Annotated in this window: 47 protein-coding genes, 1 other RNA gene and 1 pseudogene (2 of these 49 cut by a window edge); 23 read left to right on the forward strand and 26 right to left on the reverse strand. The window is 75.2% G+C overall.

What is annotated here, in order from left to right; all coding sequences use genetic code 11:
• The 4 genes in view from ABIE39_RS09315 to ABIE39_RS09330 are tightly spaced (each overlapping or abutting the next) and all read left to right on the forward strand, a layout consistent with a single transcriptional unit that may run on beyond the window.
• Window positions 1-428 carry the 3' end of a DUF5682 family protein gene (locus ABIE39_RS09315; RefSeq protein ID WP_354051458.1) on the forward strand. The gene continues 2080 nt to the left of window position 1, outside the view, so the window shows 428 of its 2508 coding nt (coding positions 2081-2508); its start codon lies off the left edge, out of view; its stop codon occupies window positions 426-428.
• The gene (locus ABIE39_RS09320) at window positions 425-1612 is read left to right on the forward strand and encodes a VWA domain-containing protein (protein ID WP_354051460.1); all 1188 of its coding nucleotides are present in this window, start codon (window positions 425-427) and stop codon (window positions 1610-1612) included. Before ABIE39_RS09315 ends, ABIE39_RS09320 begins: the two co-directional genes overlap by 4 nt.
• Window positions 1609-3720 carry a hypothetical protein gene (locus ABIE39_RS09325; protein WP_354051462.1) on the forward strand — a complete coding sequence of 704 codons (2112 nt, stop codon included), beginning with the start codon at window positions 1609-1611 and terminating at the stop codon, window positions 3718-3720. The genes ABIE39_RS09320 and ABIE39_RS09325 overlap by 4 nt, the downstream gene beginning before the upstream one ends.
• Window positions 3717-5408 (forward strand): bifunctional 3'-5' exonuclease/DNA polymerase, encoded by a 1692-nt coding sequence (locus tag ABIE39_RS09330; protein ID WP_354051464.1) that lies wholly within the window; start codon window positions 3717-3719, stop codon window positions 5406-5408. The genes ABIE39_RS09325 and ABIE39_RS09330 overlap by 4 nt, the downstream gene beginning before the upstream one ends.
• A 76-nt stretch (window positions 5409-5484) precedes the next feature.
• Here the strand turns inward: ABIE39_RS09330 and ABIE39_RS09335 are convergent, their stop codons facing one another.
• From ABIE39_RS09335 to ABIE39_RS09350, 4 genes are read right to left on the reverse strand one after another with little or no spacing between them, the layout of a single operon-like run.
• Window positions 5485-5985, reverse strand: coding sequence for a VOC family protein (locus tag ABIE39_RS09335; protein ID WP_354051466.1), 501 nt, complete (start codon window positions 5983-5985; stop codon window positions 5485-5487).
• Window positions 5951-6856, reverse strand: a complete 906-nt coding sequence (locus ABIE39_RS09340; protein WP_209829646.1) for a helix-turn-helix domain-containing protein — start codon at window positions 6854-6856, stop codon at window positions 5951-5953. The genes ABIE39_RS09335 and ABIE39_RS09340 overlap by 35 nt, the downstream gene beginning before the upstream one ends.
• 17 nt (window positions 6857-6873) lie before the next feature.
• Complete coding sequence (locus tag ABIE39_RS09345; RefSeq protein WP_114553951.1) at window positions 6874-8586, reverse strand: SulP family inorganic anion transporter; 1713 nt, start codon at window positions 8584-8586, stop codon at window positions 6874-6876.
• Window positions 8583-9029 carry an ArsR/SmtB family transcription factor gene (locus ABIE39_RS09350; protein WP_209829645.1) on the reverse strand — a complete coding sequence of 149 codons (447 nt, stop codon included), beginning with the start codon at window positions 9027-9029 and terminating at the stop codon, window positions 8583-8585. The genes ABIE39_RS09345 and ABIE39_RS09350 overlap by 4 nt, the downstream gene beginning before the upstream one ends.
• Window positions 9030-9120: 91 nt before the next feature.
• Here ABIE39_RS09350 and ABIE39_RS09355 point away from each other — a divergent pair, with 91 nt between their 5' ends.
• The 3 genes from ABIE39_RS09355 to ABIE39_RS09365 all read left to right on the forward strand — a co-directional run bounded on the left by ABIE39_RS09355 (window position 9121) and on the right by ABIE39_RS09365 (window position 12170).
• Entirely contained in the window at window positions 9121-10098 is a 978-nt protein-coding gene (locus tag ABIE39_RS09355; RefSeq protein ID WP_175008399.1) for a Nif3-like dinuclear metal center hexameric protein, read from the forward strand.
• 81 nt (window positions 10099-10179) lie between these two features.
• Complete coding sequence (locus tag ABIE39_RS09360) at window positions 10180-10923, forward strand: zinc ribbon domain-containing protein (RefSeq protein ID WP_354051469.1); 744 nt, start codon at window positions 10180-10182, stop codon at window positions 10921-10923.
• Window positions 10920-12170 (forward strand): bifunctional RNase H/acid phosphatase, encoded by a 1251-nt coding sequence (locus tag ABIE39_RS09365; protein ID WP_354051471.1) that lies wholly within the window; start codon window positions 10920-10922, stop codon window positions 12168-12170. The genes ABIE39_RS09360 and ABIE39_RS09365 overlap by 4 nt, the downstream gene beginning before the upstream one ends.
• Window positions 12171-12226: 56 nt before the next feature.
• Here the strand turns inward: ABIE39_RS09365 and ABIE39_RS09370 are convergent, their stop codons facing one another.
• Window positions 12227-12562: a TfoX/Sxy family protein gene (locus tag ABIE39_RS09370; RefSeq protein ID WP_354051473.1), complete on the reverse strand. Its 336-nt coding sequence runs from the start codon at window positions 12560-12562 to the stop codon at window positions 12227-12229.
• Between the two features lie 103 nt (window positions 12563-12665).
• The gene (locus tag ABIE39_RS09375) at window positions 12666-13508 is read right to left on the reverse strand and encodes a peroxide stress protein YaaA (RefSeq protein ID WP_175008403.1); all 843 of its coding nucleotides are present in this window, start codon (window positions 13506-13508) and stop codon (window positions 12666-12668) included.
• A gap of 86 nt (window positions 13509-13594) precedes the next feature.
• On the opposite strand from ABIE39_RS09375, the gene ABIE39_RS09380 reads away from it, so the two are divergent.
• Window positions 13595-13978, forward strand: coding sequence for a tautomerase family protein (locus tag ABIE39_RS09380; protein ID WP_175008404.1), 384 nt, complete (start codon window positions 13595-13597; stop codon window positions 13976-13978).
• Window positions 13979-14038: 60 nt separating this feature from the next.
• Here the strand turns inward: ABIE39_RS09380 and recQ are convergent, their stop codons facing one another.
• Window positions 14039-15880, reverse strand: a complete 1842-nt coding sequence (gene recQ, locus ABIE39_RS09385; RefSeq protein ID WP_175008405.1) for a DNA helicase RecQ — start codon at window positions 15878-15880, stop codon at window positions 14039-14041.
• A 68-nt stretch (window positions 15881-15948) separates the two neighbouring features.
• On the reverse strand, window positions 15949-18027 hold the full coding sequence (locus ABIE39_RS09390) for a helicase domain-containing protein (RefSeq protein ID WP_175008406.1): 2079 nt from the start codon (window positions 18025-18027) through the stop codon (window positions 15949-15951).
• 118 nt (window positions 18028-18145) lie between these two features.
• Here ABIE39_RS09390 and rnpB point away from each other — a divergent pair.
• An RNA gene (gene rnpB / locus ABIE39_RS09395) (RNase P RNA component class A) lies at window positions 18146-18543 on the forward strand.
• A 155-nt stretch (window positions 18544-18698) separates the two neighbouring features.
• Here rnpB and ABIE39_RS09400 read toward each other — a convergent pair.
• A pseudogene (locus ABIE39_RS09400) lies at window positions 18699-18848 on the reverse strand (ribbon-helix-helix domain-containing protein); the annotation flags it as partial.
• Between the two features lie 122 nt (window positions 18849-18970).
• Here ABIE39_RS09400 and thiD point away from each other — a divergent pair.
• The 3 genes from thiD to ABIE39_RS09415 all read left to right on the forward strand — a co-directional run bounded on the left by thiD (window position 18971) and on the right by ABIE39_RS09415 (window position 23346).
• Entirely contained in the window at window positions 18971-19789 is an 819-nt protein-coding gene (gene thiD / locus ABIE39_RS09405; protein WP_354051476.1) for a bifunctional hydroxymethylpyrimidine kinase/phosphomethylpyrimidine kinase, read from the forward strand.
• A gap of 260 nt (window positions 19790-20049) precedes the next feature.
• Window positions 20050-22659 (forward strand): phosphoenolpyruvate carboxylase, encoded by a 2610-nt coding sequence (locus ABIE39_RS09410; protein ID WP_034653917.1) that lies wholly within the window; start codon window positions 20050-20052, stop codon window positions 22657-22659.
• Between the two features lie 321 nt (window positions 22660-22980).
• Window positions 22981-23346 (forward strand): STAS domain-containing protein, encoded by a 366-nt coding sequence (locus ABIE39_RS09415; RefSeq protein WP_255437088.1) that lies wholly within the window; start codon window positions 22981-22983, stop codon window positions 23344-23346.
• 53 nt (window positions 23347-23399) lie between these two features.
• On the opposite strand, the gene ppgK is transcribed toward ABIE39_RS09415, so the two are convergent.
• Window positions 23400-24197, reverse strand: coding sequence for a polyphosphate--glucose phosphotransferase (gene ppgK, locus ABIE39_RS09420; protein WP_108048370.1), 798 nt, complete (start codon window positions 24195-24197; stop codon window positions 23400-23402).
• Window positions 24194-25099 carry a type I methionyl aminopeptidase gene (gene map, locus ABIE39_RS09425; protein WP_354051479.1) on the reverse strand — a complete coding sequence of 302 codons (906 nt, stop codon included), beginning with the start codon at window positions 25097-25099 and terminating at the stop codon, window positions 24194-24196. The genes ppgK and map overlap by 4 nt, the downstream gene beginning before the upstream one ends.
• Before the next feature lie 69 nt (window positions 25100-25168).
• Here map and ABIE39_RS09430 point away from each other — a divergent pair, with 69 nt between their 5' ends.
• Together ABIE39_RS09430 and ABIE39_RS09435 are read left to right on the forward strand one after the other, a co-directional pair.
• Complete coding sequence (locus ABIE39_RS09430; protein WP_108048367.1) at window positions 25169-25390, forward strand: hypothetical protein; 222 nt, start codon at window positions 25169-25171, stop codon at window positions 25388-25390.
• Window positions 25387-26304 (forward strand): N-acetylmuramoyl-L-alanine amidase, encoded by a 918-nt coding sequence (locus ABIE39_RS09435; protein WP_354051481.1) that lies wholly within the window; start codon window positions 25387-25389, stop codon window positions 26302-26304. Before ABIE39_RS09430 ends, ABIE39_RS09435 begins: the two co-directional genes overlap by 4 nt.
• A gap of 21 nt (window positions 26305-26325) precedes the next feature.
• Here ABIE39_RS09435 and panB read toward each other — a convergent pair whose 3' ends face one another.
• Window positions 26326-27174 carry a 3-methyl-2-oxobutanoate hydroxymethyltransferase gene (panB, locus tag ABIE39_RS09440; RefSeq protein ID WP_108048363.1) on the reverse strand — a complete coding sequence of 283 codons (849 nt, stop codon included), beginning with the start codon at window positions 27172-27174 and terminating at the stop codon, window positions 26326-26328.
• Window positions 27175-27229: 55 nt separating this feature from the next.
• Window positions 27230-28933 carry an NAD+ synthase gene (locus ABIE39_RS09445; protein ID WP_175008409.1) on the reverse strand — a complete coding sequence of 568 codons (1704 nt, stop codon included), beginning with the start codon at window positions 28931-28933 and terminating at the stop codon, window positions 27230-27232.
• Between the two features lie 116 nt (window positions 28934-29049).
• Between ABIE39_RS09445 and glnA (ABIE39_RS09450) the strand changes: the two genes are divergently transcribed.
• Both glnA (ABIE39_RS09450) and ABIE39_RS09455 read left to right on the forward strand, forming a co-directional pair.
• Window positions 29050-30387: a type I glutamate--ammonia ligase gene (gene glnA / locus ABIE39_RS09450; protein ID WP_021483141.1), complete on the forward strand. Its 1338-nt coding sequence runs from the start codon at window positions 29050-29052 to the stop codon at window positions 30385-30387.
• Entirely contained in the window at window positions 30384-33542 is a 3159-nt protein-coding gene (locus tag ABIE39_RS09455; RefSeq protein ID WP_354051484.1) for a bifunctional [glutamine synthetase] adenylyltransferase/[glutamine synthetase]-adenylyl-L-tyrosine phosphorylase, read from the forward strand. Before glnA (ABIE39_RS09450) ends, ABIE39_RS09455 begins: the two co-directional genes overlap by 4 nt.
• Before the next feature lie 21 nt (window positions 33543-33563).
• Here ABIE39_RS09455 and ABIE39_RS09460 read toward each other — a convergent pair whose 3' ends face one another.
• The gene (locus ABIE39_RS09460) at window positions 33564-34271 is read right to left on the reverse strand and encodes an NADPH-dependent F420 reductase (RefSeq protein WP_354051486.1); all 708 of its coding nucleotides are present in this window, start codon (window positions 34269-34271) and stop codon (window positions 33564-33566) included.
• Window positions 34272-34294: 23 nt separating this feature from the next.
• Between ABIE39_RS09460 and ABIE39_RS09465 the strand changes: the two genes are divergently transcribed.
• Window positions 34295-35890, forward strand: a complete 1596-nt coding sequence (locus ABIE39_RS09465) for an SLC13 family permease (RefSeq protein WP_206153658.1) — start codon at window positions 34295-34297, stop codon at window positions 35888-35890.
• A gap of 118 nt (window positions 35891-36008) precedes the next feature.
• A complete protein-coding gene (locus ABIE39_RS09470; RefSeq protein ID WP_354051488.1) occupies window positions 36009-37754 on the forward strand; it encodes a flavin-containing monooxygenase in 1746 nt (581 codons plus the stop codon).
• A 99-nt stretch (window positions 37755-37853) separates the two neighbouring features.
• Here the strand turns inward: ABIE39_RS09470 and ABIE39_RS09475 are convergent, their stop codons facing one another.
• From ABIE39_RS09475 to glnA (ABIE39_RS09485), 3 genes are all read right to left on the reverse strand, one after another.
• Window positions 37854-38771, reverse strand: a complete 918-nt coding sequence (locus ABIE39_RS09475) for a glycoside hydrolase family 19 protein (protein ID WP_354051490.1) — start codon at window positions 38769-38771, stop codon at window positions 37854-37856.
• A gap of 162 nt (window positions 38772-38933) precedes the next feature.
• Window positions 38934-39464, reverse strand: a complete 531-nt coding sequence (locus ABIE39_RS09480; protein WP_354051492.1) for a hypothetical protein — start codon at window positions 39462-39464, stop codon at window positions 38934-38936.
• A 702-nt stretch (window positions 39465-40166) separates the two neighbouring features.
• Entirely contained in the window at window positions 40167-41591 is a 1425-nt protein-coding gene (gene glnA / locus ABIE39_RS09485; protein ID WP_175008415.1) for a type I glutamate--ammonia ligase, read from the reverse strand.
• A 261-nt stretch (window positions 41592-41852) separates the two neighbouring features.
• On the opposite strand from glnA (ABIE39_RS09485), the gene ABIE39_RS09490 reads away from it, so the two are divergent.
• Complete coding sequence (locus ABIE39_RS09490; RefSeq protein ID WP_175008416.1) at window positions 41853-42329, forward strand: RDD family protein; 477 nt, start codon at window positions 41853-41855, stop codon at window positions 42327-42329.
• 103 nt (window positions 42330-42432) lie between these two features.
• Here the strand turns inward: ABIE39_RS09490 and ABIE39_RS09495 are convergent, their stop codons facing one another.
• The 5 genes from ABIE39_RS09495 to ABIE39_RS09515 form a co-directional block, all read right to left on the reverse strand.
• The gene (locus ABIE39_RS09495) at window positions 42433-43176 is read right to left on the reverse strand and encodes a DUF4191 domain-containing protein (RefSeq protein WP_021480396.1); all 744 of its coding nucleotides are present in this window, start codon (window positions 43174-43176) and stop codon (window positions 42433-42435) included.
• A 10-nt stretch (window positions 43177-43186) separates the two neighbouring features.
• Entirely contained in the window at window positions 43187-44197 is a 1011-nt protein-coding gene (lipA, locus tag ABIE39_RS09500) for a lipoyl synthase (protein WP_175008417.1), read from the reverse strand.
• A 106-nt stretch (window positions 44198-44303) separates the two neighbouring features.
• Entirely contained in the window at window positions 44304-45629 is a 1326-nt protein-coding gene (locus tag ABIE39_RS09505) for an MFS transporter (RefSeq protein WP_175008418.1), read from the reverse strand.
• Between the two features lie 82 nt (window positions 45630-45711).
• Window positions 45712-46383 (reverse strand): lipoyl(octanoyl) transferase LipB, encoded by a 672-nt coding sequence (gene lipB / locus ABIE39_RS09510; RefSeq protein ID WP_175008419.1) that lies wholly within the window; start codon window positions 46381-46383, stop codon window positions 45712-45714.
• A gap of 9 nt (window positions 46384-46392) precedes the next feature.
• Entirely contained in the window at window positions 46393-46896 is a 504-nt protein-coding gene (locus tag ABIE39_RS09515; RefSeq protein WP_255437090.1) for a MarR family winged helix-turn-helix transcriptional regulator, read from the reverse strand.
• A 20-nt stretch (window positions 46897-46916) separates the two neighbouring features.
• Between ABIE39_RS09515 and ABIE39_RS09520 the strand changes: the two genes are divergently transcribed.
• Window positions 46917-49295, forward strand: a complete 2379-nt coding sequence (locus tag ABIE39_RS09520; protein WP_502914842.1) for an MMPL family transporter — start codon at window positions 46917-46919, stop codon at window positions 49293-49295.
• Here ABIE39_RS09520 and ABIE39_RS09525 read toward each other — a convergent pair.
• Complete coding sequence (locus ABIE39_RS09525; RefSeq protein WP_074809542.1) at window positions 49208-49921, reverse strand: HNH endonuclease family protein; 714 nt, start codon at window positions 49919-49921, stop codon at window positions 49208-49210. The two genes, ABIE39_RS09520 and ABIE39_RS09525, sit on opposite strands and share 88 nt — an antisense overlap.
• Before the next feature lie 163 nt (window positions 49922-50084).
• On the opposite strand from ABIE39_RS09525, the gene ABIE39_RS09530 reads away from it, so the two are divergent.
• Entirely contained in the window at window positions 50085-51125 is a 1041-nt protein-coding gene (locus ABIE39_RS09530) for a Gfo/Idh/MocA family protein (RefSeq protein WP_354051496.1), read from the forward strand.
• Between the two features lie 93 nt (window positions 51126-51218).
• Window positions 51219-52745 carry a hypothetical protein gene (locus ABIE39_RS09535; protein ID WP_354051498.1) on the forward strand — a complete coding sequence of 509 codons (1527 nt, stop codon included), beginning with the start codon at window positions 51219-51221 and terminating at the stop codon, window positions 52743-52745.
• Window positions 52746-52836: 91 nt separating this feature from the next.
• On the opposite strand, the gene ABIE39_RS09540 is transcribed toward ABIE39_RS09535, so the two are convergent.
• The 3 genes from ABIE39_RS09540 to lpdA form a co-directional block, all read right to left on the reverse strand.
• Window positions 52837-53730, reverse strand: coding sequence for a TIGR01777 family oxidoreductase (locus ABIE39_RS09540; protein ID WP_175008424.1), 894 nt, complete (start codon window positions 53728-53730; stop codon window positions 52837-52839).
• A gap of 170 nt (window positions 53731-53900) precedes the next feature.
• Window positions 53901-55712 carry a 2-oxoglutarate dehydrogenase, E2 component, dihydrolipoamide succinyltransferase gene (gene sucB / locus ABIE39_RS09545; RefSeq protein WP_354051500.1) on the reverse strand — a complete coding sequence of 604 codons (1812 nt, stop codon included), beginning with the start codon at window positions 55710-55712 and terminating at the stop codon, window positions 53901-53903.
• A gap of 30 nt (window positions 55713-55742) precedes the next feature.
• Window positions 55743-57125: a dihydrolipoyl dehydrogenase gene (lpdA, locus tag ABIE39_RS09550; RefSeq protein WP_074809532.1), complete on the reverse strand. Its 1383-nt coding sequence runs from the start codon at window positions 57123-57125 to the stop codon at window positions 55743-55745.
• A gap of 224 nt (window positions 57126-57349) precedes the next feature.
• Here lpdA and ABIE39_RS09555 point away from each other — a divergent pair, with 224 nt between their 5' ends.
• Window positions 57350-57454, forward strand: partial view of an oxidoreductase gene (locus tag ABIE39_RS09555; protein WP_425458041.1) — the 5' end (the start) only. Its footprint extends 249 nt past the window's final position; the window shows 105 of its 354 coding nt (coding positions 1-105); its start codon is at window positions 57350-57352; its stop codon lies beyond the right edge, outside the window.

Below are 57454 nucleotides of genomic sequence, written 5' to 3' on the forward strand. Positions count from 1 at the left end.
ACGAGCTGGGTGACCGGCCCGGCGAGAACGGGCTCGTCGAGCGCGTGCGCGCCCAGCTGGCGCCGGGGGCGGACCCGGTGGCCGCGACGGCGTTCCTCGGCGGGGTCCTGCGCGCGGCCCCGGACCTGCTGCTCCACACGCCCGAGCTGTTCGACGCGGTCGACGAGGGTCTGCGCGGCCTCGACGAGGACGCGTTCCGTGCGGTCCTGCCGGACCTGCGCCGCGCGTTCACGCGGTTGCGGCCCACCGAGACGCACCGGCTCGCCGAGCGCGTCGCCGCCCGGACCGGGACGCGCGCGGACGCGCTCGACCGGCGCGTGGACGTCTCGGAGGACGACCTGCGGGCCGGGCTCGTCGTGGAGCGCGAGCTCGTCGCGGTCCTCGAGCGGGACGGGCTCGGCGCGTGGGCGCGCGGGAGCGTCTCGTGACCGCGGGCGGCGACGGCCTCGGCGCGGACGTCCGTGCCGACGTCCGCGCGGACGACCGGGAGGCCGCCCGCCGCTGGCGGCTCGTGCTGGGCCGGTACGCGGGCGACGCCCTGCCCGTGGCGCCGTCGGACCAGGCGATCGACCGCACGCTCGGGCACCTCTACGACCGCGAGTACACCGCGCGCGGCCACCGGCACGGCAGCGGCGGCGGGCCGGACGGCGGTGGGAGGAGCGGCCGCGGAGGGTCGGTCGTCGAGGGGCTCGACTGGCTGGGGTCGGCGCGCGAGCTGTTCCCGCGCGAGACGTTCGAGCGCATGCAGGTCGAGGCGGTCGGCCGGTACGGCATGACGGAGCTGCTCGCCGACCCGCAGGCGGTCGAGGCCGTCGAGCCGAGCACGGAGCTGGCGTCGGCGCTCCTGCGCGTGCGGGGCAGGCTCGGGCCGCAGGTGCAGGACGGGCTGCGACGGATCGTCGCGCGCGTCGTCGACGACGTGGTGCGCCGCCTGCGCCCCCGTTTCGTGACGGCCGTCGACGGGCGCCGGGACCGGTCCCGGCGGTCGTTCGTGCGGTCGAGCCGGACGTTCGACGCCGCCGGGACCGTCCGCGCCAACCTCGGCCGCTGGGACCCGGAGCGCAAGCGTCTGCTCGTCACGGACCTGCGGTTCTCGGCGCGGCGGCGCAGAGCGCTGTCGTACGACGTCGTGCTGCTCGTCGACCAGTCGGGGTCCATGGCGGCCTCGGTGCTCTACAGCGCGGTGAGCGCGGGCATCCTCGCGGGGCTGCCCGGGATCACGGTCCGCCTCGTGCTGTTCGACACGGCGGTCGTCGACATGTCGCACCTCGCGCACGACCCGGTGACGGTGCTGCTCACCGCGCAGCTCGGCGGCGGGACCGACATCGCGCGCGCCGTGCGGTACGCGGAGCAGCACGTGCGCGACCCGCGGCGCACCGTCGTCGCGCTCGTCAGCGACTTCGACGAGGGTGGCTCGGTGTCCCAGCTCGTGTCCGCGGTGGGGCGCCTGCACGCGTCGGGCGTCCGGCTGCTCGGGCTCGCGGCCCTCGACGGGCAGGCGAACCCCGCGTACGACCGCGGCGTCGCCCGCAGGCTCGCGGAGCAGGGCATGGAGATCGCGGCGCTGACGCCGGAGCGGTTCGCCGAGTGGCTGGGCGAGGTGCTCCCGTGAGCGGGGTCGCCGCCGGGCTCGGTGCGTGGGCCGCGGTGTACGCGGGGTACGACGACGACGCGCTCGCCACCCTCGCGAGCCCGGGCCTCGTCCGGCGCGCCCGCAAGGACGTCGCCGCCGGGCGGGTCGAGCCGGTCGAGGCGCGCCCCGACGGCGTCGCGGTGTCCGTGGGCGGGATGCAGGTCGAGCTCGATGCGGGTGGTCCTGCCGAGGCGCGGTGCGCGTGCCCGACGCCGGGCGCGTGCCAGCACGTCGTGGCCGCGAGCCTGTGGGTGCGGGAGGCGGGCTCCGCGCCCGCGGAGACTCCCGCCGTGGCAGGCGACGGGGCGGCGGCGTCCGCTCCTACCCCGGACCCGGTGGCCGAGATCCTCGCGCTCGACCCGCGCGTCGTGCACCGCGCCGCGGGCGCCGCCGTCGTGCGGGCGGTCGCCGAGACGACGCCCCGCCCTCCCGCGGGAGCCACGGTCGACGGTCTCCCCACGGAGGCGGCGGTCGGCGGCCCTCCCGTGGAGGTGGTGGTCGACGGCCCGCGCGCGGTGGTCTCGTGGCCGGGCGCGCCACGCGTCACCTACGTCGCGGGGGCGGGGTTCGCGGGCATGCTCGTGGCCCGCGAGGGGACGGCGTGGAGCGACGCGGAAGAGCGCCGCTGGCGGCTGGAGGCGCTCGCGCACGTGTGGCGCGCGCACGACCGCCCGTGGCCCTGGCCCGAGCGGGCCGCGACCGCGCCCCGTGCCACGGGCGTCCCGGAGGCACGAGCGGTGGCCGACGAGGTCGTGCGCGCGGTCGAGCGGCTGCTCGACGCCGGGCTCTCGCACGTGGGCCGCGACGACCTGGAGGAGCTGCGCGGTGCGGGCGTGGTCGCGCGGCTCGGCCGACGGCCCGCGGTCCAGCGCCTCGTCACGTCCGCGGTCGGACGGCTCGAGGCGCTCGTGGACCGCCGCGGCGCGGTGGACGAGACGGACTGCCTCCTGGCCCTGGCCGAGCTGTGGGCGTACGTGCAGGCGGACCCGCCGCCCGACGCCGGCACGCCCGACGAGCGCACGACCGACCTGGCCCGGGTCGTGCCGCTCGGTGCGCGCTGGTGGGTCGCGGCGTCGGGCGCGCGCGGGGTGACCGTGCACCTGTGGGACGCGGACGCCGGGCGCGTCCGATCGGTCACCACCGGCCGTCCGCCGGGCGCCGACCCGACCTTCCGGCGCTCGTGGGACCTCCCGCTCGTCTGGGGCCGGTCGGTCGAGGCGCTGTGCCGCGGCCCGTTCGCGCTCCGCGGCGCGACCGAGCGCGCGGGCACGGGGCTGCGCGCGGGCGAGGGGCCCGCCGTCGAGCCGCTCGGGGTGCTCGACGCCGACGAGCTCCGTGACGTCGCGGCCCGCACCGCGACGACCCCGCCGCGGGCCGAGGCCGGGTTCGGGCGGACGCCCGCCGTCGTGCGGGTCGTCATGGTGCGTGAGGCGGGCGCGATCGGGCTCGACGAGGTCGCGCAGGAGCTCACCTGGACGCTGGTCGCGGCGGACGGCGCGGAGACGGTCGTGCGCGTCGACGCCGCGGACGAGGCGGCGTGCGACACCCTGCTCGGGGTCGCGGCGGGGAGCCGGCGCGTGGTCGCCGTCGCCGTCGAGCGCGACCTGGCGTCGCGGCGTGACGAGGCCGTCGGCCTGTTCGTCGACCGCCCGGGCGAGGGCCTCGACGTCGTCGTCCCGACGCTGACGCCGGCGTACGACCACCGGGCGTGGTCGACCCCGTGGGCCCGGCTCCGGGCGCGCGTCCGGTCGCTGCGCGGGCGTGCGGTGACGCACGCGCGGGACGTGGTCGTGCCCACGCCCGTCGAGGACGTGTGCGACACGCTGCTCGACTCGGTCGTGGCGCTCGCCGCGACGGGTCGCCGGCACCTCACGCCGCACCAGGCGAGCGCGCTCGCGCGTGCCGCGCGCACCGCGGACGATCTCGGGGCGACGACGCTCGCCACCACGGTCGGGCTCGTCGCGCACGCGCCCGACGCGGCCGGGCTCCTGCGTGCCGGCTTCGTCGCCGCCCGGGGCCGGACGCTCGCGCGCGCCGTCGCCGCCGCGCCCGCCCCTGGGCCCCGAGCGCGGGAGGCGGGCGCGTGAGCACGTACGCGGTCCACGTCGGCTCGCCGGGACGGGCCCGGGTCGAGCACGTCGCGGACGGGCCGCCGGACCCGGTCCGCGAGACCTGGGACGACACGAACCGGTGGTACCCGGCCCTGCTCGCGGCCGGGCGACGCGTGGAGCGGTCGCACGACCTGCGTCTGTCCCACGTGCTCCTGCGGCGCTCGCGGCTCGTCGCGGGCACGCCGTTCGCGCGGCGCGACCCCGGCCCGTGGGACGAGCTCGCCGCGGTGCCGGCCGGGCGCGACCCGTCCGTGCCGCCGCAGCCCGTCGGGCTGTTCGAGCTCGGCGCGCAGGACGGCCCGAGCGTGCGGCTCGACCCGGTCGCGGAGCTCCGAGACCAGCTCGCGACCGTCGCCGCCGCGGACGGCCCGGACGCGGCCGGACGGCTGCGCCTGCTGCTCGCCGGCGAGTCCGCGGGCGCGCTCGTCGCCGCCGAGATGCACCACGCGGGCGTGCCGTGGCGCGCCGACGTGCACGACGCGATCCTCAGCAACGAGCTCGGGCCGCGGCCCCGGCCGGGAGAGCGGCCCGCGCGCATGGAGGAGCTCGTCGCGCGCATCCGCGCCGCGCTCGACGCGCCACCCACGCTCAACCCCGACTCCCACCCCGACCTGCTCAAGGCGCTGCAGTACGCGGGCGTCGGCGTGCGGTCCCTGCGCAAGGGGGAGCTCGAGCGCACGGACCACCCCGTCGTCGAGCCGTTGCTCGAGTACAAGAAGCTCGCGCGGCTCCTCACGGCGAACGGCTGGGCGTGGCTCGACACCTGGGTGCACGACGGCCGGTTCCGGACCGAGTACGTCGTGGGCGGGGTCGTCACGGGTCGGTGGGCGTCGAGCGGCGGGGGAGCGCTGCAGCTCCCGAAGCAGGTGCGGCGCGCCGTCGTCGCAGACCCGGGCTGGAGGCTCGTCGTGGCCGACGCCGCGCAGCTCGAGCCGCGCGTGCTCGCCGGGCTCGCGCACGACGAGCGGATGGCCGCCGCAGGGCGTGGCGGCGACATGTACGCGGGGATCGTCGCGTCGGGCGCCGTCGCGACCCGCGACCACGCGAAGGTGGGGATGCTCGGCGCGATGTACGGCGGCACGACGGGCGACAGCGCGCTCGTGCTGCCGCGGCTCGCGAAGGCGTTCCCCGACGCCATCGGCCTCGTGGAGCGCGCCGCCCAGGCGGGTGAGCGCGGCGAGGTCGTCTCGACGCTCCTCGGCCGCAGCTCCCCGCGGCCCGGCGAGTCGTGGCACGCCGCCCAGGACGGGGCGTACGCGGTCGAGGACGCCGGTGCCACCGAGGACGCCGCGTCCGGGGCCGACGCGCAGGCGCGGGCCCGGTCGTACACGCGGGCGTGGGGCCGGTTCACGCGCAACTTCGTCGTGCAGGGCACCGCGGCCGAGTGGGCGCTGTGCTGGCTGGCGTCGATCCGGCGGCGCTTGTGGGACCTGCCCCTCGCCGCGACCCCCGGCGCGGCGCCCGCCCCGTTCGCCGACCGTGCGCACCTCGTCTTCTTCCTGCACGACGAGGTCGTCGTGCACGCGCCGGCGGAGCTCGCCGAGACGGTCGCGCACGAGGTCCGCGCCGCGGCGGCCGAGGCGGGACGCCTGCTGTTCGGCGACTTCCCGGTCGACTTCCCGCTGACCGTCGCGGTCGTCGACCACTACGCCGAGGCGAAGTGAGGCGCGGCGAGGCGAGGCGGGGCCGGGCGCACCGCGCCCGACCGGCGGCGTGCGGCGGGCAGCACGCCCGACGCCGTCACCGCCGCGGCTCGCCGCGGTACGTGCCGAAGGACCAGAGGTTGCCCTCGGGGTCCTGGAGCACGAGCTCGCGGCTCCCGTAGTCGGTCTCGCGCAGCGGCACGACGACGCGGCCACCCGTGCCGGGCACGCGCTCGCGCAGCCGGGCGTCCAGCGCCTCGATCGCGGCGTCGTCGGGCACGACGACGTACGTGCCGCACGTCCCCGGCTCGCGTGACCACTCCCGCTCGGGGGAGTGGCTGCCGAGCATGATCCCGCCGCCGTGCGGCCAGTCGAGCTGGGCGTGCGCGACGTCGCGGTCGTCGCCCGCCATGACGGCCGTCGCGACGAACCCGACGACGTCGGTGAGGAACGCGACGAGCGCACGGGCGTCGCGCGCCTGGAGGGTCGGCCAGACCTGGGGGCTCGGCGTCCCGGGCGGCGTCCCGGTCGGGGTCCCGGCCGTCACGGCGGCGAGGGCGTGGTCAGCGGTGTCCCGGGTGCTCTCGTGGATGCTCATGGTCCCAGCCTGGGCCGTCGGTGTGGCCCCCGGCTTGGATGTTCCCGACCTCCTCGCGGACCCACCCCGTCGGGGTCGTGCCGGCGAACCGGCGGAAGTCGCGCACGAGGTGGGAGTGGTCGGCGTACCCGGCGCTCGCGGCGACGTCCGCCAGCGTGCGGGGACCGCGGCCGAGGGCGAGGCGCTGCACCGCGCGACGGGCGGCGTCGAACCGCGCGAGCCCGCGTGCGGCGCGGGGGGACACCCCGAGCTCTGCCCGGAACAGGGTCTCCAGACGGCGTTCGCCCAGCGCCACGTGCCGCGCGACGTCCCGGACCCGGGCGCGCCCGCGCGTCCGCACGAGCACCCGCCACGCCTCCGCGACCTCGGGGCGCACGCCGTCGCACCGGGTGGCGGAGCCGCCTGGTGCGGCCCCGCCGGGTGTCGCGAGCGCCGCCCGCACGACGTCGAACGCCGCGGCCCACGAGCCCGCCTCGGCCACCTGCTCGCGCAACCGCTCGGCGACGGGTCCGAGCACCGCGTCCGCGTCCTCGACGAGGCCGAGGTCGCCGGCCCGGACACCGAGCAGCTCGCGGCACGCGAGGGGGTCGAGGGCGAGCTGCACGCCCGCCTGCTCGGGCGGCTGGTGGATGTACGCGGGCCGCGTGTGCAGGCCGCCGACGAGCGACGCGTACCGCGTCGGCGCCGCGTCCGGTCCGACCGCCGTCGGCACGACGCCCGCGGTGCTCACGACGAGCGTGAGCCACGGCGACGGCAGGCCGCGATGGACGGACGGCGTGCCGTCCGTCGTCGCGGTCCGCAGGCGGTACCCGACCATCGACACGACGCCGGGCGGCAGCGTCGGCGGCAGGGCCCGCACGTACTCGTGCACCGCTCCAGGCTAGGCAGTCAGCTCGACGGTCGCAGCCCGCGCACCTGCGGGACGTCCGTGCCGGTGGCCGCGCGACGCACGTGGGAGCGCGCGTGCTCGATCGCGTCGTCGAGGGAGTCGAAGAGGTGGTTCTCGTGCCGGAGCTCCGCGAGCGCGCCGACGTTCGTGAGCAGCGCGCGGTGCCGGTCCTGCACCCCCTTGACGAGGACGGTCACGCCGCGCGCCTCGAGGCCCTCGACGAGCTCGCCGAGCGCCCTCGCGCCGGTCGCGTCGACCATGCGGAGCTGGGAGAGCCGGAGGATCACGACCAGGACGTCGTCGTGCGCCGAGGCGTCGGACACCTCGGCGAGCACCCGGTCCGCGGCGCCGAAGAACATGGAGCCCTCGAGGCGGAAGAGCGCGACGTGCTCGTCGCCCGGCTCGGCGGGGCCGGGGAGCGGGTCACGGTGCACCCCCGAGGCGCGGGCGACGGTGCGCAGCGCGAAGAACGCGGCGACGAGGATGCCGATCTCGATGGCCTGCACGAGGTCGAACGCCACGGTGACGACGGCGGTCACGGCGAAGGTGGCCGCGCTGGAGCGCCCGGCGCCGACGACGGAGCGGATCGTGCGTCCGCCGATCATCCGGAAGCTCGTGACCATGAGGACGCCGGCGAGGGCGGCGAGCGGGATCCGCGAGACGGGACCGGTGGCGAGGTACATGACCGCGAGGATCACGACGGCGTGCACGACGGCGGCGAGCCGCGTGCGGGCGCCGGAGCGCACGTTGACCGCGGTGCGCGCGATGGCGCCGGTGGCGGGCATGCCGCCGAAGAGGCCGCTGGCGACGGAGGCGACGCCCTGGCCGACGAGCTCCCGGTCGGGCTGGTAGACGGAGCCACCGCCGGGCCCGGACTGCACCATGGTCGCCGCCACGCGGGCGGACAGCAGGGACTCGATCGCCGCGAGCGCGGCGATCGCGAGCGCGGCGCCGCCGAGGTCGCGCAGCGCGCCGGGTGTCACCGAGGGCAGGACGGGCGCGGGCAGCGACGACGGCAGGGCGCCGATGCGTGGGACGGGCGCGCCGAGCACCTCGACGAGGACCGTGGCGAGCACGACCGCGACGAGCGACGCGGGGACCGCCGCGTGGAGGCGGGGGAGCAGCAGCATCGTCGCGGCGACGAGCGCGACGCAGCCGAGCGTCCACAGCACCGGGGCGGCGGGTACGTCGGTCACGGCGGCGCGCACGGCCTCCACGGCGGACACCAGGGTGTTGTGGCCGGGTGCGGCCTCGACGCCGACCGCGGCCGGGACCTGCTGGAGGAAGATGATGCACGCGATCCCGAGCGTGAACCCCTCGACGACCGGCCACGGGATGTACGTGACGACCCGCCCGAGCCGGGCGAGCCCGGCGACGAGGACCACGAGCCCGGCGAGGACGGTGACGAGCGCCACCGATCCTGGGCCGTGCGTGACGACGACCGGCGCGAGCACGACCGCCATCGCTCCGGTCGGCCCGGACACCTGGTGGTTCGACCCGCCGAGGACCGCCGCGACGACACCGGCGACGACGGCGGTGACGAGCCCGGCGGCGGCCCCGACCCCGGAGCTGACGCCGAACGCGAGCGCGAGCGGGAGGGCGACGACGCCCACGGTGACGCCGGCGAGGAGGTCGGCGCGCAGGGTCCGGGGCCGCAGGTCGTAGTCGGAGCGCCGGGGCAGCAGGTCGCGGACGGCGGCGAGGCGGTTCATGCCGAGGGGGACGACGCGGTGGTCGCGTCGAGCACGGCGCGCGCGGACGCGCCGGGCAGGGCCGGGAGCCGACGCGCGGCCTCGAGCTGGTCGGACGCGCCCGCGAGGTTCGACAGCAGGAACGCTCGCGCCACGACGAGGAGCTCGGCGACGAGCGGCTCGGCGAGGCGGTACTCGACGGCGTTCCCGCTGCGCGTGGAGGTCACGACGCCCGCTCGGCGCAGCACCGCGAGGTGCTGGGAGAGCTGGGACGCCTCGCACCCGGTGACGTCGAGCAGCACGGAGACGGGCGCGGTGTGGTCGGCGTCGGCGGCGAGGACCTCGAGCACCTGGATGCGTGTGGGGTGCGCGAGGCACCGGAAGAGCTCGGCCTTGATGCGGTAGAGGGGAGCGGTCTCGTCGGTGCCGGGGGCGTCGTCGTCGGGTCGGGGTGGGCGGGGCACGGGTCCTCCGGTGCAGCGGGATGATGGATTGCGCAATCCATCAAACCATGGCGGGCGGCGTGCGGCGGCCCGCCCGGGATAGCCTGCCGCCATGACCGCCGCGCCCGACCCGAGCACCGACACCTCTCCTGCGGACCCGGCGGCCGAGGGCGCGGGGCACCCGACGCTCGGCCGCGTGGTGCGGACGCTGGACGAGCTGTACCCGCCGTCGACGGCGGAGGACTGGGACGCCGTCGGCCTCGTCGCCGGCGACCCGGGCGCGCCCGTGCGCAAGGTGCTGCTCGCCGTCGACCCCGTCGAGGAGGTCGCGGACGAGGCCCTCGCGTGGGGCGCCGACCTGCTCGTCACGCACCACCCGCTGTTCCTGCGGCCGGTGCACTCCGTCGCCGCGACGACCTTCAAGGGCTCGCTCGTGCACCGCCTCATCCGGGGCGGGTGCGCGCTGTACGTCGCGCACACGAACGCCGACGCCGCGCAGCGCGGGGTCGCGGACGCCCTCGCCGACGCGCTCGACCTGCTCCAGCGCGTCCCCCTCGTGCCGCACCCCGCGCCGTCGCCGCACGAGGCGGCGCGCACCGGCACCGGCCGCGTGGGCCGGCTCGCGGAGCCGACGACGTTGCGCGCCTTCGCGCAGCGCGTCGCGCAGGTGCTGCCCCCGACGGTGCAGGGCGTGCGCGTGGCGGGCGACCTCGACGCGCGCGTCGAGTCGGTCGCGGTCGTGGGCGGGTCCGGCGACTCGCTGTTCGACGCCGTGCGGGCGAGCGGGGCCGACGTCTACCTCACGTCCGACCTGCGCCACCACCCCGTGTCCGAGCTGCGCGAGCGCGCGCGGCTCGACGGCGGCGGGGCCGGGACGCCGTTCCTCGTCGACGTGCCGCACTACGCCTCGGAGTGGCCGTGGCTCCGCTACGCTGCCGAGGACCTCGTGCGCGTCCTCGCGCGCTCCGGCGCCGCCGTGGAGACGCGGGTCAGCACGCTCGTCACCGACCCGTGGACGGCGCGGTTCCCGTCCGCACCCGCCGACCCCGGAGCCGACGCCGGACCGCCCCGCGACACCGCGCAGGGCTGACGCCCGCCGCGCGTCGACCCGCACCCGTCCCCACCGACCCGCACGCCGGCCCCCACCCGGGGCCCACGAAAGGAACCACCCGTGGCCACTGCACCGCCCGCCGACCAGCTCCGCCTGCTGGACGTCCAGGAGCTCGACACGCGTGCCCAGCAGCTCGCGCACCAGCGCAAGAACCTGCCCGAGCACGCGCGCATCGCCGAGCTCGACGCCCAGCTCGAGGACCTGCGCGGCAAGCTCGTGGAGTCGCGGACCGCGGTGAGCGACCTCCGGCGCGAGCTGACCAAGGCCGAGGGCGACGTCGAGCAGGTGCGGACGCGCGCCGCGCGCGACCAGTCGCGGCTGGACTCCGGCCAGGTCGGGGCGAAGGACGCGCAGGCGCTCGTCGCCGAGCTCGAGTCGCTCGCGCGTCGGCAGGGCGTCCTCGAGGAGGTCGAGCTCGACGTCATGGAGCGGCTCGAGGCGCACGAGGAGGCCCTCGCGAAGCTCGAGTCGGCGCACGCCGAGATCGAGTCTGCCAAGGCCGAGGTCGTGGCCGCGCGCGACGCCCGGTACGCGGAGCTCGACGCCGAGGCCGCGCAGGTCGCCTCCCGCCGCACGGACGCCGTCGCCGGCCTCGACGCGGGCCTGCTCGCGCTCTACGAGCGCGTGCGCGACCAGAACGGCGGCCGTGGCGTCGTCGCGCTGCGCGGCCAGCACGTCGACGGGCTCAACGTCTCGCTGAGCCCGGCGGAGCTCGCGGCGATCACGTCGGCCGCGCCCGACCAGGTGGTGCGGCTCGAGGACTACGGCCACATCGTGGTGCGGCCGGAGGGCGCCGGCGCGTGAGCGGGGCGAGAGGTCGGCAGCTCGTCGTCGAGGCCGACGGCGGCTCCCGCGGCAACCCGGGGCCCGCGGGCTTCGGGGCGCTCGTCCGCGACGCCGCGACCGGCCAGGTGCTCGCCGAGCGGGCCGCGTACCTCGGCACGACGACGAACAACGTCGCCGAGTACTCGGGCCTCGTCGCCGGGCTGCGCGCCGCCGCGGAGATCGACCCCGACGCGCGCGTGACCGTCCGGATGGACTCGCGGCTCGTCGTCGAGCAGATGTCGGGGCGCTGGCAGATCAAGCACGACGACATGCGCCGCCTGGCGGCCGAGGCCGCGACGGTGCTCCCGGCCGCGCAGGTCACCTACGAGTGGGTGCCGCGCGCGCAGAACGCGGCGGCCGACGCCCTCGCCAACGAGGCGATGGACACCCGCGGGACCGTCGTGCGCGACCACGAGCCCGCGGACCCATCGGGGGCGGCGGCCGACCCCGTGCCGGACATCGCGGCCGACCCCGAGGGCGCGCCGACGACGCTCCCCGCCGTCCCGGAGGGCGCGGCGCTCGACACGGCAGCCCGGCCGTCGGGCGCCACCGTCCGGTTCGACGACGCGCCCGCGCTCACGGTCGTCCTCGTGCGGCACGGGCAGACGCCGCTCACCGTCGCGGGCGCGTTCAGCGGCTCGTCGGTGCCGGGAGCGTCGCTCACCGCGCGCGGCCGGACACAGGCCGCGCAGGCCGCCGACCTGGTGTTCCGGATCGGGCGCCAGGCGTGGCCCGACCTGCCGCGCCCGTCGGCCGTCGTCGCCTCGCCCATGGTCCGGGCCCAGGAGACGGCGCGCGCCGTCAGCCGACGGCTCGGGGTGCCCGTGACGACGGACGACCGGTTCGCCGAGGTGGACTTCGGTGCGTGGGAGGGGCTCACGGCCGCGGAGGTCGACGCCGGGTGGCCCGGCCTGCTGGCCGCCTGGTACACGACCGGGACGACTTCCGCCCCCGGGGGCGAGTCGGCCGCCGACGTCGGCGCGCGCGTCCAGCAGGGGCTGCGCGACCTCGTCGACACGATGCTGCCGGGCGCCGGACCCGCGGGCCGCACCGTCGTCGTCGTGGGCCACGCCGTCCAGGTGCGGGCCGCGATCGGGACGGCCGTGGGCGCGCCGCCCGAGCAGTGGTCGCGCGTCCGCGTCCCTCCGGCGTCGGTGAGCATCCTGCGGCTGTGGGCCGACGGCACGAGCGAGCTCACCGCCCAGGGCGTCCCGAGCGACCTCTGATCCCCCGAGCGACACTCCCCGTGGCGCGAGGTAGAGCCGTGGTCGCGACCACGGCTCTACCTCGGCGGCCGCCGAGGCGCGGTGCGGGCGACCTGGAGACCGGTCCCCACCCAGGCGTCGAGGTCGCGCGGGTCCGCCAGGCGCGGACCGTCGACGACGACCCACCCCGCCATCGTGCGGGTGCCCATCGTCATCGGCCGGGCACCGTGCTCCAGGGCGGCGGTGCGTCCGCCCGTGCCGACCCGGACCATGAGGGCGTCCCCGGTGATCGCGACCGCCATGCGCCCGTCCACGAGGAACGCGAGGCCGCCGAACATCGTCCGCTCCTCGAACGGGGCGCGGGGCGCCAGCACCGCGCGGACGCGGTCGGCGAGGTCCTGGCTGACGGCCATGGGTCCACTGTGGACCCCCGCCCGTCCCGGCGCAGCGGCGCGCCGCGCCGGCCGGGCCGACGACCGCGCCGGACCGCTCGTCCGGACTGCTCGTCCGGACCGCTCAGGAGATGACGAGCTCGAGCGTGCGCGGCCCGCTGCGGGTCGTGGCGTCGTGCAGGGTCGCCTCGATCAACCGGTAGGTGAGGCCCGAGCCGACCTCGGTCCCGATCACCGTGCCGACGAGCTCGCGCGCCGCGTCCAGCAGCCCGGCCGCGGACGACGGCGCCGCCGCCTCCCGGCGCACGAGGTGCCCGGCGAGCACGCCGCGCGTGTGCTTGGCGTTGTGCGAGACGACGGTGCGCCTCCCGGCGTGCTCGCGCACGACCCGCACCGCGACCCACTCGGCCGCGGACGGACCCGACGCCCGCGGCTTCCACGCGCCCACGTACGTCGCGGACCGGCAGTCCACGACGACGTCGCCCGCCGCGCGCTCGTCGAGCACGGGGGCGAGGTGCGGCCGCCACGCCGTGGCGAGCCTCCCGACGCCCGGCAGGTCCACCGCCATGGAGAGCCGGTACGCCGGGACCCGGTCGGCGGGGGAGAGCGCGCCCCACAGCCCCGACACGACGCGCACGTCCTCGCGGGCCCGACGCGCGGGCTCCCCGCCCGCGGCGAGCGCGCCCGCGAGGTCCGCGGCGCCGTACAGCACGCCCGTGTACACGTCGGCCGCCGGACCGGCGGGGGCCGTGCGCAGCACGGTGTTGCGCCGCACCTCCTCGGCGAGCCCCGGTGTCGTGCCCAGGACGTCGTGCGCGTCCGGCCGGGCGCTCGCGGCGGCGAGCGCGTCGAGGACCGTCACGCGGTGCGCGGTGAGCGCGGGGGAGGTCAGGGCGTCGAGGTCGACGGGCGGGGCGCCGTCGGGCGCGGGGGTCTTGCCCTCGGACGGGGGGAGCAGCACGAGCACCGGGTCACTCTACGAGCGCGCGCGACGTCGCCGCCGCGGGTGACCGGGACCGACGGCGTGGGGTGCGTCACGGCTACGCTCGCCCCGTGGCCCAGGTGAAGATCTACGGACGGCGCAGCGTGTGGGGCGAGCGGCGCCGGGAGGTGTCCGACGCGCTGCACGACGCGCTCGTGCGCACGTGGCAGCTCCCGCCGGACAAGCGGTTCCACCGCTTCCTGCTCCTGGACGACGACGACCTCGTCGCCCCGCGCTCGGATGCGTACCTCGTCGTCGAGGTCGTCTGCTTCACCGGACGCACGCGCGAGGCCAAGCGCGCGCTGGTCGCGGCGCTGTACGACGACGTCGCGCCCGCCCTGGGCCTGACCGCGGACGACGTAGAGCTCGTGGTCCTGGAGAGCCCGCGCGAGAACTGGGGCATCCGCGGGGTCGGCGGCGACGAGCTCGCGCTGTCGTACCGCGTCGACGTCTGACACGCATCGCGTCCCCTGCCTCGGGCGCAGCGGGCGGTCCGGAGCCTGGCGCGCGGCCGCTCAACCCGCCTCGGCGACGACGGCCAGCACCGCGTCGCCGTACCGGGCGAGCTTGTTCTCGCCGACGCCGCTCACCTGCGCGAGCCGCTCGAGCGAGCCGGGCCGGGCGGTCGCGATCCCGCGGAGCGTCGCATCCCCGAACACGATGTACGCGGGCACGCCCTGGGTCTTCGCCTCGCCCGCCCGCCAGGCGCGCAGCGCCTCGAAGAGCGGGACGTCGGCCTCGGCCAGCTCGGCGGCGGCCGCCGCCTTCCGTCCCTTCGCCGCCCGCACCGGACGAGCCGGCTCGTGCCGCATCCGGACCTCGCGTCGCCGGGCCAGGACCTCCCCGCTCCCCGCAGTGAGCACGAGCGTCCCGTGCGCGCCCTCGACGGTGAGCAGCCCCTGCGCGAGGAGCTGACGCACCACGGCCCGCCACTCGTCCTCGGACAGGTCCTTGCCGACCCCGAACACCGACAGCTCCTGGTGCCGGAACCGGCGGACCTTCTCCGTGTCCCGGCCGAGGAGGATGTCGACGACCTGCCCGACGCCGAAGCTCTGCCCGCGCTCGCGCTCCAGACGGAACACCGTCGAGAGCACCTTCTGCGCGGCGACCGTCCCGTCCCAGGCCTCGGGCGGGGCGAGGCAGGTGTCGCACGACCCGCAGCCCCCGGGGTGCTCCTGCCCGAAGTAGGCGAGGAGCTGGGCGCGACGGCACTCGACGGTCTCGCAGAGGGCGAGCATCGCGTTCAGGTGCTGGCCCAGGTTGCGCCGGTGCGCGGCATCGCCATCGGACGTCTCGATGAGCTTGCGCTGCTGCACGACGTCGGCGAGGCCGTAGGCCAGCCAGGCGGTGGAGGGCAGCCCGTCACGCCCGGCCCGCCCCGTCTCCTGGTAGTACCCCTCGACGGACTTGGGCAGGTCGAGGTGCGCGACGAACCGGACGTCGGGCTTGTCGATGCCCATGCCGAAGGCGATCGTCGCGACCATGACCAGGCCGTCCTCGCGCAGGAACCGGGACTGGTTCGCGGCGCGCACCGACGCGGGGAGCCCTGCGTGGTAGGGCAGCGCCTGGATCCCGTTCGCGACGAGCGACGCGGCAGTCCTCTCCACCGACGCGCGCGAGAGGCAGTAGACGATCCCCGCCTCCCCGGCGTGCTCGGTGCGCAGCAGGTCGAGCAGCTGCTTCTCGGGCCGGTCCTTGGGCACGATCCGGTAGGTGATGTTGGGGCGGTCGAAGCTGGAGACGAAGTGCCGTGCGCCCTCCAGGTCGAGGCGCTGGGCGATCTCCGCCCGGGTGGCCGCCGTCGCCGTCGCCGTCAGCGCGATGCGCGGGACGGAGGGCCAGCGCCGGTGCAGCACCGACAGCTCGAGGTAGTCGGGCCGGAAGTCGTGCCCCCACTGGGACACGCAGTGCGCCTCGTCGATCGCGAAGAGCGCGATCGGCGTCCGGTCGAGCAGGTCGAGGGTCGCGCGGCTGCGGAGTCCTTCCGGTGCCACGTACAGCAGGTCGAGCTCGCCCGCCACGAGCGCGCGCTCGACGGCGCGGCGGTCCTCGGGGGACAGCGTGGAGTTGAGGAACGCCGCGCGGACGCCGAGCGCCGCGAGGGCGTCCACCTGGTCCTGCATGAGGGCGATGAGCGGTGACACCACGACACCGGTCCCCGCGCGGACCAGCGCGGGGATCTGGTAGCACAGCGACTTGCCCCCGCCGGTGGGCATGAGCACCAGGGCGTCGCCGCCGCCGACGACGGTGTCGATGATGGCAGCCTGCTCGCCCCGGAACGCGTCGTACCCGAAGACCCGCCGGAGCACGTCGAGCGCGGTGTCCGTCGCAGTGTCGGTCGCAGTCGCTGTGGCCACCCAGGCACCCTACCGAGGAGATCCGACACGACGGTCCCGGCCCGTCCGTCCACGCGCCGGGGCGCCCGTCACGGACGGCGGAGCTCGGCGGGCAGGTCGTCCCGGTGGCGGACGGCGAGGGACGTCACCGCGCGGGTCAGGCAGACGTACAGCCGCCGCAGGCCCGTGACCCGGTCGGGCTCGCCCCGGACCACGCCCTCCGGGTCGTCCAGCACGACGTGGTCGAACTCCAGCCCCTTCGCGAGCGACGCGGGCACGAGGTCGAGGCGCGCGTCGAACTCGACCGTGCCCGCGTCGTCCGTCGCCTCGCCGACGACCGCGAAGGCGAGGCCCGCCGCGGTGAGCGCCGTGCGTGCGACGTCCGTGCCGGCGTCGGGCACGATGAGCCCGACCGACCCCTCCCGGTCGAGCGCCGCGCGGACCAGCTCCACGAGCGGCCCCGTGGTGAGGACGAGCTCGCCCCGCGCCCGGCGGACGGCGACCGGCGGGTCGAGGTCCGGCGCGATCGAGGGGAGCAGTCGGGCCGCGTACTCGATGACGTCGCCGGGGACGCGGAAGCCCGCGGTGAGCTGCTCCACATGGCCGTCGGGCTTGCCGAGGTGCGTCAGCGCGTCGGTCCACGAGGAGACGCCCCACGGCGTCGTCGCCTGGGCCAGGTCGCCCAGCACCGTCAGCGAGCCGGTGCGCGCCCGGCGCCCGAGAGCGCGCAGCATCATCGGCGACAGGTCCTGCGCCTCGTCCACCACGACGTGCGCCACCGACGCGCCGCGGGCCAGCAGGTCCGCGACCTCGTCGAGCAGGACGAGGTCGGCCAGCGTCCAGCGGGCCGTGCCCGGCGTCCGGGAAGGTCGGGCCGGGCGCAGCAGCTCCTGCTCGGCGGCGGTGAGGACGCCGTCGGCGCTCGCGGCGAGGAACGCGGGGTCGACGAGGAGCCGGTGCAGCAGCGCCGTCGGCGTGACCTTCGGCCACACCGCGGCGGTGTAGTCCCGGACCGGGCGCGTGCGCGCGAGCGCGTCCCAGGCTCGCTCGTCGAGGGCCTCCCCGGACTCCTCGATCTGCACGAGGATCCGGTGCGCGAGCGCGTGCCGCAGGTGGTCGCGACCGGCGTCGAAGCGCGGCTCCCGGCCGACCACCTGCGCCACGCACTCGCGTGCCTCGTGCGCGGCGACGCGCCAGCGGCGCGCGCCGCGCGGCAGCACGAGCGCCTCGGACGGCTCGACGAGGTGCGACCACACGGCGCGTCGGAGCACCTCGGCCAGGCGCCCGTCGCCCTTGAGCCGCGCGACCTCTGCGGACTCCGTGCCGCGCAGGCGGCCGTGCGCCGTGACGATCTCCTCGACGGTGGTCTGGGTCGCGTCGACCTCGCCGAGCGCGGGCAGCACGTCGCGGATGTACCGCAGGAAGCTCGCGTTGGGCCCGACGACGATCATCCCGGCGCGGCTCACCCGCTCCCGGTGGGAGTACAGCAGGTATGCGGCGCGGTGCAGCCCGACGGCGGTCTTGCCGGTGCCGGGCGCGCCCTGCACGACGACGGTCCGGTCGAGACCGCTGCGCACGATGACGTCCTGCTCGGGCTGGATGGTGGCGACGATGTCGCGCATCGGCCCGGTACGGGGACGCTCGATCTCGGCCTCGAGGATCGCGGAGGGCTCGGCACCGGGACCCGGGGCGGTGAGCGTCTCGTCCTCGAAGCCGGTGAGAGCGCCCCGCTGGAAGCCGTAGCGGCGGCGGACGGCGACCCCCATCGGCTCGGTGCGGGTGGCGCGGTAGAAGGGCGTGCTCACCGGGGCGCGCCAGTCGACGACGAGCGGGTCGCCCTCGGGGTCGGAGACGTGGCGGCGCCCGATGTGGAAGACCTCGGCGGGCTCGTGGTCGGTCCCGTCGAGGTCGATGCGGCCGAAGAAGAGCGGGACCTCGGGGTCGTCGGCGAGCTGGGCGAGCCGACGGGCGAGCGCGGCCTCGAGATGCTCAGCGCTGACCCGGTCCCCGGCGAGGGCGTCGAGCGACCCGGCCAGCTCGCGCATGCGGGCGAGCTGCGTGCGGGCGTCGGCCAGGAACTCCTGCTCCCGGGCGAGCTCGCCCGACGTGTCGTCGGCGGGTGCGGCGCTCGGTGCGTCGGGGGCGGACGGTACGGCGGTGGCGGGCACGACAGACCTCCGGGAGCAGTCTTCGAGGGGGGCGGGACATCCTACGGGCCATCACCCGCCGGCGGGCCGGTCGCTGGTCCGCCGAGCCGCCCGGGAGCGGTAGCCTTGCTGGCGCGGACGAGTCGGTCGGACGGTCGCGTCGGGAGGCCTCGTGCCTCCCGCCGAGGAACGTCCGGGCTCCGAAGGGCAAGGTGGTGGGTAACGCCCACCCGGGGTGACCCGCGGGACAGTGCCACAGAGAACAGACCGCCGCGTCGGGAAGGGCTCCGGCCCCGACCGGTGCGGTAAGGGTGAAACGGTGGTGTAAGAGACCACCAGCGGACCGGGTGACCGGTCCGGCTCGGTAAACCCCACCTGGAGCAAGGTCAGACAGGGAGCGTCAGAGGGCTGCCCGCCCGAGCTCCTGGGTAGACCGCTCGAGCCCTGCGGTAACGCAGGGCCTAGATGGATGACCGTCGCCCGCGCGAGGGTGACCTCGCGCGGGAACAGAACCCGGCGTACAGACCGGCTCGTCCGCATCCCACCGCCCGACCTGCGGCGTCGCAGGAGGGTTGCCCTCGGTCGCACGAGGGCCACGAGACGGCTGGGGGTCTTCTCCAGCGGGTCGGTCCCGCGTGTCGTGCTTCCGTGCGGACTCGTGGAGCCCACGCGACGTGGGCCCAGGCGCGGACGGCGGCGCGGATCGCCTCCGACTCGTTCGCCAGACCTTCTTGCTCGGCGCGCTCCCGGGCCGCGGTCAGGGTCTGCTCGTCGAGGCGGACCGTGACGGGCTTGCCTCGGCCGTCGCCGGCCGCGGGACGGCGGGACGGCGTGCGAGCCACGGTGCGGCGTTAGGCTGTCGTGCCGCACCCGCCGCGGAGACGCCGGTCCGCCGGCTCGTCCGTCCGCCTCTCCCGGCACCACCGGGAGGACGGACCCCGTCCTACTCGTGCCGAGGAGCACCATGTCGCACCACGACTCGCACACGCCTCCGCTCGCCTACGTCATCGCCGGCTCCGAGGCCACCGGCGGCGCCGGCATCCAGGCCGACCTGAAGACGTTCCAGGAGCTCGGCGCCTACGGCGTCGGGACGCTCACGTGCATCGTCTCGTTCGACCCGAAGAACGACTGGGGTCACCGCTTCGTCCCCGTGGACCCGCAGGTGATCGCCGACCAGTTCGAGGCGGCGACGGTCACGCACGAGCCGTCGGTCGTGAAGATCGGCATGCTCGGGACGCCCGCGACGATCGACGTCGTCGCCGAGTCGCTGCGCTCGCGCACGTGGGAGCACGTCGTGCTCGACCCGGTGCTCATCTGCAAGGGCCAGGAGCCCGGCGCCGCCCTCGACACCGACACGGCGTTGCGCGCGCAGGTGCTCCCGCTCGCGACGGTCGTCACGCCCAACCTCTTCGAGACGCGCACGCTCGCGGGCGTCGAGTCGATCGAGACGGTCGAGGAGCTCGTCGAGGCGGCGCGCAAGGTCCAGGCCCTCGGCCCGCGCGCCGTCGTCGCGAAGGGCGGCGTCGAGCTGCCCGGTCCCGACGCGGTCGACGTCCTGGTCGACGGTGATGAGGTGCACGTGCTGCGCAACCCGAAGATCGGCGAGGAGCGCGTGAGCGGGGCCGGCTGCACGTTCGCCGCCGCGATCACCGCGGAGCTCGCGAAGGGCGCCTCGGTGCTCGACGCCGCGCGCGTCGCCAAGGACGTCGTCACCGCCTCCATCGAGGACCGCGTGGCGTCGAACGCGCCGTTCGACGCGGTACGGGTCGGCGCGCGCCGCTGACCCCAGGCGGTTCGCCGAGGTCGCGCCTCACGACCACCGGCCGACCCGCGCTCGACCAGCGATCACCCCTCGGACGTCTCGACGTCCCCTGACGGTCAAGGAATACTCTCGTCACCGTGAACGACCTCTCCCCTTCGGAACTGTCCCCGTCCCCGGGTGCTGCCGACGGCCCCGACCGGGTCTCCGCCGACGTCTCCGGCCTCCCCGACGACACCGGGCACGCCGGGCGCGGCCTCGCGCGCCACGACGTCCCGGGCCCGCTGCGCGACGACGTCCGCCTGCTCGGCGGCCTGCTCGGCACCGTGCTGCGCGAGACGGGCGGCCAGGACCTGCTCGACGACGTCGAGCGCCTCCGCGAGCTCTCGATCCGTGCGTACGACGACCGGTCGGGCGCGGTGCTCGCCGAGGCCGAGGCGCTCGTCGAGGGCCTGTCCATGGCGCGCGCCGAGCAGGTCGCGCGGGCCTTCACGTGCTACTTCCACCTCGCGAACCTCGCCGAGGAGTACCACCGCGTGCGCGTCCTGCGGGAGCGCGAGGCGGAGTTCGCGACGCGCGCGACGACGCCCGACGACTCGCTGCCCGAGGCGTTCGAGCAGCTCGTCGGCGAGGTCGGGCGCGAGGAGGCGCTGCGACGTCTGCGTCGCCTCGAGTTCCGCCCCGTGCTCACCGCGCACCCCACGGAGGCGCGCCGTCGTGCGGTCTCCGGCGCGGTGCGGCGCATCGCGACGCTCCTCGACGAGCGGGACGCGCAGCGCCTCGGCGGCACGTCGCTCGCGGAGAACGAGCGTCGTCTCCTCGCCGAGATCGACACGATGTGGCGCACCGCCCCCATCCGCGAGCACAAGCCGTCGGTCCTCGACGAGGTGAAGACGGCGCTCGGCGTGTTCGACGCGACGATGTTCGACACGTTCCCCACCGTCTACCGCCGCCTGGACGACTGGCTGCTGGGTGACGAGGCGGGGCGCGAGGAGCCGCTCGTGCGGCCGTTCGTCAGCCTGGGCACGTGGATCGGCGGCGACCGCGACGGCAACCCGAACGTCACCGCCGACGTGACGCGCCAGGCCGCGGCGATCGCGGCCGACCACGCGCTCGCCGCGCTCGAGCAGCAGGCGCGCGCCGTCGGGCGCAAGCTCACGCTCGACCAGGACGGCACGCCGCCGTCGGACGGCCTGCGCGCCCTGTGGGAGCGCCAGCGCCGGCTCTCGGAGGCGGTCACCGTCGCCGCGTCGGAGGCGTCGCCGCGCGAGCCGCACCGCGCGGTGCTGCTCGTCGTCGCGGACCGCATCGCCGCGACGCGGGCGCGCAACGCCGACCTCGCCTACCCGAACGCCGAGCAGCTCGAGTCCGACCTGCGCGTCGTCCAGGAGTCCCTCGTCGCAGCGGGCGCGCCCCGCGCGGCGTACGGGGACCTGCAGCAGCTCGTGTGGCAGGTCGAGACGTTCGGCTTCCACCTCGCGGAGCTCGAGGTGCGCCAGCACTCCCAGGTCCACGAGGGGGCGCTCGCCGAGATCGCGGAGAAGGGCCTGCACGGCGACCTCTCCGACCGCACGCGCGAGGTGCTCGACACGTTCCGCGCGCTCGGCGCGGTCCAGCAGCGCTACGGCATCCGTGCCGCCCGTCGCTACATCGTGTCGTTCACGCAGAAGCCGGAGCACCTGGCGGCGGTGTACGAGCTCGCGGAGCTCGCGTTCGAGGGCTCCGACGAGGCGCCCGTGGTCGACGCGATCCCGCTGTTCGAGACCTTCGCCGACCTGCGGGCGAGCGTCGACATCCTCGAGTCCATGCTCACGCTGCCGCAGGTGCAGCGTCGGCTCGCGGAGAACGGGCGTCGCGTCGAGGTCATGCTCGGCTACTCGGACTCGTCGAAGGACGTCGGCCCGGTCTCCGCGACGCTCGCCCTGCACGACGCGCAGAGCCGCATCGCGCAGTGGGCCGAGCGCCACGACATCACGCTCACGCTGTTCCACGGCCGTGGCGGGGCCCTCGGCCGCGGCGGCGGCCCGGCGAACCGTGCCGTGCTCGCCCAGCCCCCGGGCTCGGTCGACGGCCGGTTCAAGCTCACCGAGCAGGGCGAGGTCATCCTCGCGCGCTACGGCGACCCGACGATCGCGTCGCGCCACATCGAGCAGGTCGCCGCGGCGACGCTGCTCGCGTCGGCGCCGTCGACCGAGAAGCGCAACGCCGAGGCGACCGAGCGCTACCGTGACCTCGCAGCCGCGCTCGACGAGTCGTCGCGCCGCCGGTTCCACGAGCTGGTGCGCGCGGACGGGTTCCCGCAGTGGTTCTCGCAGGTGACCCCGCTGGAGGAGGTCGGCCTCCTGCCGATCGGCTCCCGTCCGGCTCGTCGCGGGCTGTCGGTCTCGTCGCTCGACGACCTGCGCGCGATCCCGTGGGTCTTCTCCTGGTCGCAGGCGCGCATCAACCTCGCGGGCTGGTACGGGCTCGGCACGGCGCTGCGCGAGTTCGGCGACCTCGAGCTGCTGCGCGAGGCGCACCGCGAGTGGCCGCTCTTCGCGACGCTGCTGGACAACGTCGAGATGTCGCTCGCCAAGACGGACGAGCGCATCGCGGAGCGCTACCTCGCGCTCGGGGACCGCGACGACCTCGCGCAGGCGATCCTCGACGAGCTGCGGCTCACGCGCGAGCAGGTCCTCGCGGTGACGGAGAACGCGTGGCCGCTCGCCGGTAGGCGCGTGCTGGGCCGCGCGGTCCAGCTCCGCAGCCCGTACGTCGACGCGCTCTCGCTGCTCCAGGTCCGTGCGCTGCGCGGCCTGCGCTCCGGCGCGGAGGGCCCCGTGAAGGACGAGCTCCAGCACCTGCTGCTGCTCACCGTCAACGGGGTCGCGGCCGGTCTGCAGAACACCGGCTGACGTCCGGCACCCGCCACGACGGCCGTCACGTCGACCCGAGACCGGGTCCGTGGCGGCCGTCGTCGTCTGGACAGCCGTCCAGTTGTTGAATGAATCCTCAACCATCGCCCGGGGGAATGGCCGCTCACGGGGGTCTGGGTAAAGTCTTCGCCAGAGGCCTACCAGCCGCCGCTATCCGTGGGGTACTCTGGCGACGACCGACCACGCCGGAGTCCTGCTGTCGCCCGACGACGTACGAGAGCAGGGGCCCGACAGGTCGGGGCGTCGGGCAGGAGGCGCGGCACTCGTCGGGGTGGGCGAGGCAGGACGAAGGGCGGGGCAGTGTTGGTACAAGAGCTCGAACGCAGCGACACCGGAGCAGGGACGGGCGGCATCCGGCTGCTCGAGGAGCGCGACGCGAGCGTCGTGGACATGTGGGGTGAGATCGACGTCGCCCTGCGCAGCGAGGCGAGCGCCGCGCTCGCCAACGCGCTCGAACGCGACGTGCCCGTGGTCATCGACACGTCCAAGGTGACGTTCATGGACTCGACGGGCATCGCGTTCCTCGTGCAGTTCTACACGATCGGCTCCGAGGAGGGGCTGTCCGTGACGCTGCGCAACCCGCCGACGGTCGTCACCGACGTCCTCGAGATGCTCGGTGTCATCGAGATCTTCGGCACCGAGCACCACGAGGCCAGCCCGGCCTGACGGCACCGGCGCGCCCGGCCCCGGGGGACCGGGGCGCGCCGCGCGCACGACCGTCAGACGGCGTCGGCAGCGAGCGACGCGGCGCCGACGATCCCGGCCGCGTTGCGCAGCTGGGCGGGCACGATCGGCGCCCGCAGGTGCAGCAGCGGCAGGAAGTGCTCGTGCTTCTTGCTCACGCCGCCGCCCACGACGATGAGGTCGGGCGAGAACAGGTCCTCGACGACGCCGAAGTAGCGCTGCAGCCGCTCGGCCCACTGCGCCCAGTCGAGGTCCTCCCGGTCGCGCGCGGCGTCGGAGGCCCGCGTCTCGGCGTCGTACCCGTCGATCTCGAGGTGCCCCAGCTCGGTGTTGGGGAGCAGGTGGCCCTCGACGAGGAGCGCGCTGCCGATGCCGGTGCCGAGCGTCGCGACGAGCACGACGCCGTCCGCGTCGCGCGCGGCGCCGTAGCGCACCTCGCCCACGCCCGCGGCGTCGGCGTCGTTGACGGCGACGACGTGTCGCCCGGTCTCCCGCGCGACGAGGGCCGGGAGGTCGACGCCCGTCCACGACTTGTCGAGGTTCGCGATGAAGCGGACCACGCCGTGCTGGAGCGGGGCGGGGAACGCGACGCCGATCGGGACGTCCTGCGGGAGGTCGTAGGCGCCCACGAGCTCGGCGATCACCTCCGCGACGGCCTGGGGCGTCGACGGCTGAGGGGTGGGGATGCGGTGCCGGTCCTGCGCGAACTCGCCGGTGGCGAGGTCGACGGGAGCGCCCTTGATACCGCTGCCGCCGACGTCGATGCCGAAGGCGGTACGGGGGCGTGCGCGGTCCGCAGGGGGTGCGGCGTGCGAGTCCTGGTGGGCGTTCATGGCAGTGTGAGGATCTCCGCTCCGTCGTCGGTCACCAGCAGCGTGTGCTCGAACTGTGCGGTCCGCGAGGCGTCCGCGGTGACTACCGTCCACCCGTCGTCCCACATCCGCCACTCGGACGTGCCGAGGGTGAGCATGGGCTCGATGGTGAAGACCATCCCGGGCTCGATCACCGTCGCGTGGTCCGGGGCCGCGTCGTAGTGCGGCACGACGAGCCCCGAGTGGAACGCGCGCCCGACGCCGTGGCCCGTGTACTCGCGCACGACCCCGTACCCGAAGCGGGCGGCGTAGCGCTCGATGACGCGACCGACGACGTTGATCTGGCGGCCGGGCGCCACGGCCTTGATGCCGCGGGCGAGCGCCTCGCGCGTGCGCTCGACGAGCAGCGCCGACTCCGGGTCCACCTCGCCGACGGTGAAGGTGGCGTTCGTGTCGCCGTGCACGCCGCCCACGTAGGCGGTGATGTCGACGTTGACGATGTCGCCCTCGACGAGCTCCGTGGAGTCCGGGATGCCGTGGCACACGACCTCGTTGAGCGAGGTGCACAGCGACTTGGGGAACCCGCGGTAGCCGAGCGTGGACGGGTAGGCGCCGTGGTCGAGGAGGAACTCGTGCCCCACGCGGTCGAGGTCGTCCGTCGTGACGCCGGGGACGACGTGGCGCCCGACCTCGGCGAGCGCCTGCGCCGCGACGCGGGACGCGACCCGGATGCGGTCGACGGTCGCGGGGTCGTTGACCTCGCTCCCGTCGAAGGGCCGCGGCCCCGGTCGGCCCACGTACTCGGGCCGCTCGATCGTCGTCGGGACCTGCCGCTGCGGCCCCACGACGCCCGGCGTCAGGGGGCCACGGCGCCCGGGGCGTGGGGGAGCGGCGGCGTCGGGCGGGACGGGGGCGGTGCTCATGGCCGCCAGTCTACGAACGCGCGGGCGCCGTGGGCGGCCGGGTGGGGCCGTATGGGGGAGGATCGGACCATGAGCACCGGATCACGCTTCAGCGACGACGGCGAGCCCGCGGCCGCGGACGGGTACTACTTCGACACGCGCACCGGCGAGGTGCACCGCGGCCCGAGCGCGTCGTGGTCGCACCGCATGGGTCCGTACCCGACGCGCGAGGCCGCCGAGAAGGCCCTGGAGACGGCGCGCGAGCGCACCGACGCCTGGGACGAGGAAGACCGCCGCGAGCGCGAGGAGTGACCCACGCCCCGCCGCCCGGCCCGCGTCGGGTGTGGTCGGGTCGTCTGGGCCTCCTCCTCGCGGGGCTGGCGGTGGGCGCGCTGACGTTCCTCGTCGCGCTGCAGGTGCGCGCGGTGTCGGGCGCCGGACCGACGACGGTCACCCCCTCGGGCGGGGCCCTGCCGGCCGCGCCCGAGCTTGCGCCGTCGACGGCGTCACCCGGGCCGACCGTCACGGAGGCGGCACCCTCGCCCCCGCTCGCGGGCGTGACGGTCGCCGTCGACCCGGGGCACAACGGCGGCAACGGGGCGAACCCGCTCGTCGTCAACGCGCCCGTGCCGGACGGTCGGGGCGACACCAAGGCCTGCAACACCGTGGGGACGTCCACGGACTCCGGCTACCCGGAGCACGCGTTCACGTGGGACGTGGCCGGGCGGCTCGCGGCACGCCTGATCGAGCTGGGCGCCGTCGTCGTGCTCACGCGTCCCGACGACGCGGGCGTGGGCCCGTGCGTCGACGCGCGCGGCCGGTTCCCGCAGGAGAACGGCGCGGACGTGCTCGTCTCGCTCCACGCCAACGGCACGGAGGACCGCCGCGCGCACGGGTTCTTCGCGATCGTGTCCGACCCGCCCGTGGACGAGGCGCAGGGCGAGCCGAGCGTCGCGCTCGCGCACGAGCTCGTGGCCGCGCTGACGGCGGCCGGGTTCGCGCCGTCGTCGTCGGTCGCGGCCGACGACGGTCCCGTCCAGCGGCGCGCCGACCTGGCGACGCTCAACCACGCCGAGCGTCCGGCGGTGATGCTCGAGCTGGGGGAGATGCGCAACCCGGACGAGGCCGCGGTCATGGAGTCGGAGGAGGGGCGCCAGCGCTACGCGGACGCCGTCGCGAGCGGCCTCGCCGCGTGGGTCACCGACGGTGGTGCGGGCGCGGGGTGACCCAGCGCCCGCACCGAGAGGTCAGCGGGCGAAGCTGTGCGCGTCGTCGGGGAAGGTCCCGCCGCGCACGTCGGCGGCGTAGTCGGCCGCCGCCTGGCCGAGCGCGGCGCCGATCTCGGCGTAGCGCTTGGCGAACCGGGGCGACCAGTCCGTCATCCCGGCCATGTCGGTCCACACGAGCACCTGGCCGTCGCACGCCGCGCCCGCGCCGATGCCGATGGTGGGGATGCGCAGGATCTCGGTGACGCGCGCGGCGACCTCGACCGGCACCATCTCGAGCACGACCGCGACGGCGCCCGCCTCGGCCACGGCGAGCGCGTCCTCGCTGAGACGCTCCGCGGCGTCGTCGCCCCGCCCCTGGACGCGCGGGCCGCCGAGCAGGTTCTCGGACTGCGGCGTGAAGCCGAGGTGCCCGACGACGGGGATGCCCGCGTCCGTGAGCGCACGGATCTGCGCCGCGACGCGTCGGCCGCCCTCGAGCTTGACCGCGCTCACGCCCGTCTCCTTGAGGAACCGGACGCCGGTCGCGAGCGCCTGCTCCGGGCCCGCCTCGTACGACCCGAACGGCAGGTCCACGACGGTGAAGGCGCGGCGCGCGGCGCGGGCGACGGCCCGGGCCGGCGGGACGAGGTCGTCGACCGTGACGGGCAGGGTCGACGCGTGCCCGTGCATCGTGTTGCCGATCGAGTCGCCGACGAGCAGCATGTCGATCCCCGCGTCGTCGAAGATGCGCGCGGTCACCGCGTCGTAGGCGGTGAGCATGGTGATCTTCTCGCCACGCTCCTTGGCCTCGGCGAGGTGGTGCACGCGGACGCGGCGCGGTCCCGTGCCGCCGGTCGCGGCGGGCTCGGGGGCGGTGTGAGCAGACATGACGGCCTTTCCTGGGTGCGGGAGGGGGCGGACGACGCGCGGGGTGCCGCCGTCGTCAGGCGAGCGGCTCGCGCCAGCGGTTCGTGATCGGCAGACGGCGGTCGCGGCCGAACGCGAGCGCCGTGACCTTGGGGCCCGGGGGGTACTGGCGGCGCTTCCACTCGGCGCGGTCGACGAGCGTCACGACCTTGTCGACGACCTCGGGGTCGAACCCGCGGGCGAGGAGCTCGGCGCGTCCCTCGGCGTGCTCGATGTAGGCGTCGAGGACCTCGTCGAGCAGGTCGTAGGGCGGCAGCGAGTCCTGGTCGGTCTGGCCGGGGCGCAGCTCCGCCGACGGCGGCTTGGTGATCGACGACTCCGGGATGGGCGGGATCTCGCCGCGGTCGAGCGCGGCGTTGTTGCGCCAGCGCGCGAGCTGCCACACGCGCGACTTGTCGACGTCCTTGAGCGGCGCGAACCCGCCGATGCTGCCGGCGTCGTAGATCGTGGCGTACCCGGTCGCGAGCTCGGACTTGTTGCCGGGCGCGATGACGAGGTGGCCCTCGCGGTTGGAGATCGCCATGAGGATCACGCCGCGCACGCGCGCCTGGAGGTTCTCCTCCGCGACGCCTTCCAGTGCGAGCTCGCCCTGGAACGCCTCGACCATCGGTGCGATGGGCTGGACGCGGTAGTCCGCGCCGAGCCGCTTCGCGAGGTCGGCCGCGTCGTCCTTGCTGTGGTCCGACGAGTACCGCGACGGCATCGAGACGCCGACGACGTTCTCGCCCCCGATCGCGTCCGCGGCGACGGCGGCGGTGAGCGCCGAGTCGATGCCGCCCGAGACGCCGAGCACGACCGAGCGGAAGCCGTTCTTGCGCACGTAGCCCGCGAGGCCCGTGACGCAGGCCCGGTACACCTCCTCGTCCGGGTGCAGCTCGGGGGCGCGCGGCCCGCGCGGGGCGCCGTCGGCGGGGAGCTCCCAGACGAGCAGGTCCTCCACGAACTGCGGCGACGAGGCCACCACCGTGCCCGCGGCGTCGGTGACGAACGAGCCGCCGTCGAACACGAGGTCGTCCTGGCCGCCCACGAGGTTCACGTACGCGACCGGGGCGCTCACCTCGTGCGCGCGGCGCGCGGCGAGGTCCGTGCGGACGTGCCCCTTGCCCTCCTCGTACGGGGAGCCGTTGAGCACGAGCAGCAGGTCGAGCCCGTTCCCCGCCTCGTCGAGCGTCGCCATCTCCGCGACGGGGCCGCCGTCCTGCCAGATGTCCTCGCAGATCGCGATGCCGACGCGGCGCCCCTCGACCTCGACGACCGTCGTCGTCTCGCCGGGCGCGAAGATGCGGAACTCGTCGAACACGCCGTAGTTGGGCAGGTGGTGCTTGTCGTACGCGGCCTGCACGACGCCGTCGCGCAGCACGACGGCGCGGTTGGTCGGGAGGTCGGCCGGGGACCCGGAGGCCTCGCGCTCCGCGGCGCCCGCACCGCGCGGCGCGCCCGAGGTGCCCACGGTGCCGAGCACGACGGTGACGGAGCCCAGCCCTTCGGCGTCGAGCCGGGCCGCGATGTCCGCTGCGGCGTCCCACGCCGCGCGCCGGAACGACGCCCGCAGCGCGAGGTCCTCGATGGGGTAGCCGGTGAGGGTCATCTCCGGGAAGGCGACGAGCTGCGCGCCCGCGGCCGCGGCCTCCCGGGTGCGCTCGAGGACCAGGGCGGCGTTGCCGTCGAGGTCCCCCACGCACGTGTCGACCTGTGCCAGCGCGACGCGCAGATCAGCCATGCGTCCACCCTAGACGAGCAGGGGGGACGGCTCGTCCGGGGGGCCGCCTCGCGGCACGACGTCCAGGACACGACCGTGTCACCCGTTCGTCACACGGATCAGGCAGGATGTACCGCATGGACAGGCAGCAGGAGTTCGTGCTCCGCACGGTCGAGGAGCGCGACATCCGCTTCATCCGGCTCTGGTTCACCGACGTGCTCGGCATGCTCAAGTCGGTGGCGATCGCGCCGGCGGAGCTCGAGTCGGCGTTCGCCGAGGGGATCGGGTTCGACGGCAGCTCGATCGAGGGCCTCACGCGCGTGTACGAGGCCGACATGATCGCCAAGCCGGACCCGACGACGTTCCAGGTGCTCCCGTGGCGCGGCGAGCGGCACGGCACCGCGCGCATGTTCTGCGACATCCTCACGCCCGACGGCGAGCCGTCCCTCGCGGACAGCCGCAACGTCCTCAAGCGTGCGCTCGCCCGGGCGAGCGACAAGGGGTTCACGTTCTACACGCACCCCGAGGTCGAGTTCTACCTGTTCAACCAGCCGGCAGACGCCGGGTCGCCGCTCGTCCCGGTCGACCAGGGCGGGTATTTCGACCACCTCGCGCGCGGGAGCACGCACGACTTCCGGCGCGCCGCGATCACGATGCTCGAGTCCATGGGCATCTCGGTCGAGTTCTCCCACCACGAGGCGGGGCCGGGGCAGAACGAGATCGACCTGCGCTACGCCGACGCGCTGACCACGGCCGACAACCTCATGACGTTCCGCACGGTCGTCAAGGAGGTCGCGCTCGAGCAGGGCGTGTTCGCGTCGTTCATGCCCAAGCCGATGGCCGACCACCCCGGCTCGGGCATGCACACGCACCTGTCGCTCTTCGAGGGCGACCGCAACGCGTTCCACGAGCCCGGCGCGCAGTTCGAGCTGTCCAAGACGGCGCGCCAGTTCATCGCGGGCCTGCTCGTCCACGCCGCGGAGATCACCGCGATCACGAACCAGTACGTGAACTCGTACAAGCGCCTCTGGGGCGGCGCCGAGGCCCCGAGCTACGTCTGCTGGGGCCACAACAACCGCTCCGCGCTCGTGCGCGTGCCCATGTACAAGCCGGGCAAGGGCAACTCGAGCCGCGTGGAGTACCGCGCGCTCGACTCGGCGACCAACCCGTACCTGGCGTTCGCCGTCATGCTGGCCGCCGGGCTCAAGGGCATCGAGGAGGGCTACGAGCTCCCCGAGGAGACCGAGGACGACGTCTGGGAGCTCACCGACGCGGAGCGTCGTGCGCTCGGCATCAAGCCGCTCCCGCAGTCGCTCGACGAGGCGATCCGCATCATGGAGGGCTCCGAGCTCGTCGCCGAGACGCTGGGCGAGCACGTGTTCGACTTCGTGCTGCGCAACAAGCGCCAGGAGTGGGACGCGTACCGCGCGCAGGTCACCCCGTTCGAGCTGAAGCGGTTCCTCCAGGTCCTGTGAGCGGGTCCACGACGACGTCCGGTCGGTCCGGCGGTTCCCGCCGGCCCACGCTCACGGGTCGGCTCGCGCGGTTCGGCTTCGCCGACATCACGCGCTCGGCCGGCCTGCTCGCGGACCCGGACCTGGCGCTGCTGCTCGACCCCGGCGCCCCGCCCGACGACGACGGTCCGGAGGCCGGTGCGGCCGACCCGGCGGGCGTCGTCGACGACGAGCTGCTCGCCGCGTTCGGCCAGGCCGCCGACCCGGACCTCGCGCTCCTGCAGGTCGTGCGGCTCGCGGGCGCGCTGCGCCCCGACGTCGAGGCGCGTGGTGCGCTCGCGGACCTCGCGCGCGGCACCCTGCGGCCCGGCCCGGCGCGCGACCGTCTGCTCGCGGTGCTCGGAGCGTCGGTCGCGCTCGGCGACGACGTCGTGCGGCGCCCCGCGCTGCTCGAGGTCGTCGCGGACCCGGCGCCGGGCACCGGGGTGGCCGCGGGCGACGTGCGGGCCGAGCTCCTGCGCGCCGTGGGCGCCGACCCGGACGCCGCCGTCCCGGTCGCGGCCGAGCCGGGGCCCGAGCGGGTCGACGCGCTGCGTCGCGCCTACCGCGAGCGGATCCTGCGCATCGCGGCGACGGACCTCACCGTGACCGACCCGCTGACGCGCATGCCCGCGGTCGGCGCCGCGCTGGCGGACCTCGCGGCTGCCGCGCTCGAGGGCGCGCTCGCCGTCGCGCGCGCGGAGCTCGACGACCACGGCGCCGGGGTGCGCCTCGCGGTCGTCGGCATGGGCAAGTGCGGGGCGCGCGAGCTCAACTACGTCTCCGACGTCGACGTGATCTACGTCGTCGAGCCCGCGGAGGGCTTCGACGAGGCGTACGCCACGACCGTGGGGGCGCGCCTCGCGACGAGCCTCGCGCGCGTGTGCTCGGGCACGTCCGGCGAGCCCGCCCTGTGGCAGGTCGACGCCGCGCTGCGACCCGAGGGCAAGCAGGGCCCGCTCGTGCGCACGCTCGCGAGCCACGTCGCCTACTACGAGCGCTGGGCCAAGACGTGGGAGTTCCAGGCGCTGCTCAAGGCGCGCACCGTCGCGGGCGACCGCGACCTCGGGCGCGCGTACGAGGACGCGATCGCCCCGTTCGTGTGGTCGGCGGCGGGCCGCGAGAACTTCGTCGAGGACTCGCAGGCGATGCGCCGCCGCGTCGAGGCCCACGTGCCCGCCGCGGAGGCGGACCGCCAGCTCAAGCTCGGCAAGGGCGGCCTGCGCGACGTCGAGTTCACGGTGCAGCTGCTCCAGCTCGTGCACGGGCGGTCCGACGACTCGATCCGCAGCCGCAGCACCCTCACCGCGCTCGCCGAGCTCGCGGCCGGCGGGTACGTGGGGCGCGAGCACGCGGCCCGGCTCGGCGTCTGCTACCGCTTCCTGCGCTCGCTCGAGCACCGCATCCAGCTCTTCCGGCTCCGGCGCACGCACCTGCTCCCGACGGCCGACGACGAGCTGCGCCGTCTCGCCCGGTCCCTCGGCATGCGGGCCGAGGGCGCCGCGGGCCTCACCGAGCGGTGGCGCGCGACGCGGCGCGAGGTGCGCGGCCTGCACGAGGAGATCTTCTACCGGCCGCTCCTGCCGGTCGTCGCGCAGCTCTCACCGGACGAGGTGAGCCTGGCGCCGGAGGCTGCGAAGGCCCGCTTCGCCGCCATCGGCTACCGCGACCCGGCCGGCGCCATGCGGCACGTCACTGCGCTCATCGAGGGCGTGAGCCGCCGTGCCGCCATCCAGCGCCAGCTTCTGCCCGTGATGCTCGGCTGGTTCGCCGAGGGTGCGGACCCGGACGCCGGGCTGCTCGCGTTCCGCACGCTCTCCGAGACGCTCGGCACGACGCACTGGTACCTCCAGCTCCTGCGCGACTCCGGGTCGGCGGCGCAGCGGCTCGCGCACCTGCTGTCGAACTCGCGCTACATCGCCGACGCGCTCGGCCGGTCGCCCGAGTCCGTGCGCTGGCTCGCGGGCGACGCCGACCTCGTCCCGCGCGGCATCGAGCGCCTCGCGGCGGAGACCGATGCGATCCTCACGCGCGCCGACGAGGTCGAGCCGGCCACGGTGAGCCTGCGCGCCGTGCGCCGACGCGAGCTCGCGCGCACGGGCGCCGCCGAGCTGCTCGGCGTCGTGGACCCGGTCGACGCCGCGCGCAGCATCTCCGACGCGGCGGACGTCGTGCTCGCGGGCGCGCTCCGGGTCGCGGAGTTCGTCGCGCGCGACGAGCTCGGCTATGACGCGCCGGACCCGTCGTCCGCTCCGTCACGGCTGCTCGTCGTCGCGATGGGGCGCCTGGGCGGCCGGGAGATGGGCTACGGATCGGACGCCGACGTCATGTTCGTGCACGACCCGGCGCCGGGCGCGGCCGGCGACGCCGCCCAGGCGTACGCGCTCGCCGCGGCGACGCGGCTGCGGCAGCTGCTGTCCGCCGTCGGGCCGGAGCCCGCGCTGCCCGTGGACGCCGACCTGCGGCCCGAGGGGCGCAACGGCCCGCTCGTGCGCTCGCTCGCGTCGTACACCGAGTACTACGAGCGCTGGTCCAGCGTGTGGGAGGCGCAGGCGCTCCTGCGCGCGCGGCCCGTCGCGGGCGACGTCGCCGGGCTCGGCGAGGCGTTCACCCGGGTCGTGGACGAGCGGCGCTACCCGGCCGGAGGTCTCGACCTCACGCACGTGCGCGAGGTGCGGCGCATCAAGGCCCGGGTCGAGGCGGAGCGGCTCCCGCGCGGGGTGGAGGCGTCGCGGCACCTCAAGCTCGGGCGCGGGGGAGTGTCCGACGTCGAGTGGACCGTCCAGCTCCTCCAGCTCCAGCACGCCCACGAGGTCCCCGCGCTGCGGACCACGTCCACGGTGGACGCGCTCGACGCCGCGGTCGACGTCGGGCTCGTCGACCCCGACGACGCCGCGACCCTCGGCGAGGCGTGGCACCTCGCGTCGCGCCTGCGCAGCGCGCTCGTGCTGTGGTCGGGGCGCACGACGGGCACGACGGTGGACGTGCTGCCGCACGACCGCTTCGCGCTCAACGGCCTCGCGCGCGTGCTCGACCTGCCGGGTGTCGACACGGGTGCCGAGCTGGAGGAGCACTATCTCCGCACGGCCCGCCGGGCCCGCACCGTCATGGAGCGCGTCTTCTACGGCGAGGACTGACCGGGGGCCGTGCGGGGACGGTCAGATCGTGCGCGGGGCGCGCGCGAGGTTGGCCCGCAGCTCGTCGGCGTCCTGCCGCGCGACGTACGCGGGACGGTCGCGCTCGACGCGCCACGACTCCGCGAGCGGGCTCGTGTCGACGGTGTCGAAGCCGAGCTCGTCGTAGAACCGCTCGACCCACGCGGCGGCCTCGGGGAAGTCGCTCGACGTCGCCAGCGCGCGGCGGCCCGGCGTCCCGGCGGGCGTGCCGTCGGTCGTGATGTGCGGCGCCTGGATGTGGTTGAACGCCTTCGCCACCTTCGACGCCGGCAGGTGCTCCTGGAGCAGGCCCGACGACGTCGTCTCGCCGCGGTCGAGCGCCTCGACGTGGCCGTCGCGCTCCCAGTAGTAGTTGTTCGTGTCGATCACGATCTTCCCCGCGAGCGGCTCGACCGGGACGTCGCGGTAGGCGTGGAACGGCACCGCCACGACGGCGACGTCGGCGGCCCGCGCCGCTTCCTCCGCGGTCCCCGCGCGCGCCCGCGGACCGAGCTCGGCGACGAGGTCGTCGAGCGTGCGGGGGTCGCGCGAGTTCGCGATGACCACGTCGTACCCCTGCCCGACGGCGGCCCGCGCCACCTGGGAACCGATGTTGCCTGCGCCGATGATCCCGAGAGTCGTCATGGTCATCGACAACGCGTCCGCGGCGTCACTATTCCGCACGGCTCGCCGTCCGGGCCGTTGTGGCATCCTGACGTCCGAGAGGGGGCCCCATGATCGATCCGCTGGTCGCCACCTTCGCGATCCTGGCCCTCGCCGTCGTGGGCTTCATGACGAACCGCCTGCCGCTCGTCGTCGTCGCGCTCTTCGTGCCCGTCGCGCTGTGGGCGACGGGCGTGCTCCCGCTCGACGAGGCGCTGGGCGGCTTCAGCGACCCGATCGTGCTCTTCATCGCGTCGCTCTTCGTGCTCAGCGACGCGCTGGACTCCACCGGCGTCACGGCGTGGATCGGGCAGTGGCTCGAGCGGCGCGCGTCGCTCGGGCGCGCGGGCCTGCTCACGCTCATGGTGGGCGTCGCCGCGCTGCTCGCCGCGGTCATCAGCATCAACGGCGCCGTCGCGGCACTGCTCCCCGTCGCGGTGGTCGCGGCGGCGCGCGCCGGGATCGTGCCGTCGCGCATGCTCGTCCCGCTCGCGTTCGCCGCCGGCGCGGGGTCGCTGCTCACCCTCACGGGCACGCCCGTGAACATCATCGTCTCCGAGGCGGCGGCCGAGGCCGGCGGCCGCGAGTTCGGCTACTTCGAGTTCGCGCTCGTCGGCGTCCCGCTCGTCCTGGCCACGGCGGTGCTCGTCGTGACCCTCGGCGACCGGCTGCTGCCCGAGCGCGTCCCCGAGCACCTCGCCGACACCGCGACCGACCCGCGCGAGCGCGTGCGCTCGTGGCGCGAGAGCTACACGCCCGACCTCGACACGGGCCGCCTGTTCACCGGCGGCACCGGGGTCGTGGAGGTGGTCATCGCACCCCGCTCGACCCTCGTCGGGCGCACCGTCAGCCCGGGCATGACGACGCGCGACGAAGGGCTCGTCGTGGTCGCCCTCCGGCGGGGCGAGGCGCACGCGTCGGCGTCCGACGCCGAGCGGGCCTCCGGGACGCTGACCCTCCAGCCGGGCGACGCCGTGCTCGTGCGCGGACCGTGGGACGCGCTGCACCGGTACACGCAGTCGCCCGACGTGCTCGCGGTCGACTCGGCGCGCAGCCTCCAGCGCGGCGTCCCGCTCAGCCGCGGGTGGCGCCGCTGCCTCGCCGTGCTCGTCGTGACCGTCGTGCTGCTCGCGACGGGCGTCGTGCCGCCCGTCATCGCCGGCCTGCTCGCCGCGGGCGCCCTCGTGGTCGGCGGGGTGGTCACCGTGCCGCAGGCGTTCCGCGCGATCTCGTGGGACACCGTCGTGCTCATCGCGGCGCTCATCCCGCTGTCCGCGGCGTTCGTCTCGTCCGGGGCGGCGGAGGCGATCGCCGGGCTCGTGCTCCGGCTCACGGGCGACGGGTCGCCGCGCCTCGCGCTCCTCGTGGTGTGCGTGCTCACGCTCGTGCTCGGGCAGTTCATCTCGAACGTCGCGACGGTGCTCGTCATGGCCCCCGTCGCGGTGTCGTTCGCGCAGACGCTCGACGTGAGCGTGCTGCCGTTCATGATGGCGCTCACGGTCGTGGGCGCGGCCGCGTTCCTCACCCCGATCGCGACCCCCGTCAACCTCATGGTCCTGCAGCCCGGCGGGTACCGGTTCGGCGACTACTGGCGCCTCGGCCTGCCGCTCGCCCTCGTCTTCCTCGCGGCCGCGGTCCTGTACGTGCCGCTCGTCTGGCCGTTCTGAGCGCGAGCGACGACCGGCCCGCGGTCACCCTGGCACGACGTCGCAGGTCGTGGCACGGTATACCGCGTCGCGCGGGCACCGGGCCTGCGACGACGTACCTGACACGGGGGAGTCGTCCATGGGGAAGACCACGAACGGCGCGCTCTACGACGCGGTCGTCATCGGGGCGGGCTACTCGGGCCTGGCGATGCTGCACCACCTGCGCGAGATCGGTCTGTCCGTCCTCGTCGTCGACGCCGCCGACGGGATCGGCGGCACCTGGTGGGCGAACCGCTACCCGGGCGTGCGGACCGACTCCGAGTACCTCGCGTACGCGTACTCGTTCTCGCGCGAGGTGCGCGAGGAGTGGGACTGGTCCGAGCGCTACCCGCGCGGCGAGGAGATCCGTGCCTATCTCGAGTTCGTCGCCGACCGGCTCGACCTGCGCCGCGACATCCGGCTCGGCGTCGCCGTCGAGCGGGCCGAGCACTCCGAGGTGACGAACCTCTGGACGCTCACCCTCGCCGACGGCTCGCGGCTGCGTGCGACGTACGTCGTCTCCGCGACCGGCCTCCTCTCCCGGCCCCTGTACCCCGACCTGCCCGGGCTCGACTCGTTCGCCGGGCCGGTCCACCACTCGGCCCGCTGGCCGCACGAGGGCGTCGACCTGACGGGCAAGCGCGTGGGCCTGCTCGGGGTCGGAGCCTCGGGGATCCAGATGCTGCCCGAGCTCGCGGCGGCGGCGGAGCACGTCACCGTCTTCCAGCGCACCCCCAACTACGTGCTGGAGACGACGAGCCCCGCAGTCACGGCCGACGAGCTCGCCGCCCTGCGCGCCCGGTACGACGAGGTCTTCGAGCGCGCCGTGCGCCATCCCTTCGGCGTGCCCATGGAGATCCCCACGCGGTCCGCGCTCGAGGTCGACGACGACGAGCGCCGCCGGGTCTTCGAGGCCCGCTGGGAGGCGGGCGGCTTCCGGTTCGCCAACGAGTGCTTCACGGACCTCGTGTCCAGCCCCGAGGCGAGCGAGCTCGCGTCCGAGTTCCTGCGCGGCAAGATCCGCGAGGTCGTCGACGACCCGCGGACGGCCCGCCTGCTGAGCCCGACGACGTATCGCTTCCTGGGCAAGCGACCCCCGACGGGCCACGGCTACTACGCGGCGTACAACCGCGCGAACGTCGAGCTCGTCGACGTGCTCGCCACGCCGATCACGCGCGTGACGCCGCGGGGGGTCGTCGTGGGGGAGGTCGAGCACGCGCTCGACGTGCTCGTGCTCGCCACCGGCTTCGACGCCATGACCGGGGCGCTCACCGCGTTCGACGTCGTCGGGCGGGACGGCGTCACCCTGCGCGAGCGCTGGGAGCGCGACGGGCTGCGCACCTACCTCGGCATCTCCGTCCACGGCTTCCCGAACTTCTTCATGTCGCTCGGGCCGCAGACGCCGCTGTCCAACCTCACGGTGCCGGTCCAGCGCGGCGCGCAGTGGCTCCAGCGCGCGCTCGCCTACGCGCGCGAGCACGGCGTCGACCGGCTCGAGGCCACGCCCGAGGCTGAGGAGTGGTGGCGCGCGGAGACCGAGCGCGCGGCCCGCGCGACCGTCATGTACGAGGAGGGCAGGAAGGCGGGCGCCTGGTTCGTCGGCGGGAACGTGCCCGGCAAGCGCGAGGAGATCGCCGTGTACCTCGGTGGCGGGCACGTCTACCAGGACGAGTGCGCCCGCGCGGAGGCCGAGCACTACGCCGGGTTCCGCCCCGGCGCGGGGCTGCCGTCGTCCCACGTCGTGCGGCCAGAGCCTGCCTCTGCGCCCGCGCCCGCGCCTGCGCCCGACGCCGGTTCGGCGTCCGGGGCGGAGGACACGCCGGTGGCCGCCGGGGTCGGCGGCTGACCGGCGGGTGCGGTGCGCCCCCTGCGTGCACCGCACCCGCCGCTCACGCCGCCGGACGTGCTGCGGCCGACCGGCCGCCCACGCCGCGGTCCGGACCGCTCAGCAGGTCAGGCCCGAGCCCGGGGCCACGCCCAGCACCTCGGTGATCCGCACGTAGCGGTCCACGCGCGACTGCACCGACGCCGGGTTGCCGCCGCCGCACTCGAGCGCCCCGTTGAGCGAGTTGATCGTCTGGCCGAAGCCCGCGCCGGACACCATCGCCTGGTGCGACGTCATCACGCCGGGCCCGTTCTGGGTGTTCCAGTACCAGAGCGCGGTCTGCCACGCGACGGACGGGTCCTCCTCGACGAGCCACGGGTCGTTGAGGAGATCGATGCCCAGAGCGTCGCCGGCGGCCTTGTAGTTGAAGTTCCAGCTGAACATGATCGGCCCCCGCCCGTAGTAGGCCGTCTGGCCGGCCGGGCAGCCGAAGGGCTGCTCGTCGTCGCACTTGATCCAGTAGTTCGCCTCGTTGATCTCCTTCACGTACCGCAGCCCGACCGACTCGAAGTCCGCGTGCGTGAGGAACGCCGCGGCCTCGCGCGTCCGGGTCTCCGGCGTCCCCGTGCTGGCGAACGCCGGGTACGCGCCCAGCGCGTCGACGAACCCGTCGTACGTGTAGAACGGGTGCCGCTTCGGGAAGATCGCGTCGAACTCCGCGCGGCTCACCACGAAGTCGTCCCCGCCCCCCGTGCACCGGCCCGCGTCCACCCAGACGCTCGTCGACCCCGGCGTCTCGCGCTGGGTCCACCACCGCGCCGTCCAGTTCCGCCCGTGGTGCGACGCCGTCTTCCCGCCGGTGTAGGCGGTCGTCGGCGACCACGTCGCGGCGCACGCGGAGGCGCTCGCGGGCTGGTCGGCACCCGCGGGGGAGGTGCCCGTGGCCGCGCCCGCCGGGGCCGTGACGGACACGGCCAGGACCGCCGAGGTGAGGACGGAGACGACGGTGGTGAGGGCGCGCCGGAAGCGAGTGCTCATGAATCCCCCTGCTGTTGCGGGCGGCATCGTTACCGCCGCTCGCAAACCTAGCGCGCCACGCCGCCGCGCGACAAGAGTCACTGAGGCGAGCATCCGCGCCTGCACCGACGAGCGATCGCTCGGTCACCTCGAGGGCGCCGCCACGACGCGGCCGATCGCCTCTCAGGCGGTAGGCCACTGGCCGGGTCTCTCCGGCTGCGCAGGAACGGTGACCCGGAGATCCTCGAGAGCGCTCGTCCAGGCCGACTCGTCGATGACCCGCGGGCACTCGAAAGCCAGCTGCACGACGTCGGTCGTCCGGTCGCCCGCAAAGTTCTGCGTGGTGATCGCTCGCGTGACGCCCCTGACTGCCACCGGGCCTCGCGGGGTCGATGCGTCCCAGTCCTGAGCCAGCGCGTTCACTCCCACCGTCCCCGCGCCCGGCTGCGACGTCAGCGGAAGCAGGACGTTCCGCAGCGCCGATGGGTCAGCCCCCTCGTCGGACTCTCGGAGCGCGGAGAGAAGCTCCTGAGAGACCCCGTACTGATCGGCACGGGGATCGACGCCGCCCGGGTCGGTGCTCTGCGAGAGTGTGCACGGGCCGTACTCGGCCACTCCCTGCCACGCACTGCGGGCGACGAGAGGAGTCGTCGTGCCCGACTGTCGGAGCGTCGTCACCGTGGTCTCGCCGCCCTCGGGCTCCTCGCCGGGCACCTCGGCTCCTTGCTCGCCGGTGCGGTCGCCGCCGCCGTCAGGGCCGTCAGGCGCCTCCTGGCCGGACGTGGTCTCGCTCGCTCGGGGCGACGCCGAGGGAGGCGTCGGTGCTTGATCGCTGACGGGCCTCTCCACCTCAGTGGTCCCTGTCGAGGTGCATCCGGACACGGAGAAGATCGCACCGAGGGCGAAGCCCACCAGAATGCCGGCTCGTGTTCGCACGAGTTCCCCCTGAGTCTCCGGTCCGCGCGAGGCGAGGCCGCCCTGCCGGCGGTGACCCGGCAGTCTACCCGGGACGGTCAGGCTTCTGACCAGCAGCTTCTCGTCCTGGCGAGAGCCCACGGGGGGAGCACTCGAGCGCGGTCTCCGAGCGTCGATCGGCCACGGCGTCCCCGCTGCTTCCTTGCGTCCACCGGGGCAGGGTCGCGTCGGCCACGACGGCGCGACGAGACGCGGCAAGGCCGAGCGGGTGGGCCGCGCCGAACGACACGTCGCCGTCGACGCGACCGTCGCTGCGTCGCTCGAGAGCGCGTTCCGGCAGGTCGAGCCCCGCGGTGCCGGCGTCGCGTCTCGACTGAGACTCGCAGGCGGGTCGCCCTACGACCGGGGCGACGGAGAACGGCCCCCGCCCGTGGTGGGCGTCGCGAGACGCTCACCACGGACGGGGGCCGTGGAGCTCCGAGGTCGGGTCAGACCAGGGACTCAGATGTCGTAGTAGAGCTCGAACTCGTGCGGGTGCGGGCGCAGGCGGATCGGGTCGATCTCGTTGGTGCGCTTGTAGTCGATCCACGTCTGGATGAGGTCCGGCGTGAACACGTCGCCCTGCGTGAGGAACTCGTGGTCGGCCTCGAGGTTGTCCAGCGCCTCGGAGAGCGAGCCGGGGACCTGCTGGATCTGCGCGTGCTCCTCCGGCGGCAGCTCGTACAGGTCCTTGTCGATCGGCTCCGGCGGCTCGATGCGGTTCTTGATGCCGTCGATGCCGGCGAGGAGCTGCGCGGCGAACGCGAGGTACGGGTTGGCCGACGGGTCCGGCACGCGGAACTCGACGCGCTTCGCGGCGGCGGACGAGCCGGTCACCGGGATGCGGATGCACGCGGAGCGGTTGCGGGCCGAGTAGACCAGGTTGACCGGGGCCTCGTAGCCGGGGACCAGGCGGTGGTAGGAGTTCACCGACGGGTTGGTGAAGGCGAGCAGCGACGGCGCGTGCTTGAGCAGGCCGCCGATGTACCAGCGCGCGAGGTCGGAGAGACCGCCGTAGCCCTTCTCGTCGAAGAACAGCGGCTTGCCGTCCTTCCACAGGGACTGGTGCGAGTGCATGCCCGAGCCGTTGTCGCCGAAGATCGGCTTCGGCATGAACGTGACGGACTTGCCGGCCTCGAACGCCTCGTTGCGGATGACGTACTTGAACTTCATCAGGTCGTCGGCCGCGTGCAGCAGCGTGTTGAAGCGGTAGTTGATCTCCTGCTGGCCGGCGGTGCCCACCTCGTGGTGCGCGCGCTCGACCTCGAGGCCGACCTTCTCCAGCGTCGCGCACATCTCGTCGCGCAGGTCCGCGAAGCGGTCGGACGGGGAGACGGGGAAGTAGCCGCCCTTGTAGCGCGTCTTGTACGCGAGGTTGCCACCCTCCTCCTCGCGGCCCGTGTTCCACGCCGCCTCGATGGAGTCGAGGTAGTAGAAGCTCGAGTGCTGGTTCGTCGCGAAGCGCGCCTCGTCGAAGAGGTAGAACTCGGCCTCGGGCGCGAAGAACGCCGTGTCCGCGATGCCGGTCGAGCGCAGGTACGCCTCGGCCTTGGCCGCGATGTTGCGGGGGTCGCGGGAGTACGGCTCGCCCGTGAACGGGTCGACGATGGAGAAGTTCACGACGAGCGTCTTGCGCTTGCGGTACGGGTCCACGAACGCGGTCTTGACGTCCGGCACGAGCTTCATGTCCGACTCGTGGATCGCCTGGAAGCCGCGGATCGACGACCCGTCGAACATCAGGCCGTCCTCGAACGCCGACTCGTCGAACTGCGAGACGGGGATGTTGAAGTGCTGCATGATGCCGGGCAGGTCGCAGAACCGGACGTCGACGAACTCGACGCCTTCGTTCCGCGTGAAGGCGATTGCCTCCTCCGCGTTGTTGAACATCCGTTGCTCCTTGATCGGGTGGTGCCGTCGGGCTGCGCGGCGGACGAGCCGCTGACGTGGCGCCCACGAACCTAGGCCGGGGCGGTTTCCCTACGGTGTACCCCTTGTTTCGGTCGTGTTACGTCCCGCGTCCCCGTGTGACGATCGTGCGACACGAGGGCGCGCGGCAGCCGACGTGGGGTCGGTGTGCCGTTCGGCACGATACCGCCGTCCGGCGGCCGGAGGGCGTCCCGTCCACCGCGTGGCACGTACGCTGGTCCCGTGGTTTCACGCGAGGACATGGGTTCGTGGCTCGAGGGCGCCCCGGGCGACCAGCACACCGGTCGCGGCGCGCGGCTCGGCCTCCCGCCGGAGGGCCCGGGCTCCCTCGCGACGCTCGGACGGCGCGTCGTCGCGCTGGCCATCGACTGGGTCCTCGCGACCCTGGTCGCGTTCCTCTTCTTCCGCCCCGCCGCGCCGGGCTTCTTCGAGGGCATCTCGGCCCTGCCGGTCTGGTCGCAGCCGCTGGTCTTCGCGATCGAGAACGTGCTGCTCGTGAGCACGCTCGGGTTCACCGTCGGCCACCGCGTCATGGGGATCCGGGTCCGGCGCCTCGCCGAGCCGGCGCGCATGGTCGGTCTCGGCCGCGGCGTGCTGCGCACGGTCCTGCTGTGCCTCGTCATCCCGGCCGTCGTCTGGGACGCCGACGGTCGTGGCCTGCACGACCGCGCCGCGGGCACGGTGCTCGTCCGCTCCTGACCGCGGGCGGCCGGATCCCCGCCCCCCCCATGCACGACGACGCCCGGCCGGCAGAGGAGGGATCCTCGCCGACCGGGCGTCGTCGTGGTGTGCGGGTGTCGCGTCAGCGACCCTTGAGGCCCTTGCGGTCGGGGCGGGCCCGCGTCGGGTCGATCCCCTTGGGGATCGGCAGGCGTGAGACGCCGAGCGCGCGCAGGCGCTTGGAGACCTCCGCCGTCTCGGGCTTCGTGAGGGTCGGCTTGAGCTTCTGGACGGCGCGGGGGAGCTTGGGCAGCGCCACCTGGTCCTCGCCGTCGCCGACCTGGATCGTGGTGACCGGCACGTTCGGCAGCACCCGCGCGACGCGCTTGCGCTCGGCGTCGAGCAGGCGCTTCGCGCGGTGCGGCGGGCCCTCGCTCACGAGCACGACGCCCGCGCGCCCGACGCCGCGGAACACGAGGTCCTGCGTGCGGGGGTCGATCGCGACGGGCTCCTCGTCGAACGTCCACCCGCGGCGGATCGTGCCGAGCGCGGCGCGCGCGGCGCCGGGCTGGCCCTCGATCTGCTGGTAGGCGGCGCGCTCGGCGCGACGCGTGAGCACGAACATCGCGCCCAGCGCCGCGAACGGGATGCCGACGATCAGCGTGTAGACCCACTGGCCCCACCACAGGCCGATGCCCAGCGCGACGGCGAGGATGCCGACGAACACGCCGAGCATGACCCACGTGACCGCCGGGTCCTGCTTGCGGGTCATCTGGTAGGCGGCCCACACCTGGTGGTACCAGCGCTGCTTCTTGGGCTTCTTCTGCTTCGCGACCTGCTCGCCGGCGGCGGGCGCGCCGGTGCTGTCCGAGTTCTTGCGGGCCATGCCGGTCAGTCTAGTGGGGTGCGCGGGCCAGCAGGCTCGCGGCCTCCTGGCGGGACGTCGTCGGCTCGGCGAGGTGCGCGAGCGCGGCGGGGATCTCCATGCCGCGGCGCGTCATGGCCTGGCCCCAGAGGCGCCCGGCGCGGTACGACGACCGCACGAGCGGGCCGGACATGACGCCGAGGAACCCGATGGCCTCGGCGGCGTCCGACAGCTCGACGAACTCCTCCGGCTTCACCCAGCGGTCCACGGGGTGGTGCCGCAGCGAGGGGCGCAGGTACTGCGTGATCGTCACGAGGTCGCAGCCGGCGTCGTGCAGGTCCTGCAGCGCCTCCTTCGCCTCGTCGATCGTCTCGCCCATGCCGAGGATGATGTTCGACTTGGTGACGAGCCCGGCCTCGCGCGCCCGCGTGAGCACGGACAGCGAGCGCTCGTACCGGAAGCCGGGCCGGATCTGCTTGAAGATCCGCGGCACCGTCTCGAGGTTGTGCGCGAGGACCTCGGGCCGGGACCCGTTCACCTCGTCGAGCAGCTCGGGGATCGCGTTGAAGTCCGGGATGAGCAGCTCGACGCCGGTGCCCGGGTTGAGCGCGTGGATCTGGCGGACGGTTTCCGCGTAGAGCCAGGCGCCGCCGTCGGGCAGGTCGTCGCGCGCGACGCCGGTGATGGTCGAGTAGCGCAGGCCCATCGCCTGGACGGACTCCGCGACGCGGCGCGGCTCGTCCGCGTCGAAGTCGGCCGGCTTGCCCGTGTCGATCTGGCAGAAGTCGCACCGGCGCGTGCACTGGTCGCCGCCGATGAGGAAGGTCGCCTCGCGGTCCTCCCAGCACTCGAAGATGTTGGGACAGCCCGCCTCCTCGCAGACCGTGTGCAGACCCTCGCGCTTCACGAGCCCCTTGAGCTCGGAGTACTCCGGGCCCATGGTCGCGCGGGTCTTGATCCACTCGGGCTTCTTCTCGATCGGCGTCGCGGCGTTGCGGGCCTCGACCCGCAGCATGCGCCGTCCTTCAGGTGCGATCGTCACGGGTGTCTCCCGGTCGTCGTGGCGAGTGAGCGCCGACGTCGCGCCCACCAAGCGGGCGGGCGGCGCACCGTTCGGGTGCGCGCCCTGGTACGACGCCGGACTCCGGTCAGACTACGCGCTCGCGCTCGCCGTCTCCCGTGCGTCGCTCACCCTGTGGACGTGACGTCAGCGACACCCCGGTCACGACGAGCAGGACCGCCGCGACGACGGGGAGCGCGAACGCGCTCGTCGTCGACACGGTGTCGGCGAGCGCGCCGCCCCCGGACGCGCCGATCGCGACACCGACGACGTTCGCGCTGGCCACGAGGGTCATGGCCGACGCCGTGCGCCCGGCCGGCGCGCGCTCGCCGGCGACCGTGAAGACCGTGACCATGACCGGCCCGACGAACAGGCCGGTCGCCGCCACGGCGACGACGACCGCGGTCAACGAGCCGCCCGCGGCCGCGAGCACGAGACCGGCGGTGCCCACCAGGAGCCCTGCCGCGAACGTGATCCAGCGGCTGCGCAGCCCCCAGCGCCGGGGCAGGGCGACCACGGAGAGCGCGGTGATCGCGGAGCCGACGCCCATGACCGCGTACACGAGCCCTGCGCTGCCCGGCACGCCCGCGTCGCGCGTGAGCGCGGTGAGCGCGGCCTGGGTCCCGCCGAACAGCAGGCCCATGGCGAGCATCCCGACGAGCACGACCGCCTCGCGCCGCACCAGCGCGGCCGTCCCGCCGGCGTCCGCGGCACCGGCCGTCGTGCCGTGCGGGCCGGTGCCGTGCGGCGCGGTCGCGCGCGCTGTCGGGTGGAGCGCGAACGCGGCGCCGAACACGGCGATGCCGCCGGCCGCGGCGAGCACCGCGACCTGCGGCGAGCCTGCCGATGCGAGGACGCCCACGAGGGCGGGCCCCAGGACGAAGCTCACCTCGTCGGCCGTGCTCTCGTAGCTCATCGCGGCCTCGACGGTGCGCGGCTCGTCGGCTGCGAGGCGCAGCCAGCGCACGCGGGCCAGCGGACCGACCTGGGGAGCGCTCGCGCCCGTCGCCGCCGCGGCGAGCAGCACCGCGGCCGTGGCGCCCGGTGCGGACGCCGAGAGCACGAGGGCCAGCACGGCGACCGTCGCGACCGGCACGCAGACGAGCAGGACGCGACGCTGGCCGACACGGTCGGCGAGCGCGCCCTGGGTCGGGCCGCCGAGCGCCGTCCCGAGCGCCGTCGCGGCGGACGCGAGGCCCCCGAGCGCGACCGACGAGGTGGTCGACGACACGAGCAGCAGCGTCCCGATCGTCAGCATGGAGAACGGCAGGCGCGCGAGGAACGCGACAGGGAGGAACGCACGGCCCGCGAGCTGGGGGAGCCGGGCGTAGCCCGTGCGGACGGGCACGCCGTCGGGCGGGGGAGGTGCGGGGGTGCGGGGGCGCGACGCCGCGCGCGCGGGGGTGGTGGTCATGCGGTCCAGGTCCTCGGGGTCGTCCAGCCGCGCGCCGACCCACCCGTACTCCGGCGCGCGAGGATTCCCTGGAGCCCCCAGCCTATCCCGCGAGCGCGGTCGGAGGGGTGTCCGCGGCGTCTGCGGCGAGCAGCGGGACGAGCGCCGTCCCGAGCGCGTCGACGAGGAGCGGCGCGACCTCGGCGAGCGTCACCTCGCGCCCGAGCTCGGCCGTGAGGGACGTCACGTCGGCGTCCTCGATGCCGCACGGGATGATCCGCTCGAACCGCGACAGGTCCGGGACGCAGTTGAGCGCCAGCCCGTGCATCGTCACGCCGCGCGCGACGCGCACGCCGATCGCGCAGACCTTGCGCTCGCGACGGGTCGCGTCGGCCGCGACCCAGACCCCGCTGCGGCCCTCGACGCGCATCGTCGCGAGCCCGAGGCGGGTGCAGACCGCCATCACGGCGTCCTCGAGCGCCCGGACGTACGCGACGACGTCCACGGGCTCGGCGAGCCGGACGATCGGGTAGACGACCTGCTGGCCCGGGCCGTGCCAGGTGATCTTGCCGCCGCGGTCGACGTCCACGACGGGCGTGCCGTCGTCGGGCCGGTCCGAGCGGTTCGTGCGACGCCCGGCCGTGTAGACGTCCGGGTGCTCGACGAGGATCAGGGTGTCCGGCCGCGTGCCCGCGACGACGTCGTCGTGCACCGCGCGCTGCAGGTCCCAGGCCTCGTGGTAGTCCGTGATCCCCGGCAGCGCGAGCAGGTCCATCGGGCCAGGCTAACGCTCGTCGCCGGGTGAGCGCGGGAGGGTCTCGAGGAGCGTGAGGAGCGCACCGCGCAGCGCGGCGACCTGGTCGTCGTCGAGTCCGCGGGTCGCGAGGTCCTCGGCGGGGCGGCGGCGCGCCGCGGCGAACCCGGCCGCGCGCCCGGCGTCCGTGATGGCCACGGCCCGACGGCGGCGGTCGGCCGGGTCGCCGGTGCGCGTCACGTAGCCGGCCCGCTCCAGCCGCGCGACGATCCGGCTCATGGTCTGCTCCGTGACGCCCGACTCGTCCGCGAGGACGCGCTGGGACCGCGGCCCGGCGAGCAGGTGCATGAGGACGGGGAAGCCGGCGTGGTTGAGGTCCCACTGCCCGAGGTGCGCGTTCCACTCCCGCTCGATCCGGCGCGCGACGGCGAAGAGGAGGCGGCCGGTGGCCCATTCCTGCGGGTCTCCGGGGGTGGGGTCGCCGACGTCCGGGTCGACGTGCGGCCCGGTGCGATCCCTCGGTGCAAGCTCCAACGTGCATTCCTCCTTCCACCATGGCACCATTCCTCAGCATGCTGAGCAATCGGACGGGCGGGTTCCTCCGCGGACTGATCATTGTCGCAGTCATCGGTCTCTGGATGGCCATCGGCGCACTGGGCGGCCAGGCGCAGGGTCGCCTGAGCAGCGTGCAGACCAACGATGCCGCGGCGTTCCTGCCGGCGAGCGCCGAGTCGACGCGCGCTGCCGAGGTCGCGCAGGAGTTCACCGACTCCGAGACGCTGCCCGCGCTCGTCGTCGCGACGACCGGTGACGGGAGCGCGCTCACGCCCGACGACCTCGCGGCGCTCGACGCCTACGCGCAGGCCGTGCCCGGGGCACCGCTCGAGGGAACCTCGGGCGACGAGCCCGCGACCGTGGGCGACGTCTCGATCGCCGACCCGGTCGTGGTGCCGTCCGAGGACGGGGAGGCGGCGCTCGTCGTCGTCTCGCTCGACGCGTCTGTCGCGTCCGACCGCATCGGGGCGGACGAGAGCAGCGTGAGCGAGCTCGCCGTCGGCGCGCTGCGCGACCTCGCCGCCGCGGACGCGGCCGACGGGGGCCTCGCCGGCACGTCGCTCGACGTGTGGGTCACCGGCCCCGCCGGCTTCGTCGCCGACCTCGTCACCGCGTTCGGCGGGATCGACACCGTCCTGCTGCTCGTCGCGCTCGGCGCGGTGCTCGTCATCCTCGCGGTCGTCTACCGGTCGCCGATCCTGCCGTTCATCGTCATCCTCACGGCCGTGCTCGCGCTGACCCTCGCCGGTCTCGTCGTCTACGAGCTCGCGGCGGCGGACGTGCTGACGCTCAACGGCCAGTCGCAGGGCATCCTCTCGATCCTCGTCGTCGGGGCCGCGGTCGACTACTCGTTGCTCGTCGTGGCGCGCTACCGCGAGGAGCTGCGCCTCGTCCGGTCGACGACGACGGCGCTGCGCCGTGCCGTGCGGGCCTCGGTCGAGCCGATCGCCGCGAGCGCCGGCACCGTCGTCGCGGGCCTGCTCTGCCTGCTCCTGTCCGACCTGTCGTCCAACCGCAGCCTCGGCCCGGTCGCCGCGATCGGCATCGCCGCCGCGTTCGTCGCCGCGCTCACGCTCCTGCCCGCCCTCCTGCTCGTCGCAGGGCAGCGGTCCCGCGCGCTGTTCTGGCCGCGCATGCCGCGCTACGACGCCGACCACGCGGCCCACGAGGCCGCGGCGGCCGAGGCGTCGCCCGAGAGCGAGGACCGCGTCAGCATCGACGGGCACGGGGTGTGGTCGCGCGTCGCGAGCTTCGTCGGACGCCACGACCGGCGCGTGTGGATCGTCACGGCGCTCGTGCTGGCGGCGTGCGCGGCGTTCGTGCCGACCCTCGACGCCGAGGGGACCGGCGACTCGGAGGTGTTCCTCGCGGACGTCGACTCGGTCGCGGGCGAGGAGGCGCTCACCGCGCACTTCGAGGGCGTGTCCGCGCAGCCGGCGACCGTCATCGCCCCCGAGGCGGACCTCGACGCCGTCGTCACGGCGGCCGAGGGCACGGACGGCGTCGCCGCGGCGACGCCCGTCACGGACCAGCCCGCCGTCGCCCCCGGTGCGCCCGCCCAGGGCGACCCGCTCGTCGTCGACGGGCAGGTGCGCGTCGACGTCACGACCGAGGCGCCGTCCGACAGCCAGGAGGCCGTGCAGACGGTGTCGGCGCTGCGCGACGCCGTGCACGAGGTCTCGCCCGAGGCGGTCGTCGGCGGAGCCGCGGCCGAGCGACTGGACACCCAGCTCGCCGGTCAGCGCGACCTGCGGGTCATCGTGCCGGTCGTGCTGGTCGTGATCCTGCTGATCCTCATCCTGCTGCTGCGGTCCGTGCTCGCGCCCGTCCTGCTCATGCTCGCGAACGTGCTGTCGTTCGGGGCCGCGCTCGGCGTCGCCGCGCTCGTCTTCAACCACGTGCTCGACTTCCCCGGCGCGGACCCGGCCGTCCCGCTCTACGCGTTCTGCTTCCTCGTCGCGCTCGGCGTGGACTACTCGATCTTCCTCATGACCCGGGTGCGCGAGGAGAGCCTGCGCGTCGGGACGCGGCGCGGCGTGCTGCGCGGCCTCGCGGTCACGGGGTCGGTCATCACGTCGGCGGGCGTCGTGCTCGCGGCCACGTTCGCCGCGCTCGGGATCATCCCGCTGCTCTTCCTCGCCCAGCTCGCGTTCATCGTCGCGTTCGGCGTCCTCGTCGACACCCTCGTGGTGCGGTCGCTCCTCGTGCCCGCCCTCGTGCACGACGTCGGTCGTCGCGCCTGGTGGCCGAGCGCCCTCGGGCGTCTGGACCGCGGACCGGGGGAGCCCGGTCAGCCCGCCGGGAGCGGCTCGGCGGGGCAGTCCGCCAGCACGCGCGCCATCGCCTCGGACTCCGACGGCGTGACCGAGAGCTCGTAGGCCGCCTTCACGGCGATCTGCCGGGCGACGTACGGGCACCGGAACGCGTGGTTCGGGGGCAGCCAGGCCGACGCGTCGCGTGCGCCCTTCGACTGGTTCGCCGGGCCGTCGGACGCGAGCAGGTTGAGGGGGTCGTTCGCGAACTCTCGGCGCGTCTCGTCGTCCCAGGCGCGGGCGCCCTTGCGCCACGCGTCGAGCAGGGGCACGACGTGGTCGATCTGGACCGCTGCGCTCGTCGCGTTGCCGCGGCGGAAGTCGATCGTCTCGCCCGTGTACGGGTCCTCAAAGGTGCCCGTGCGGACCTCGCAGACGTCCCCGCGCGTCGAGAAGGTCAGGTCGGCCAGGTCGCGCGCGAGGATGTCGTTGCGGGTGTCGCACCCGTTGCCGTCGACGTCGGCCCACGCCGGACCGAACAGCGCGCGCTCGTAGCCGGTGTCCGGCCCGGGGCCCTTGACCTCGAGCCCGGCGAGGGCCTCGAGCGCGCTCCCGGCGACCGGCTCGGGGTCGGTGTCCGCCGCGACGGACCGCTGGTTGACGACGTTCGCGACGACGATCGCGATCGCCAGGGCGATGAGGACGTAGCGCAGGACGCTCCGACGAGGGACCTGGCGGCTCGTGGTGCTCAAGGGACGACCTTCCCGAAACCGATTCTCGGCCCGACCCCCGCGAGACGGTACGCAGCGCTCCATATCGGACCAACGCGCACATTCTGCCAGGTCGCCCGGGGTGCTCCGACCCGCGCCCGGCACGCCTCGGGCACCCGTCCGCGGCGCGGCTAGATTGGTCCGCATGGACACCGCCGCACGCACGCTCAGGGTCGGGATCGTCGGGTACGGAGGGGCCGGTCGCGGCATCCACGCGCGGCTCGTGCGCGAGGCGGGGCACGTCGTCATGGCCGTCGTCGTGCGCTCGCCCGAGCGCCGCGCCGCGGCGGCGGAGGACTGGCCCGGCGTGCACCTGCACGACGACGTCGACGCGCTCCTCGCCGACCGCGCGGCCTACGACGTCGTCGTCGTGGCCAGCCCGTCCGCGCTGCACGCCGACCACGCGACCGCGCTCGCGCGTGCGGGCGTCCCCGTCGTGGTGGACAAGCCGCTCGCCCTGGGCGCCACGGCCTCGCGCGCCGTCGTCGACGCCGCCGAGCAGGCCGGGACCCCGCTCACCGTCTTCCAGAACCGCCGCTGGGACCCGGAGCAGCTCACGCTGCGGTCCGTGCTCGACCGCGGCGACCTCGGCCGGGTCCACACGTTCGAGCGCCGCTGGGAGCGCTGGCGTCCCGTGCCGCAGCAGCGCTGGAAGGAGAACGACCTCGTCGGCGGCGGCCTCCTCCTCGACCTCGGGCCGCACCTCGTCGACTCGGCCACGCAGCTCTTCGGGCCCGTCACCGGGGTGTGGGCCGAGCTCCGCTCGCACACGACCCCCACCGAGGACGACGTTTTCCTCGTGCTCCACCACGCCCCGGACGCCGACGGGAACGCCGTCGTGAGCCGGCTGTGGGCCGGGTCCGTCGTCGGTGCGCCCGGCCCGCGCACGCGCGTGCTCGGCACGGGCGGCGCGTACGTCGTCACGACGTTCGAGAACGACGCGTCGCCCTTCGAGGTGTTCGACGACGCCGCGCCCGCGGGGACCCTCGGCTGGGTGACGCGCGGGCGCGAGCGTGAGCCCGTGCCGCAGGCTCCCGGCGGGCACGCGGACTTCTACCGCGCCGTCGCGGCGTGGCTGCTCGACGACGGCCCCGTGCCGGTCGACCCGCGCGACGCCGTCCGCACGGCCGAGGTCCTCGACGCCGCGCGTCGCAGCGCCCGGGAGGGTCGCCTGCTCGAGGTGTGACGGGCCGCTCGGCCGAGCCCTCGCGCCCGCTCAGGGTGAGATCCGTCCTGTGGACGACGGCAATCGGGGCGTGTCGTGCGGTGGGATGGGGCCATGCCGTCGTCGTCCCGTCGCCCGCGCCCGCCCGGGCCGTCCCTCGCCGACCTCGGACCGGTGCTCGCGGCGGCAGGGTGGGCGCTGCGGCGAGAGCCGGGCGCGGTCGGCGGGACCGTCGCGTGCGACGCCGCCGGGACGGCGTGCGAGGTCGCGCTGCTCACGGTGCCCGAGGACCCGGGGGAGCGGGCGGCACTCGTGGAGCACCTGCGCGGGCTCGGCGAGGAGCACGAGCACCTCGCCGTGGTGCGCGGCGTCGTGGCGGCGGGCGAGTCGTCGCTCGCGGTCCTCCTCGACCACGTCGGCGGGCTGCGGCTCGACGAGCTCGCCGCCGCGCGCGAGCCGCTCCGCGCGGGGGAGGCGGTGACGGTCCTCGTCCCGGTCGCCCAGGCGCTGACGGCGCTCCACCGCGAGGGCCGCAGCCACGGTCGCCTGGACGCCACGTCGGTCGTCGTCACCTCGGGCGGGAGGGTCGTGCTGCGCCCACCCCTCGCGCCCACGACGGCCTCGACCGCGGACGACGTCCGCGACCTCGCCCGCACGGTCCTCGGCCTCGTCCCTCCGCCCGCGACGAGCCACCCCGCGCACGCCGCGCCGCTCGACGCCGACGAGGCGCGCGCCCTCGCCGCGCTGCACGCGGAGCTCGCTGTCGCGCTCCGCGACGAGCCGGCCGCTCGTCCCGCCGTGGGGACGTTCGCCGCACGCTGCTACGACGCCGTCGGGCCGCGACCGATCGCCATGCCGGACGCCGCCCGCCTCGTCGCGGGCGCCCTGGCGGGCCGGCGCAAGCCCCCGTCGGTCGTGCCGAGACGGCGCGTGGCCGGTGACGAGGTCGCCGCGCCGCCCGGACGCCGGGGGGCGCGAGCGCCCCGCCGCGTCCCGGAGCGACCGGGGCGCGGAGCGCCGCTGTCCGGCCTCCGGCGTGGGGCGAGGGCCGGTGCGCACTCCCGCCCCCCGGACCGGCGGCGCCTCTGGACCGGCCGCACGGCTGTCCTCGTCGGGTGCGCGGGGCTCGTCGCCGCGGTGGTCGTCGCGCTCGCGGTCGTCACGCCGTGGCCCTCGCCCGCGCGCGACGACGGTCCCGCGACCACCCGCACGGCGTCCGCCGAGGACCCGGTGACCGACCCCACGCTCGACCGCGCCGACCCGCTCGGTGCGGCGCGCACGCTCACCGGGCGGCGGCTGGAGCTCCTCACGGACGGCTCGGGGGACCTATCCGCGGTGGTGGTCGCCGGTTCGCCCGCGGAGGCGCGCGACGCCGAGCTGCTCGCCGCGCTCGCCGGCGTGGACGTGGTCGGGGCGCGGGCCGAGGTCGGCGACGCCCGGTACGCCGAGCCCGGGACGCCGCCCGTCGTCGGTGCCGGAGAGGACGCCGGGGACGCGACGGTGGCGGTGGACTACGCGATCGCTGCCCACAGCCAGCGCACCGCGTCGGGCGAGGTCCAGGTGCCCGCCACGCCGCGGACCACGGTCGTCCTGGTGCTGCGCTGGACCGACGCGGGGTGGCGCGTCGCCGAAGCACGGTGACTCTGCCCGAGTCCCCGGCCGACCCGCCGGCCGGGCCGTCGTCGAGCGTGCGGGGTCCTGGCGCCCTGGGCCCGCCGGAGGGGTGAGCCGGTCAGCGGCTCTCGACGACCTGGCGCGCGGCGTCCTCCAGGACGGGGTCGGACCACGTGAACCCGCTCGCCTCGAGCACGGTGGGCAGGGCGCGCTGGGAGCCGAGGATGTCGGACGCGAGCTCGCCCAGCGCGACGTGGAGGGCGAACGACGGCACGGCGAGCACGGCCGGGCGGTGCAGCGCCCGCGCGAGCGCCCGGGTGATCTCCGCGTTGGTCGCCGGGTGCGGCGAGGAGAGGTTGACGGGACCGTGCACGGGCGCGGTGAGGAGGTGCTGCAGCGCGGCGACCTCGTCGCGCAACGTGATCCAGCTCCAGTACTGGGTCCCGGGGCCGAGGCGTCCGCCGACACCGAGCCGGAGGAGGGGCAGCAGCCTGCCGAGCGCGCCGCCGTCGGGGGAGAGGACGATGCCGGTGCGGGCGTGCACCACACGGACCCCCGCCTGCTCGGCGGGAGCGGTCGCGGCCTCCCACTCGCGGACCAGGCGCGCGAGGAAGCCGTCGCCCGACGCCGACGTCTCCGTGAGCACCTGGGCGCCCCGGTCGCCGTAGTACCCGATGGCGGAGCCCTGGACCCACACCGGTGGCGGCGAGTCGAGCCCGGCGAGGGTGCGGGCGAGCAGCCCGGTGGTGCGCGTGCGGGACGTGACGAGCGTCCGCTTGTACGCCGTCGTCCAGCGGTGGTCGCCGATGCCCGCCCCGGCGAGGTTGACGACGGCGTCCGCCCCGGCGAGCGCGCCCGGGTCCAGCCGGCCGGAGTCGGGATCCCACTCGTGCTCGTCCGAGGTCTGCGGTGCGCGGCGCACGAGGCGGCGCACGTGGTGACCGTCCTCGCGCAGTCGTTCGAGCAGAGCGGTGCCGATGAGCCCGTGCGAGCCAGCCACGACGATGTCCATGGGGGACACGCTACGGGTCCGTGGCGGACTCGGCACGGTCCGTGGGGCGCGCCCGCGGCGCGGACGGAGGGACGCGCGAGGGCCCCGACCGGTGCGCGGTCGGGGCCCTCGTCAGCGTGGCGTCGGAGCAGTCCGGCGCCGTGCGCGGCTGGTGCCGCGGAGCGGGTCCGTCAGAGGCCGACCTCGGCCTCGAACGCGCCCTCCTCGATGCGGTTCTTGATGGTGGTGAGGAAGCGCGCGGCGTCCGCACCGTCGACCAGGCGGTGGTCGTAGGACAGGAAGATGAAGCACGTCGAGCGGATGCCGATCGTGTCGTTCCCGTCCACGTCCGTCACGACGACGGGGCGCTTCGTGATCGTGCCCGTGCCGAGGATCGCGACCTGACCCACCGGGACGATCGGCGTGTCGAAGACGGCGCCGCCCGAGCCGGTGTTGGTGATCGTGAACGTCGCGCCCGCGAGCTCGTCCGGGCCGACCTTGTTGGCCCGGGTGCGCGCGCCGAGGTCGGCGATCTTGCGCGCGATGCCGGCGAGGTTGAGGTCGCCCGCGTCCTTGATGACGGGGACGACGAGGCCGCGCTCGGTGTCGACCGCGATGCCCACGTTCTCCTGGCCGTGGTACGTGATCTCGTCCTCGGCGAAGGTCGCGTTGATCTTCGGGTAGGCCTTGAGCGCCTCGACCGCGGCGAGCGTGAAGAACGGCAGGAACGTGAGGTTCGCACCCTCGCGCGCCTTGAAGTCCGCCTTGGCGCGGTTGCGCAGGGCCGCGACGCGCGTGACGTCGACCTCGACCGCCGTCGTGAGCTGGGCCTGCGTGCTCAGCGCCTCGACCATGCGGCTCGCGACGAGCTTGCGCAGGCGGCTCGTCTTCTCGGTCGTGCCGCGCAGCGGGGAGACCGCCGGGACCGATGCCTTCTTCGGAGCGCCACCGGCTGCGGGGGCGGCGGGGGCGGCAGCGGCGGGCGCCGCCTTGGCCTCCTCGGCCTTGCGGGCTGCCTCGAGCACGTCCTCCTTGCGGATGCGTCCGCCGACGCCCGTGCCCGTGAGGGACGAGAGGTCGACGCCCTTGTCCGCGGCGAGCTTGCGCACGAGCGGCGTGAGGTAGGTGCCACCGGCCTTGGCGGCCGGGGCCGGGGTCGCACCCGGAGCCGACGGCGCGGCCGGCTTCTCGGTGGCGGGGGCGCTCGTCGACGGGGCGGGCGTCTCCTCCTGCGCGGCCTGCGCGGGGACGTCCGCCTCGCTCGCCGGGGTGCGCGCCTCGGTCGGCGCCTCCTCCTGCTTCGGCGCCTCCTGCTTCGGAGCCTCCTGCGCGGGCTGCTCGGCCGGAGCGGCGGGGGCCGCGGCCGGGGCGGCACCGGAGCCGACGATCGCGAGCACGGCGCCGACCTCGACCGTCTCGTCCTCCTGGACGAGGATCTGCTGGACGGTGCCCGCGACGGGCGACGGGACCTCGGTGTCGACCTTGTCGGTCGAGACCTCGAGCAGCGGCTCGTCGACCTCGACGGTGTCGCCGACCGACTTGAGCCACCGCGTGACGGTGCCCTCCGTGACGGACTCGCCGAGCGCCGGGAGCTTGATCTCCTCGCCGCCACCGGCGGAGCCGCCGGACGACGCGGGCTGCTCGGCCGGGGCCTGGGCGGCGGGCGCCTCCTGGGCGGCGGGCTGCTCGGGCTCCGGCTCGGCCTGCGGGGCCGGAGCCTCGGTCTCGGTCTCGGCGGGGGCGGGCGCGGAGCCGCCACCGCCCGAGCCGTCGCCGATCACGGCGAGGTTCGCGCCGACCTCGACGGTCTCGTCCTCCTGGACGAGGATCTGCTCGAGCGTGCCCGCGACGGGCGACGGGATCTCGGTGTCGACCTTGTCGGTCGAGACCTCGAGCAGCGGCTCGTCGACGGCGACGGTGTCGCCGACCGACTTGAGCCAACGGGTGACGGTGCCTTCGGTGACGGACTCGCCGAGGGCCGGCATCTGCACGTTCTCAGACATGACCTGCCTGGTCTCCTTCGATCGTTGGGGTCAGTTGTGGGCGTGCAGAGGCTTGCCGGCCAGGGCCAGGTGCGCCTCTCCGAGTGCCTCGTTCTGGGTGGGGTGGGCGTGGACCAGGGCGGCGACGTCCTCGGGGTACGCCTCCCAGCCCACGATGAGCTGGCCCTCGCCGACGAGCTCGCCGACGCGGGCACCGATCATGTGCACGCCGACGACGGGACCGTCCTTGCGGCGCACGAGCTTGACGAAGCCGCTCGTCCCGAGGATCTTGCTCTTGCCGTTGCCGGCGAGGTTGTACTCGAGGGACTCGACCTGGTCGGCCCCCCACGTCTCCGCCGCGTCGGCCTCGGTGACGCCGACGGACGCGACCTCGGGCTCGCAGTACGTGACGCGCGGGATCGACGACTCGACGATCGGCGTCGGGTCGAGGCCCGCGATCTGCTCCGCGAGGAAGATGCCCTGCGCGAAGCCGCGGTGGGCGAGCTGGAGGCCGGGGACGATGTCGCCCGCGGCCCAGATGTTGCCGACGCCCGTGTGCAGGCGCTCGTCCACGATCACGAAGCCGCGGTCGAGCGTGAGGCCCTGCTCCTCGAACCCGAGGTCCGCGGTGCGCGGGCCGCGCCCGACGGCGACGAGCAGCAGCTCGGCCTCGAACGTCTTGCCGGACTCGAGCGTGACGGTGACCCCGGAGTCGGTCTCCTTGACGCCCGCGAACCGGTCGCCGAGCGAGAACGCGATGCCTCGCTTGCGGAACGCGCGCTCGAGCGCCTTCGACAGCGCCACGTCCTCGTTCGGCACGAGGTGGGGCAGCGCCTCGACGATCTGGACGTCGGCACCGAACGACTTCCACACGCTCGCGAACTCGACGCCGATGACACCGCCGCCGAGCACGACGACCGACTTCGGGACGCGGTCGAGCCGCAGCGCCTGGTCGGACGTGACGACCCGGCCCCCGATCTCGAGACCGGGCAGCGACCGCGCGTACGAGCCGGTGGCGAGCACGACGTGGCGTCCGGTGTAGCGGGTGCCGTCGACCTCGACGGTGTCCTGCGACACGAGGCGCCCGTGGCCCTCGACGAACGTGATGCCGCGCGAGGAGACGAGTCCCTGCAGGCCCTTGTACAGGCCGGCGACGACGCCGTCCTTGTACGCGTTGACCCCCGCCATGTCGATGCCCTCGAGCGTGCTGCGCACGCCGAACTTCGCGCCCTCGCGGGCGCCGTCGGCGAGCTCGGCCGCGTGGAGCAGCGCCTTCGTCGGGATGCACCCGTTGTGCAGGCAGGTGCCGCCGAGCCGGCCCGACTCGACGAGCGCGACGTCGAGACCGAGCTGGGCGGCACGCAGCGCGGTGGCGTAGCCGGCGCTGCCTCCGCCCAGGACGACGACGTCGAATGGTGTGCCGGGTTCGGCCACGTGCGACTCCTTCAGCGAGGGGAGAGCGAGAGCGGGCGTCCACGGCACGACGGCGGGCCGGACGGGAACCGCTGACCCACGGTGCGTGAACGTTCTCCGGGAGCCATCTTGGCACCTCGGGGACGGGCTCCCCAATCGAAACCCGGGCCGTGCGGCTGTGACGATGGAGACAGCGCGCCCACCGTATGACCAGGGTCACGCTGTACCCTGCCGCTGTGCCCCGGCTGCCCAAGCTGTCCAGCCTGTTCTCCCGCCGTCCCGCGACGACCTCGTCGTCGGGGGGTGGCACGGCCGCGCCGTCGGACGCGCGCCGCGCGACGCTCGCGCAC

The organism is Cellulosimicrobium sp. 4261 (assembly GCF_040546915.1).
Classification (GTDB): Bacteria; Actinomycetota; Actinomycetes; order Actinomycetales; family Cellulomonadaceae; genus Cellulosimicrobium; species Cellulosimicrobium cinnabarinum.

Bases quoted from the DNA above. Each gene is read 5' to 3' on its own strand.
- ABIE39_RS09335 (WP_354051466.1), bottom strand. From the start codon at position 5,985: ATGAGCATCCACGAGAGCACCCGGGACACCGCTGACCACGCCCTCGCC.
- ABIE39_RS09345 (WP_114553951.1), bottom strand. From the start codon at position 8,586: ATGAACCGCCTCGCCGCCGTCCGCGACCTGCTGCCCCGGCGCTCCGAC.
- ABIE39_RS09355 (WP_175008399.1), top strand. From the start codon at position 9,121: ATGACCGCCGCGCCCGACCCGAGCACCGACACCTCTCCTGCGGACCCG.
- ABIE39_RS09370 (WP_354051473.1), bottom strand. From the start codon at position 12,562: ATGGCCGTCAGCCAGGACCTCGCCGACCGCGTCCGCGCGGTGCTGGCG.
- thiD (WP_354051476.1), top strand. From the start codon at position 18,971: ATGTCGCACCACGACTCGCACACGCCTCCGCTCGCCTACGTCATCGCC.
- ppgK (WP_108048370.1), bottom strand. From the start codon at position 24,197: ATGAACGCCCACCAGGACTCGCACGCCGCACCCCCTGCGGACCGCGCA.
- map (WP_354051479.1), bottom strand. From the start codon at position 25,099: ATGAGCACCGCCCCCGTCCCGCCCGACGCCGCCGCTCCCCCACGCCCC.
- ABIE39_RS09430 (WP_108048367.1), top strand. From the start codon at position 25,169: ATGAGCACCGGATCACGCTTCAGCGACGACGGCGAGCCCGCGGCCGCG.
- panB (WP_108048363.1), bottom strand. From the start codon at position 27,174: ATGTCTGCTCACACCGCCCCCGAGCCCGCCGCGACCGGCGGCACGGGA.
- ABIE39_RS09445 (WP_175008409.1), bottom strand. From the start codon at position 28,933: ATGGCTGATCTGCGCGTCGCGCTGGCACAGGTCGACACGTGCGTGGGG.
- glnA (WP_021483141.1), top strand. From the start codon at position 29,050: ATGGACAGGCAGCAGGAGTTCGTGCTCCGCACGGTCGAGGAGCGCGAC.
- ABIE39_RS09460 (WP_354051486.1), bottom strand. From the start codon at position 34,271: ATGCCACAACGGCCCGGACGGCGAGCCGTGCGGAATAGTGACGCCGCG.
- ABIE39_RS09465 (WP_206153658.1), top strand. From the start codon at position 34,295: ATGATCGATCCGCTGGTCGCCACCTTCGCGATCCTGGCCCTCGCCGTC.
- ABIE39_RS09470 (WP_354051488.1), top strand. From the start codon at position 36,009: ATGGGGAAGACCACGAACGGCGCGCTCTACGACGCGGTCGTCATCGGG.
- ABIE39_RS09475 (WP_354051490.1), bottom strand. From the start codon at position 38,771: ATGAGCACTCGCTTCCGGCGCGCCCTCACCACCGTCGTCTCCGTCCTC.
- glnA (WP_175008415.1), bottom strand. From the start codon at position 41,591: ATGTTCAACAACGCGGAGGAGGCAATCGCCTTCACGCGGAACGAAGGC.
- ABIE39_RS09495 (WP_021480396.1), bottom strand. From the start codon at position 43,176: ATGGCCCGCAAGAACTCGGACAGCACCGGCGCGCCCGCCGCCGGCGAG.
- ABIE39_RS09505 (WP_175008418.1), bottom strand. From the start codon at position 45,629: ATGACCACCACCCCCGCGCGCGCGGCGTCGCGCCCCCGCACCCCCGCA.
- lipB (WP_175008419.1), bottom strand. From the start codon at position 46,383: ATGGACCTGCTCGCGCTGCCGGGGATCACGGACTACCACGAGGCCTGG.
- ABIE39_RS09520 (WP_502914842.1), top strand. From the start codon at position 46,917: ATGGCACCATTCCTCAGCATGCTGAGCAATCGGACGGGCGGGTTCCTC.
- ABIE39_RS09530 (WP_354051496.1), top strand. From the start codon at position 50,085: ATGGACACCGCCGCACGCACGCTCAGGGTCGGGATCGTCGGGTACGGA.
- ABIE39_RS09535 (WP_354051498.1), top strand. From the start codon at position 51,219: ATGCCGTCGTCGTCCCGTCGCCCGCGCCCGCCCGGGCCGTCCCTCGCC.
- ABIE39_RS09540 (WP_175008424.1), bottom strand. From the start codon at position 53,730: ATGGACATCGTCGTGGCTGGCTCGCACGGGCTCATCGGCACCGCTCTG.
- sucB (WP_354051500.1), bottom strand. From the start codon at position 55,712: ATGTCTGAGAACGTGCAGATGCCGGCCCTCGGCGAGTCCGTCACCGAA.